The organism is Xenorhabdus entomophaga, assembly GCF_037996725.1.
Lineage (GTDB): Bacteria > Pseudomonadota > Gammaproteobacteria > Enterobacterales > Enterobacteriaceae > Xenorhabdus > Xenorhabdus khoisanae.
Map to the genome: position 1 here is coordinate 1 of NZ_JBBMXH010000028.1, position 45,907 is coordinate 45,907.

Consider the following 45,907-nt stretch of genomic DNA (forward strand, 5'->3'; position numbering starts at 1 on the left):
TGCTTTCTCATACGTTGGGCATTTTTGCCAATTTTAAACAAGGTAAAAGTCAACGCGACTGGCTTCAACAAGCCAACGTCATAGGATGTTAAAGTCGAGCATCGCGTTAATCTAACTATTGGGTTCATGACCAAAAAATGACCGTGTACCACTAAATGTTTTTTGATCACTGGTGGTACACGCTAATCATGCGCTACTGTGACTCTTTCTGCAATGCCCTGATAGTAAAAAAGCCAGATATAACAATGTACATACTGGCTTTGTGAAATGTTGTGAGTCGCTAAGAAACGCTATTCAATATTTTGAATCTGCTCGCGCATCTGCTCAATCAGGACTTTCAATTCAATTGCAGAATTTGTCACATCCGCATTAATTGATTTTGACGCCAATGTATTTGATTCGCGGTTAAATTCCTGCATCATAAAATCCAGTCGGCGGCCGACGGCTTCTTTTTTCTTCAGGATATTGCGCGTTTCTTTGACATGGGCATCCAGGCGATCCAATTCTTCCGCTACATCAATGCGCTGTGCCAGCAAAAGTAGCTCTTGCTCAAGACGGTTATTCTCTAACTGAATTTGTGCTTCTTCCAGCTTGGTCTGTAAGCGTTCACGCTGCCATTGTAAGATTGCCGGCATTTGTTCGCGGACTTTAACCACTTCCACGGTAACCGCATCCAAACGCTGTTCGATAAGTGCCTTAAGTGCTTGCCCTTCGGTTTCTCGGCTTTGGATAAACGCATCCAATGCCAGATCTAATTCCGCCAGCAAGTGTGTGCTGATGGTATCTAAATCCTGCTCTTCCGCAGACATCACTCCCGGCCAGCGCAGGATATCTACTGGGTTAATTTCACCTTCACTGCTTTGTTGTTTAACCCAACTTGCCGCTTCAACCAGTTGTTTGGCCAGCTTTTCATTCAGAATTAATGAGCTTTGAGTACGGATATCCAGTTCAAAACGCAGGTTACATTCCACTTTTCCGCGAGTCAGACGGGAACGAATGCGCTCACGGATGACAGGTTCAAGGCTTCTGAATTGCTCTGGCAGGCGAATATAGGTTTCCAGGTAACGCTGATTGACAGAGCGCAGTTCCCAAGCTGCATTTCCCCAATCTGCCTTGATATCTCGCCGTGCAAAAGCGGTCATACTACGGATCATAATTCGTTCCCAATTTGTAAAATGATGGGCGGATTATAACGCTCCATGTAGATGCAGGATAGGCATTCGCCGCTTTAGGCCGTATAATGCGCCCCCAATAATGTTTTAACAACGGAGATCACACTATGAGCTTAGTAGGAAAGCGTCCAGCGGGAAGAGCAGCAGGACAGGTGCGTCCTATTAAAATGACCCGTCATTACACCAAACATGCAGAAGGTTCGGTTCTGGTGGAATTTGGGGATACCAAAGTGTTGTGTAATGCTTCCGTTGAAGAAGGAGTTCCACGCTTCCTGAAAGGTCAGGGGCAGGGCTGGATCACCGCGGAGTACGGCATGTTGCCACGGGCGACCCATAGCCGTAACGCACGCGAAGCTGCCAGAGGTAAGCAAACTGGGCGGACGATGGAAATCCAGCGTTTGATTGCACGTTCGTTGCGTGCTGCGGTGGATTTGAAAAAGTTGGGTGAGTTCACCATTACGTTGGATTGTGATGTGATTCAGGCAGATGGTGGCACCCGTACCGCTGCTATTTCTGGCGCTTGTGTGGCATTGGTTGATGGCCTGAATAAGCTGGTTGCGGATGGCAAGCTGAAAGAAAGCCCACTGAAAGCGATGGTTGCGGCAGTGTCTGTCGGTATCGTTGAAGACGAAGGCCGTTGTGATCTGGAGTATGTCGAGGACTCTGCGGCTGAAACTGATATGAACATTGTCATGATGGATGATGGCAGAATGATTGAAGTGCAGGGCACGGCGGAAGGGGAACCGTTCAGCCATGATGAACTGCTCTCACTGCTCTCTCTGGCTAAAGAGGGATTGGCAACTATTTTTGAAGCGCAGCGGGAAGCCTTGGAACAAGATCCATTAAAATAATAAATTTATCAGGCGGCTGAACAGTCGCCTTTTTTATGCCTGCAATAGAGAAAAAATCAAAGAGGAGAAACTCCAATGAAAGCCTATCAGCGCGAATTTATTGAGCTGGCCCTGAAAAAACAGGTGCTGAAATTTGGCGAATTTACGCTGAAATCAGGTCGCAAAAGCCCATATTTTTTCAATGCGGGTTTGTTTAATACCGGACGTGATTTGGCGTTGATTGGTCGTTTCTATGCGGCAGCACTGCTGGATAGCGAAATTAAGTGTGATTTGCTGTTTGGGCCGGCTTATAAAGGCATCCCGATTGCGACCACCACTGCTGTGGCATTGGCGCAACATCATGATATCGATATGCCTTATTGCTTTAACCGAAAAGAAGCCAAAGATCATGGCGAAGGCGGATCGCTCGTTGGCAGCCCACTGCAAGGCAATGTCGTCGTTGTGGATGATGTCATTACGGCAGGTACGGCGATTCGTGAATCGATGGAAATTATTAAGCAGCATGGTGCAACACTGTCTGGTGTGATTTTGTGTCTGGATCGTCAGGAACGTGGGCGTGAGACGCTTTCAGCTATTCAGGAAGTTGAGCGTGACTATCATTGCCAGGTTTTTTCCATCATTACTTTGAATGACTTGGTAAGCTATTTGCGTGAAAATCCAGAAATGCAATCTCATCTGGAAGCGGTGGAAGCTTATCGCAAAGAGTACGGTATCTGACGGTGTAAGCGTTAGTCGTTGGTAATAGTAAATAGTAAGACCAGATGAAAAAAATCCCCTCGCCCAAGGGTGGGCGGGGTGAGTAGTAGAAATGGTATCCGCACATTACACACTATATGGTTCTGATTGCGATACCATCATTGAGTGGCTTTACAGCGAACTCAACTAGCTGGACATGTTAACACAACTTACTGAAAAAACCGCACGTTATCATCATTTCCTATATGAATATAGGAAATTAGGCACAGTGATAAGCTATTGCAGTTGGGTCAATATCAATGGCCAGCGTATTTCAAACTCGGTTGTTGGGCGATAGCGAAATTCAGAGCGGACAAAACGGGAGAGCATCCCTTCACAAAACGCCAGCAACTGTGATGCCAATATGGTCTCATCATAATTGAACCCCTGACCATCACGGATTTTTTTCTCTTTTAAGATCTGACGAAGCTGTGCTTCAATTCGATCAAATAGCTGGTTGATGCGGCTTTGTAGCCTATCCTGTTCGAACATCAGCGCATGACCAGTCATGATGCGGGTTAAGCCAGGGTTTTTCTCCGCAAAGCCTAAAATTAGGGTTAGGATTAACCGAATGCGGGTAATGGTGTCTTTTTCATCTTGCAGGATCAGGTTGATGCGTGAAATTAAGGAGTCTTCAATAAACTCAATCAGGCTGTCAAACATCCGGGTTTTGCTGGGAAAATGACGGTAAAGTGCTGCTTCAGAAACACCAATGCTTGCGGCAAGTTTTGCCGTAGTAATACGCTGGCTGCCATCACTGGATTCCAGCATATGCGCCAGTGCCTGCAAAATTTCCTCACGTCTGTTTTTCTTCTTTGTACGTTCTTTTTCTGCCATGTCTGATAAGACCCCTGCTAAAACAGCAAAAACAAATCCAGCTATTTCTCGCCACAATGTCATTCCTGAAAGAGGTGATTGCTGGCAAAAACAGCTTCAGGAAAAACATTGTGGGCAAAAAATATGAAAATCGGTTGACGGTATCAGGCTCTATATGGAAAGTTATTGACGACCGGAATGACCAAAACCACCAATACCGCGTTTACTGGTTTCGAAGTCTTCAACCAAATTAAACTCAGCCTGTACAACGGGTACGAAAACCATTTGGGCGATACGCTCGCCTGGTTCGATGGTGAATGTTTTATCACCACGGTTCCAGACTGAAACCATCAATTGCCCCTGATAATCGGAGTCGATAAGACCGACCAAATTACCCAGAACAACGCCGTGTTTGTGACCTAAACCAGAGCGAGGAAGAATAACCGCAGCTAATTGTTCATCTGCGATATGGATAGCGATTCCGGTTGGCAGAAGTTCAGTCTGGCCGGGAGCCAGTTCCACTGCGTTATCCAGACAAGCACGTAAATCTAAACCCGCAGAGCCAGGTGTAGCATAAGTCGGTAAAGGAAAATCTTGCCCGATGCGGGAATCAAGGATTTTAACGTCGATTTTTTTCATCATAGAATTTGAATATCTCGTCTAATAAGCGGTGGCTGAGTTGTAATTTACCACTGTGGGGTAAATGAACGCTACCATCATGCCAGAATAGATGTAGTGCATTGGTATCACTGTTGAAACCGTGTCCGGTCAGGGATACATCGTTCGCGCAAATCAAGTCAAGATGCTTTTGCTTGAGTTTTCCGCGGGCGTATTCTTCCACATTCTGGGTTTCGGCTGCAAATCCAACGACAAATGGACGATTTTTTTCCATTGCGGCAACGCCCGCTACAATGTCTGGATTTTTGACGAGTGTAAATGTGACTTCATCACCCTGTTTTTTGATTTTTTCGGTCGCTATTTGCTTGAAACGGTAGTCAGATACGGCTGCGCAGCCAATGAAAATATTCTGTGAAGCTGCTGTCGCCTGAACCTGTTCATGCATTTCCAGTGCACTGGTTACATCAATGCGTTTGACGCCTGATGGTGTCGGTAAATTAACCGGGCCGGTAATCAATGTGACTTCTGCGCCACGTTCTGCCGCCGCTTGTGCGATGGAAAAGCCCATTTTCCCTGAGCTGTGATTGCTGATAAAACGAACGGGGTCTAAGGCTTCACGGGTTGGCCCAGCGGTAATCGTTATGCGCAAGCCAGAAAAATCCTGCTGGGTGTTCACTTGATTAGTGTTGAAAACTTGATTAGTGTTGAAATGTTGCGTTGCGAGTTCGACAATCGCCATGGGGTCCAGCATTCTTCCTGGCCCAACATCACCACATGCCTGACTGCCTTCATCCGGACCCCAAATTAATACATTACGCTCTTTAAGCACGTTCAGATTATGTTGGGTTGCCTGCGCTCGATACATCTGCTGGTTCATTGCAGGGGCGACAGCAATAGGGGCTGCGGAGGCCAGACAGAGAGTGGTAACTAAGTCATTTGCCATCCCTGCGGCCAGACGGGCGAGCAGATCCGCTGTAGCCGGAGCGAGAATAATTAAATCAGCCCACTTTGCCAGTTCAATATGCCCCATTGCGGCTTCGGCGGCTGGGTCTAGAAGATCATCGGAGACGGGATGACCTGAAACAGCCTGTAATGTGAGCGGAGTAATAAAAGCTTCTGCGGCGGGAGTCATAACGACACGTACCTGCGCCCCGCGATCACGTAAACGGCGTACCAGTTCGGCTGTTTTGTAAGCGGCGATGCCTCCGCTGATACCGAGAACGATTTGTTTACCAGAAAGCTGATTCCCAGAAAGTTGTGTGCCGGAAAATCCTGTCATTTTGATTGTCCAGATGTCAGTTGCAATTCCTTAAGATTCTACCATAAGAAAATATTGAGTTGAGAACCTGGCCTATTTAGCTACTCGAAAATGACAAGTTTGCGAAGCGTTGCGCAAGCCATGAAAATGAGGCTGGCGATGATTTTTCCATCATGGGATAGTGAATACGTGAATGTGAGTACGTGAATATTGGATGGATTATTGAGGGGAGGGGTATATGGATATCACGGTGATGGAGAAAAGTGATGAATTGCATTCAAATCTTGCTCCCCGGGAAAAGTTGCTGGCTTATGGTGCGGTTTCTCTAACGGATGCTGAGCTGCTGGCTATCTTTTTGCGTACAGGCGCCAGAGGTGTTCCTGTTGTGCAAATGGCGGATTATCTTTTGAAATCATTCGGCTCGCTTTACCACCTGCTATCTGCTGATTATGCCGACTTTTGTTCACATAAGGGCATGGGAGCGTGTAAATATGTCCAATTGCAGGCGGTATCTGAACTGGCAAAACGTTTTTTCTCCAGCCAGTTTGTGCATGAAGATATTATGAGTAGCCCTACGATGACTCAGAATTATTTGCAGGACTTGTTATCCTGGCAAGATCGGGAAGTATTTGTAGTGCTGTTTTTGACGAATCAGAATAAAGTCATCTGCCATGACGAAATGTTTAAAGGAACGATAAACAAAGTTGAAGTTCATCCGCGCGAAATTGTGAAACAGGCGGTTAAAGTTAATGCAGCGTCAATCATTCTTGCCCACAATCATCCTTCCGGCAATCCGGAGCCGAGTCTGGCAGACAAATTGGTGACAGAAAAAATTATTGAGGCTTGTGACTTAGTTGGCGTTAAGGTTTTGGATCATATCGTCATTGGTAAGCAATATTGTGTTTCATTTATGGAAAGAGGTTGGATTTAATACGGTTTTTTCACTATACGATCAGATCTTAGTTGTTCGGGACTTGAGCATAAACGAATGAGGGCGTATACTACGCCACCTTTGAGGATCTTGGGTTTGACGAGAAGAGCCTATCTCAGTAAGTTTTTTGCTGAGAAAATGTGAATCTTTTCAGTGCGTTCTTTACGGTAAAGAGTAAAGGCATTTTTTTAGTAACGAAAATGTGCTGAGATGGGCTCCTAAGCCTGACGAGGCGGTCACACCCAATACAAAGCTCGAGCTGATTTGATTTTTGGAGAATAGACATGTCCCGAGTCTGCCAAGTTACTGGCAAACGCCCGGTGAGTGGTAACAACCGCTCCCACGCATTAAATGCGACTAAGCGTCGTTTTCTGCCTAACCTGCACTCTCACCGTTTCTGGGTTGAGTCTGAGAAACGCTTTGTAACTCTGCGTGTATCTGCTAACGGTATGCGTGTGATTGACAAAAAGGGTATCGACACAGTTCTTGCTGAACTGCGTGCCCGCGGCGAGAAGTACTAAGGAGCTGAAAAATGGCTAAAGGTATTCGCGATAAAATTAAGCTGGTTTCTTCTGCTGGTACTGGTCACTTCTATACCACTACGAAGAACAAGCGTACTATGCCTGAAAAACTGGAAATGAAAAAATTCGATCCAGTTGTTCGTCAGCATGTAATGTACAAAGAAGCTAAAATTAAATAATTTTAGTGGATTAAAAAAACCCAGCATAATGCTGGGTTTTTTTATATCTGTTTGTTGATAGCGCCTCAATAGCCTGAGGGAAATCAGGTTATGCGTGGACGTCATACACTGTTCGGTTATACTAACGCGTTTTTAATGCTTAACCGTCAGGCGTGACTCTAAAATGGCTAAAAAGACCTTGAATATCTTACACACAGAATCATCGTGTGGTTGGGGAGGGCAGGAGATTCGTATCCTGACCGAGTCTCAGGGCATGATGCAACGTGGCCACCATGTCGTTATTGTTTGTTGTCCAACTTCAACCCTTTACCGTGAAGCCCACCATTATGGTGTACCTGTCATTGCGTTGCCGATTGAAAAAAAACGTCTTTCTTGCTTGCGGGTAATGCGTCGTTGGCTAAAGACAGAAGGCCGTCAATTTGATGTAATCAATACGCACAGTTCCACGGATTCTTGGCTGGTAGCTGCGGCATGTGCCACATTAAAAGATACGCCTGCGATAGTCCGAACCCGCCATGTTTCAACCCATGTTTCAACATCTATAGCAACTCGTTGGTTATATTTGGGCTCTTGTCAGCATATTGTGACAACCGGGGAAAAATTGCGTCAATATCTGCATTCTCATAATGCTTATCCATTTTCTCATATGACTTCTGTACCAACAGGGATCGATTTGACGCGCTTTCATCCTGAAAACAAGCAGCAGAGCCGTGAGCGTATTGGCATCGAAAACAAGCCTACGCTTGGTATTGTTGCTACGATGAGAACTTGGAAAGGACATCGTTATTTACTTGATAGTTGGAAAATCCTGCACCAACGCTATCCAGACTGGCAGTTATTGTTTGTGGGGGATGGCCCTCAGAGAAAGAATTTAGAACCCTATGTTTATCAGGAAGGCTTGACTGAGAGTGTTATTTTCCTTGGCAACCGACAGGATGTTCCTGATTGTTTGAATGCGATGGATATATTCGCTTTGCCTTCTTTCGGCAATGAAGGTGTGCCACAAGGCATAATGCAGGCGATGGCATGTGGATTGCCTGTCGTATCTACATCAGTGGGAGCGATTGCAGAGGCAGTGATTGATGGAGACACAGGATTTGTTATCGAACCCAAAGATGTTGAAAAATTAACAGAAAAATTGGATTTGTTAATCAGTGATGAAGAGCTGCGTTTACAAATGGGGAATGCGTCATTAAAGCGGGCCACTGACTTATTTGGTATGGATAATATGTTAGAAAAAATGGAGTCTATTTTTTATCGTAGTATGGATAGTAAGCGATGATATTTTGTTTATATTGTGTTATTTAACACTTTGGGTTACGTACTCGATATTTTTTTAACCATATGAAACATATTCAATTTAATTTCATATGGCTATCACGTTTATTTATCGTTAAATAGAACACCCAAACGCTTTGTTGTATAGTGCTTCGTTATTCAGTCTTTGTTATATAGCGCTTTCAGGCTAATGCTTGAATTAACAACTTAATGTTCATTATTATGCAACCCCAAAATATTTTAATTATAAATATTGCCCGTTTTGGTGATACCTTACTGGTGACGCCCGTCATTCGTGCATTGAAAGCGAAGTGGCCGAAAGCAAACATTGATATATTTGCGCATAAAAAAACAAAAGAAATCCTTGAAAATATACCGGAAATAAACGAATTAAAGGCTTTTTCGAAAGGAAAGGCCAAGTGGAGCGGATGGTTTTCTCGTCGGAATTATGATTTGGCCTTGGTATATAGCAATGATAAGCCATTGTTACAATACGCCAGACGTCAAGCAAAATTAACGGTGTATTTTTCGCCTATCTCTGATGCAAAACCCAATGAGTACACTGTGGCGAAACCGCAGGAACTTATGCCAGCGCAGCAAGAACGAGCTTTATTGATTAATGCTCTTGGGGTTGAGGTAACTGATTGGCGTTTGCAGTATTGTATGAGCCTGAGTGAAGAGGAATATGCCAGAGATTTTCTTCGGAGGCAGGGATTAAAACAGCAATTGAAAATTGGTTTTCAGCTACAGAGTTTTCCGGCAAAAGCCTATCGTGATTGGCCTGTAGAACACTTTTACGAATTGGCCCAACGTATTTATCGCGATTATCCACATGCGCATATTTTACTGTTGGGCAGTAAAGATGGTGAAGAGAGTGCGCGAACGCTCGCTGAAAAACTGGGAACAAGCAGATGTTCATCGTTGGCGGGCAAAACGACAATGCGTCAGAACGCGGCAATAATGAGCCAACTTAATTTATACGTTGGTGTTGATACTGGAACGACTCATCTGGCGGGAGCATTGGGGATACCCATGGTTGCCCTGTATCATAGTTTCCATCCCGGCCGTTTTCTCGCTCCTCAGCACCACTCCAAATTGGCAGTAATTGAACATCCGGCAGATTACAATCAGGCAACCCGGAAAGATACAATGTCAGCAATATCGGTGGATCAAGTTTGGTATTCTGTTCAGAACTTGCTGGAAAGCGAATGAAAGGATAATGAATAAAATGAAAATAGGATTTATCGATGTGACTGTTACCATGTCGTATGGTGGCATTCAAACTGCAGTTTGGGAGTTGGCTAAGGCTCTGACGGATGCTGGGCATGAAATCCATATTTTTGGTGGTACGGGTGATGTTCGCCCGGCATTAGGCGGACGAGATATCCGTGTTCATACTTTCCCGTTTGTTCCCAGAGAACGGGTGCTTAATATTGGGCGTCGTTTTCAACGCATTGTTGAGCGCTATTCTTTTGCCCGCCATGCCCGCGAAACCGTTATTGCCGAGAATTTTGATTGGGTGATTTTGACTAAACCCTTTGATTTCTTCTGGCCGAGAATGATGCCTGAAACATCCTGCACTAAATTTTGCTATATGAGTGGTGGAACCAGTTTTTTTAAAGGGGATAGGCTATTAGGTAAGAAAATATCTGCATGGGTTGCCTGTAGTCATTTCAATGCCTGGCAAATCCAGCATCACTTTAAGCAATTTCCAAGCGTCATTTATAACGGCGTGGATATCGATAAATTTAAACCTGCTGACTCTGGAGTTCGAACTCGATTAGGCATCAGTGAAGAGACATTCCTGTTAACATTTGCTGGCAGGTTGGTGGGCTGGAAAGGAATGAAAGTAGCCATTGATGCAATGGCTTTACTGCGGGATAAGGATGTAAAGTTATTGATTATTGGTGCAGGTGACGATTTGAAACTACTGGAAAAACGAGCTTCTGCATTGCAATTGGAAGAATCTGTCATTTTTCATCCACCTGTTGGCCATGATCAATTACCTGAATTTTACGCTGCGGGGAACGCGGGTATTTTCCCCAGCATTGGCGATGAGGCATTTGGTATCACTATTGCTGAAGCGATGGCATGTGGGCGTCCTGTGATTGCCAGTTATATTGGAGGAATACCTGAGGTAGTTGGTAATGAGAATCAAGCTGGTATTCTGGTAACCCCTGGCGATGCCTCGGCTATTGCCGATGCGGTTAATCATCTCTTGTCTCTACCGGATAGAGGACAAGAGATGGGCAAATATGCCCGTCAGAGGATTGAAACGATGTATACTTGGGAACATTCAGCGAATCGCTTATTAAACGCTATCAAAAAATAATGAAAATTGCGTATATTGATCCTTACCCTGTCCCGGATTATCGGGTTGCATCACTGCAAATTTTGCAGAATGTAGATGCTTTTACCCGTCAGGGCCATAATATTTGCTTGATTACCCCAAAAGGCCAAAGTCAGGTTGAGGAGATTCTTGGGCGATCATTACCACCTGCATCAGAGCTAATTGCCTTACATAATATACGCAGAAAATGGTATTTCCCTTTGAATACTCAGAAACTGTTTTATATTCAGGTTTCTCGCTGGCTCAAAGAAAATCAGGTTGATGCTGTTTTTACCCGCAATATAAAGATGGCGAATTACCTGTTGTGTAATCACCCGAGTATTCCTCATTTTTTTGAAAGCCACGAAGTATTTGCGCAATCATTCAAAGAGTCCCATGATCTGGTCAGCCGTAGAAACCAGCGTAAATATCAGAAACTGAGAAAAATTGAACAGCAGGTTTATGAATGCTCTACGGCTGTTTTTGCTCTGACCTCACTATTGCGTGAAGATATTTACAAGCAGTATGGTGTCAACACGCCTATTGTTGTGGCACCTGATGGCGTTGATATGCTGGCGGTTGAATCTACTAAACAGATGCTTTCTGACAGAGAACATAATAAAACAGGGATTCCAACTCAGGTGCTTTATTTAGGCAGTTTACATCGCTGGAAGGGGGTTCCTACCGTAATGAAGGCGATGTCTTATCTTGATAATGTTGTGTTGAATATTGCTGGTGGGACTTCTGAGCAAATTGAACGATTACGACAAATTGCCAAACAGATTGGCGTAAATGATAAGGTTAATTTCCTTGGTTTTGTTCAACCTAAGAAACGCTTTCAGGTTATCGCTGATAATGACATTTGTGTTCTACCACTAACGAAAACCAGTATCGGCAGTCGTTACACCTCCCCTCTCAAACTTTTTGAATATATGTCCATGGGGAAGCCAGTGGTTATTTCTGACTTCCCTTCTATTCGTGATGCTGTCGATGAAAAAGCAGTGAATTTTGCTGATAGTGAGAATGCAGAAAGTTTTGCAGAACAAATCCAATGGCTGATTAATAATCCCACTGAAATGAAAGCAAAAATTGAGCATTCGCAACGACTGGTTGCGGAGCGTTTTAACTGGGATCAACGGGCGAAGTTGATTACTAAAGTGATTGCGGAAAAGTTATTTCAGTGAGAGTTTACATCTGTATCCCAACCAAATTTGGCTGCAAATAATACATGAAAACGGTATTGTAATCTGCTGAGATGTGATGTCGTAGACAATTTATTCAAGGAGTCGGTATGCCGGAGCTACCAGAGGTGGAAACCAGCCGTAGGGGGATTGAACCTCACTTGGTTGGTAATGTAATCCAATATGCCGAGGTCAGAAACTCGCGTTTGCGTTGGCCTGTTGCCGAGCAAATCATGAAACTTTCAGATACGCCCGTGCTCAGTGTTCAGCGTCGGGCAAAGTACTTATTGCTTGAGCTGCCTGAAGGCTGGATTATTATTCATCTGGGTATGTCGGGCAGTTTACGTATTTTGTTAGATGAACTTCCGCCGGAAAAGCATGATCATGTCGATTTGATTATGGCTGATGGCAAAATTCTCCGTTATACCGATCCCCGGCGTTTTGGTGCATGGTTGTGGAGTGACAATCTAAATGAGTGTTCTGTACTGGCTCATTTAGGCCCTGAACCTCTTTCTGATTTGTTTGATGGTGAATACCTTTATTCCCTTTCCCGTCACAAAAAGACAGCTATCAAACCCTGGCTAATGGATAACAAAGTTGTTGTTGGTGTTGGAAATATTTATGCCAATGAAGCGTTGTTCGTTGCGCGTATCTTGCCTGAACGTCCCGTAAATTCACTGACGCAGCAGGAGGCCTATTTATTGGTCGATATCATTAAACAGATCTTGCAACGTTCGATAGAGCAAGGCGGAACGACGTTGAAAGATTTTCTGCAATCTGATGGTAAACCGGGATATTTTGCTCAGGAATTGTTTGTTTACGGCAAGAAAGGTGAACTTTGCCCGCGATGTGGCGGAGAAAGTGGTGAGAAAATTGAAAGTGTAAAATTGGGGCAGCGCAGTACGTTTTTTTGTCGCCAATGCCAGCATTAAAGTGGCTTGGGGGCTAAGAAAGATGCCCCCGGCATAATGATATTACTTATCTAATTTCTGTCGCATTGCCTGAGCAACTGGCTCAGACAGGAATGATGAAATATCACCATCATGGCGTGCAACATCCTTGATTAAGGATGAGGATATGAAGGATAGATCTTGAGAAGGCAGTAAAAAGACACTTTCCAGCTCCGGCATAAAATGTCGGTTCATATTGGCAAGTTGCCACTCATATTCAAAATCGGAAACAGAACGTACCCCGCGAATTAAGATGGTAGCTTGTTGTTTTTTGGCAAAGTTGACCATTAATTCACAAAATCCAACCACATCGACATTCTCCAGATGGGCAGTGGCCTCTTTTGCCAAAGCAACGCGTTCTTCCAAACTGAACATCGGATTTTTTCTGTCACTATTGGCGACAGCCAGTAGAACATGATCGAACATATTGGCTGCACGAGTAACGATATCAAGGTGACCGTAAGTGATGGGGTCAAAGGTACCGGGATAAATCGCTTTTCTTTTCATCATCTTTTACTCTTTGTTTGAGTCAATTCCCAAAGCGCAGCATATTTATTGAATGTATATTGAGCATTCACCATAGCTAACACTAACCCTTGCTTACCATCAAGAAAGCCCGCCCTTAATAGCCAGGTTTTGAAAAATGCGCCTAACGTATGGCTGAGGATAGAAAAATAATGAGTCCTTTTACCTTGTTCGTAGCGATGTTTTGCCCAATCCCTCGCATAATTCAATTGTTTTTGCTGGAATTCCATCAGATTGCGGCAGGTTAAATGACGTAAGTCGCCTTTTAGTGTCACGATGGGCGCACCTTGAGTATCAAGGGATTCATGAACCTGATTGTCGTTGTATTGATAACGCTCACGACAATAGAGACGAAGGACTTTATCGGGATACCAGCCGCTGTGTTTCATGAACCGCCCCATAAAGAGATTCAGGCGTGAACAACGATAGACTTTCTTGTCATCAGGATTGGCTAAGACTTGTTCAATCGATGCTTTTAATTCTGGAGTCACGCGTTCGTCAGCATCAATCATAAAAATGTAATCGCCGCTGGCATAGGATTGAGCGAGCTGCCGCTGGCGGCCAAAACCAGGCCATTGGGTATTCGTGTAGACTTTTGCGCCCATTTCACTGGCTATCTGGCAGGTTTCATCGGTGCTGCCGGAATCTAACACGATGATTTCATCTGCCCAATTTACGGAAAGCAGGCAATCTTCAATCAAATCGGCTGCATTTTTAACAATCATGACAACGGACAGACGTTTTTGCGTACTCATCAATGGCTCCTTGGCGGGAGATAAGGTTCCAGTAATTTTAGCAAGCGCTGAAGTGCGCCTTGGTTTTCGTGCAGGACTTCTGCGGCATGACGGCCGTAATAGAGTCGGTAATCTTCATCTGTCAGCAGGCTGTTGATGGCTGAACTTAATGATTGGCTATCTGTGACAGTAATCAGCCCGTCAGCTTTATCCAGCTTGGCACAGATATCTTTAAAATTGAATGTATGCGGACCCATAATAACGGGAATGGCATGTGCTGCTGCTTCCAGAGGATTATGTCCACCGCGCTCTGTCAGGCTTCCCCCGACAAAAGCCAAATCAGCGATTCCGTACAAAAGCATTAATTCGCCCATGGTATCTCCAATGACTACCTGCACATTGGTACCCGGGATTGTGTCAGCACTCCGCAATATCGCGTTCAGCCCGGCTTTTTGTGTCAGTTCAGCAGCTTTACCGAAACGCTCAGGATGGCGAGGTACTAAAATTAACAAGAGATCGGGAAATTGTTTGAGTAGCTTGCAATGTGCATCCAGAATGATGCTTTCTTCCCCGTCATGGGTGCTGGTTGCAATCCATACAGGGCGGTGCGGAGCCCATTGGCGACGTAGTGTGATGGCTTTGGCAGCCAATTCCGGCGTTACAGAAATATCGAACTTAAGGCTGCCGGTCACTGAGAGCTGGGAACGCCTTAATCCTAATTCGATAAAACGGTCTCCATCTTCCTGATTTTGCGCAGCAATCAGTGTGATCTTATTTAAAATGGTCTTAATGAAGCTGCTAATTTTTTGATACCCGGCGGCAGAACGGGCTGATAACCTTGCGTTGGCGATAACCAATGGTATTTCGCGTTGGTGCAACTGAGTGATCAGATTTGGCCACAATTCGGTTTCCATAATGATCACTAGCTTTGGATTAACGTTATCAAGAAAGCGGCTCATTGAACCGGGCAAATCGTAAGGAAGATATACATGATTAACATCTGAGCCCAGTGCAGACAGAACCCTTTCAGAACCCGTCGGTGTCATGGTTGTTATCGTTATGGGCAAAAAAGGATAGTGATGCCGCAAAATCCGCACTAACGGAATGGCAGCCAATGTCTCTCCGACAGAAACGGAATGCAGCAAAATCCCACCGGGGGTAACTTTTTTGGCACAGAAACCATAACGTTCCCCCCAGCGTTTTCGGTACGCAGGTGATTTACGGCTGCGCAACAGCAAGCGTAACCAGATAATTGGTTGGATAAGGTAGAGAAGTACCTGATATAAGCGAAGCAACATTCTATCAAATTCACTGACATAGACTGAGGCTATAGTATCACATTGACTTGAAGAAAGTGTGTAAAATGCGGCTATGTTGTTCAACTATTCCCATATGGGAAAAGATAACAACTGCTCGTCAGGTGAATATACTTGATATCTAAAGATAGAAAGAGAGGCTGTTGTCTTTAGGATATAATTTGATAAGACTTCTGCTTCAATTGCGCACACTGGAAACATAATGGGTAAAAGATTCCCCCAATTTGAAAAGATTTTGATCATAAAATTAAGGCATCATGGTGATACATTGCTGATCACTCCAGTTGTGAATACGTTGAAAGAAAACTTTCCGAGCGCTGAAATTGATGTCTTACTGTACAAAGAAACAGAGCCGATGCTGATGAATTTTGCTCAAGTATCCCATATTTTTTCCGTAGACAGGCAGTGGAAAAAGGAAGGTACAAAAGCCTATATTATCCATCACTGGCTTTTATTGACTCAATTGAAAAAGCGAAAATATGATCTCATCATTAACCTTGCCGATCAGTGGTACAGCGCTCTGGTGTCTAAGATTTCTGGTGCTTCAACTCGTATTGCTTTTAATTTTCCCAAGCGGCAAAACTTATTATGGAAAGTTTGCTTTAGCCATTTGGTTTCTACTGAAGGTGAAGAATCTCTACATGTCGTTGAGCAAAATCTATCAGCACTAAAACCTCTTAATCTTTCCAATATCAATTTCGATGTAACAATGAGTTATAGTGAAGATGATTGGAAAAAAGTATCAAATCTTCTGCACATTGGTGGAGTTAATGACAAGTATATCGTTATTCATCCCGCATCACGCTGGTTTTTCAAATGCTGGAATGATGAGAAAGTAAGTGAAACGATTAATGTCTTACAAGCAGATGGACACGCAATTGTTGTGACATCAGGAACGGATGCGCGGGAAAAAGAGATGGTTGAGAAAATATTATCTACTTGTAATCAGGGACGTATTGTCTCTTTAGCAGGTCAGATTACATTACCTCAACTAGGGGCGCTGATTTCTCATGCCAAATTATTCATAGGAGTCGATTCTGTACCCATGCATATGGCTGCTGCCTTGAAAACACCTTGCATAGCATTATTCGGGCCATCTAAATTAGTTTTTTGGCGTCCATGGGATGTTAATGGGGAAGTGATTTGGGCGGGAAATTACGGTAAATTACCAGATCCTGATGATATTGATACTAAAACAGATGTTCGTTATTTGGATCTTATCCCGACTGACGTCGTTATTGCTGCTGCCCGGAGACATTTATTATGAAACCTATGCGCCTAGCCATTGTCCGGCAAAAATATCGTCCTGATGGAGGCGCTGAACGTTTTATTTCTAGGGCACTTGAGGCACTAGGGAACGGCAATTTGGATTTGAATGTCATTACTCGTTCTTGGCAAGGGAACCTAAATCCTGATTGGCATGTACACTTGGCAAATTCATTTAAATGGGGACGAATTAGCCGTGAGAAAGGCTTTGCTGATGCTGCCAGGGCCATTTGGCAAAAGGAAAAATTCGATATTGTTCAGAGCCATGAACGAATTTCCGGATGTGATGTGTATCGGGCGGGAGATGGAGTACATCAACGCTGGTTACAGCAACGGGCACGAATATTGCCATCATGGAAAAGCAAATTGCTTTTTGCCAGTCGTTATCATCGTTATGTCATGGATGCCGAGAAAAGAATGTATTTCTCACCTGCATTAAAAAAGGTCATCTGCAATTCTCAGATGGTAAAACGTGAGGTGATGGAGGATTTTGACCTATCTGATGAAAAAATTTCCGTAATCTATAATGCTATTGACCAGTCACAATTTTTTCCTGTTGGGGAGACAGAGCGTCTCACATTACGACAGAAATATGCCCTTCCTGCACAAGCAAAATGTTTTGTGTATGTTGGTTCAGGTTTTGAAAGAAAAGGGCTAAAGGCGGCAATAACAGCCATCAGCAAGACGGATGCGTATCTAATTGTGATTGGCCAGGATAAGGAAGAAAATAGATATAAGCAGTTAGCTAATTCCCTTGGTTGCCATGAACGAATTCGATTTTTGGGAGTACAAAAAAAGACATTGCCTTTTTATCAAATGGTTGATGGATTATTATTACCAACACTATATGATCCTTTCCCTAATGTTATCCTGGAAGCAATGGCCTGTGGCTTACCTGTCATAACAAGTAACACCTGTGGAGGCGCTGAATTCATTGTTTCAGGAGAAAATGGATTTGTGTGTGATGCTCTGGATATTTCAACTTTAGCGGAAGCTATCTCTTTCGTGCCAGTAGATCATTTAACCAGCAGGATGTCGATGTTAGCAAAAGAGAAGATAGTGAATCATACACCCGCTTATTTGTCCCAGCAGCTCATGGAATTGTATAGCAAGGTGCTTTCCTTATGAAAGGACATATTCTATTTATCATTGATGGGTTACCGGGTGGCGGCGCGGAGAATGTCACAATTCGTTTATGTGATGGTTTGCGACAAAAAGGTTTTGCTATTACTTTGTTATCTCTATCTGAAGAATGTGAATATCCTATCCCTGACCGTGTAGATTTAATCATTAATGCTGATAAATATAATGGACCTCTTAGAAGACAGACTGAAATTATCCGCAGGGCTAAATCTATGGATAAGATTCTTGAGAAAGTCTTTCTTCAAAAAGGCATACCAGTGTTAGTGATATCTAACTTACACAAAACAGATCGTATTGTTGCGAAGTCCAAGATATTGGCAGATTTAAATGTATGGTTTTGTATTCATGGCGTATTTTCAAAATCGTATCTTGAAAATAAAACAGGATTGGCACGTTGGATTAAAAAATGGAAAATTCAGCGCGTTTATCAAAATCGTAATTTGATCTGTGTTTCTGATGCCGTTGGCTTGGATTTAAAAGAACAATTATCGTTGGCCCCTAAAAAAATGGTCACGATTTATAATCCATTCAATATTGCTGAAATTAAAACTCGCTCTTTGGAAAAGAATCCTTATTCCGGTGAAAATTATTTTCTTCATATTGGGCGTTTTCATAACGTCAAACGTCATGATCGCTTGCTGGAGGCTTTTGCTAAAGCCAATCTTCCTTGTAATTTGTTAATTGCGGGTCAAGGGAATGATGATATGACTCATTCTATTAAACAAAAGATTGAGGATCTTAGATTACAGTCTAAAGTTTTTCTGATTGGTTTTTTAGCGAATCCATTACCGATAATACGAGGGGCCAAAGCTGTAGTATTAAGTTCCGATAGCGAAGGATTAGGCAATGTTTTGATTGAGGCCCTGATTTGTCATACACCTATTGTTAGTACGAATTGCCCTGGTGGGGTCAGCGAAATTATGATGGGTGAATTGGAACAATATAAGTCTGAGCTGACTGCTGAAGCATTAGCAGAAAAAATGCGATTGGTTTATCAAAATCCGCCATTCATTACGGAAAATATGTATAAAAAATTTGACTTAGATAGTGTGCTTGGAAAGTATTTAGCTTTGATAGGATCATAAATTTCCCATGGTCTTTGGACGTAATATTTACAATCATAGGATAGTATAGTGACATTTTCGTTACTGTAGACAATTTCTTTACTAACACATCCATAAGTAACATTACTCTGTATTTTATTGAATTTTATTTTAGGTATGTATTTCATGGCACAACCAGCATTTATTATCACAATTGATACTGAAGGTGATAACCTTTGGCAACGCAGTGATCAGATTTCCACTGAGAATACGCAATACTTACCGCGGTTTCAAAGCCTATGTGAGCGCTTTGGTTTCAAACCAGTCTGGCTAACTAACTATGAAATGGCAATGGATGATAGCTATATCGAATTTGCCAAAGATGTGATCGCCAGAAATACCGGGGAAATAGGGATGCATTTGCATGCATGGAACAATCCTCCTATAGTTTCCCTGACTGATGACGATATGCATCATAAACCTTATCTGATTGAATATCCGGAAGATCAAATTAAAGCAAAGATCGATTTTATGACCAATCTTCTGGAAGAAAAACTCCAGACGAAGATGTTGAGTCATCGCGCAGGTCGTTGGGCATTTAATGAGTATTACGCGCAATTATTGGTTGAGTATGGTTATCAAGTAGATTGTTCTGTTACCCCTAAAGTTAATTGGAGCTTTACTAAGGGAAACCCTAATGGAAACGGTGGAACAGATTATAGCTATTTCCCAGCTCATGCCTATTTTATGGATTTGCAGGATATTTCCAAAGAAGGGAATTCTTCGTTACTGCAAGTTCCGATGAGTATTCAGTATAAACATTCTCCGGCCATGAACTTCATTAAGCAGAAATATGATCGATTGAGAGGAAAACAACGTTCGCCATCGGTTAATTGGTTGCGTCCGAAAGGTGGGAATCTGGAGCAGATGAAAGCGGTTGTTCAGCAAACTTTGGCATCGGGTAGTGATTATGTCGAGTTTATGCTGCATTCTTCCGAATTTATGCCAGGAGGGAGTCCAACATTTAAAGATGAAGAACAGATTGAATTACTTTATCAAGATTTGGAAGGATTGTTTAAATTTTTAAAGCCGTTGGTCCAAGGAATGACGTTGTCAGAATATTATAGGTTGAGATGTAAACTATAATATTATTTATTGAACGCGATATTATTTTTTAAGTTACCGGTGGATTCAACTATTAAGTGCAACATTGCTAATCTGGAAGTGAACATACTTTCATCCCATAAACAATTAATTCGGTGTTTGTCCGTGCTGCGTTTTTCTGGGCTGATTATTTAAATGATGTACAACAAAATTTATTTCTCGATCAGTCACTTCATTAAAATCAGTCTCCTTTGGAGAATAATGTCTGATTAATCCATTGGTATTCTCGTCGATATCTCTTTCCCAAGGAGAATAAGGGTGAGCAAAATAAATCTCTGTCTCTAACCTTTTACTTATCATTTCAGTTCCTGACTGGTGGTGGATGGGCTTTGATTGAGTGATGTTGCAATGAAAATCTGTGAGCTGCCTACTTTTTAAACTGGAAATCTGGTATCTTTCTATTTTGGCCAATTGTATATAGGCCATAGTGCATTTTCCTGTGGCGGGAAAGATGCCTACTATAGCAACTGATCGATCTTCTGAGAAATTGCACTTATTAGTCGAATCCACCTTTTAAAAAAATATTTTTCTATGTTATAATTTTGCCTTCATCTTATGCCTGCCCGCAGTTTTTGTTAAGAAGAATATTATATGAATAAATATCTTAAAATCTTAAGAAATAAAATATTTTATCATGCATGTGATTTATTCCCTGAGTTTGTGACAAAGTCAATTTATAAAGAAAGATTAAATAAGAATCTTAATTTTGAAACACCGAGCTCATTTAACGAGAAATTACAGTGGCTGAAATTAAATACATATAAGGATAGCGAGCTGGTTACTCAGTGTGCTGATAAATTTGCTGCCAGAGATTATGTGTCAGATAAAGGATGCCAAGAAATATTAATACCAATGTATGGATGCTGGGATAAAGCTAGTGATATTGATTGGAATTCGCTTCCTGATAAATTTGTCATGAAGTGTAATCATGGTGCAGGTTATAATGTAATATGTAAAAATAAAAAATACCTCAATATCAATGATACAGTTAATAAATTAAATTTTTGGATGAAAGAAGATTATTGGCGTAAGGCTGTAGAGTTGGTATATAAAAATATACCAAAAAAAATAGTATGTGAAAAGTTTATTGAAACAACAAATGGTGCATTACCTTACGACTATAAAATATTTTGTTTTCATGGTCGTCCAGAATTTGCTATGGTTTGTACTGAGAGGGAGTCAGATAAGCCAAAATTTTATTTTATGGATAAAAGTTGGAATGTTTTACCTTATGGCATTGATTGTTTTGATGCTGATCTTGATAAACTAGAAAAACCCCAAAATTTCGAAAAATTATTCTACTATGCTGAAAAGTTATCTCAACCATTTCCTTTTGTAAGGGTGGATTTATATTTGAATGATGGGGTAATAAAATTCGGTGAGTTAACTTTTATTCATTCTGCCGGAATGGATAAAGAATTAAATAATGAGAAGTATAATAATGTTGATGAAACCATTGGCAATCTTATTAAGTTGGATTTGAATAATAAAATTTAATTTTCATATGATTAACTTTTATTTATTTTGAATTAAGAAAAAATTGAGACTATGAACCACCAGAAAGAACCAAAAATATCTGTGATAATGTCCGTTTTTAACGGAGAAAAATTTTTATCTGAAGCAATAGATTCAATTATAAATCAATCTCTTAATAACTATGAGTTTATCATAGTTAATGATGCTTCAACTGATACAACAGCTCAGATTCTATTAGAGTTCCAGGAAAAGGATGATAGAATACAAATAATCAATAATGTTAGTAACATGGGACTTGCTAAGTCTTTGAATATAGCGATATCTGCATCCAGAGGAGAGTTTATAGCCAGAATGGATGCTGATGACTATTCATTTCCAGATAGATTAGAAAAACAATACAATTTCATGGTTAGTCACCCGAATACTATTGTTTGTGGTACGGCCATGAGTATCTATGAAGAATCTCATCACAATAAAATTCCACCTTTAAGCCATGAAAAAATACTATCTCGTATAGTATTTGATTGCCCATTTTATCATCCTACTGTAATGATACGGAAAGATATTTTGCTGGAGTTTGGTATTACTTACCCCGAAGATTATAAAAAAGCACAAGATTATGGTTTATGGGTAAGTTTATTTTTATTATCAATAGATAAAGGTTATAGATTTATAAACTTACCTGATGTTTTATTAAAATATAGAATACACCCTGGAGAAAACAGAGTGAATTATTATAATGAACAAATGTTTTATGCAGCCACTTCTCAATTTAAACTGATGTCAGCTTTGGGCATCAAAGTAGATTTTTCTAGTATAATGAAACTTAACTGTGAAAATAAACTATCAAGTGATGAGATAGTAAGATTAGATAGGATTTTAAAATCTATAACTCAAAAAATCATGTTCTTATCGACTAATGAATATAAAAAATATGTCAATGATGTATTGGTTTCAAAGAGGTTTAAACTCTACTCTCGAGCTAAAACTAATAATATCCTAGGGATTTTGTTGAAAGTTTATGCTAGGTTTTTATATTTAACCAATAGAAAAAAAATAAAACCATTATTATAATTTTTTAAAATTATCAAAATTAATTTGATACGTTGAGGATTATATGACACCTATATTATCTATCGTTGTTACAGCTCATAATTTTGAGGAATTTATATTCAATTGTTTGATGAGTATAAAAAAATGCATTGATTCTGGCCTTGAACATAGTGTCGAAGTAATATTGGTTGATGATAAATCAGTCGATAAGACATCTGATATTATGATAGATTTTTCAAAACTGGAAAATAGCTTTAAGTATTTTAGAACTGAGTTCGGAAATATTGGAAAGGTACGAAATTTTGCGCTACATAATAGTAATGGAAAGTATATAGCGTTTATTGATGGTGATGATACTTTTCCTAAATTTCCACTTCATGAAGTAATGGACTTTCTAGTAGACAATGAAGTTGATATTTTGATCTCTAAAATTAATGACGTACATAAAGAATCTGATAACATTGTTCAATCAAGTTTCATAAGACCATTAAAGTTAACACTACATAAAGCTATAAAGGAGTTTTTAATTCATAAGAAATTTCAGGCGCATTTATGTAGTAAATTTTTCAATAAGAATTTATTTAATGAATTGAAAATCCCAGAAGTTTCTTGTTATGAGGATGCATTAATATTCCCTGATATTTTAGTGAGAAGTAAAAATATATTTATAACAAACTCTATATTTTATAACTATATAAAACGTAGCAATAGTTTATCGAATGAGATTACTTCTCAAAAAGCAGATGTTATGGCTGAAGTCATTTTACATATGAATCAAAAATTTGATGATAAATATAAAAATCTTATTGCTACTCATGCTGTTGAGCATCTTTTAAAAAATGAACATTTATTATCGAATGATAAAAAAAATTATCTCAAGGATATGCTAAAAAATATTCGAAAGATTTCATATTTTTGTGACCCCAATGTAAGGTTTAGTTTTAAGAAAAAAATATTAAAGCTGTAGCTTATTGATTTTTTATTAGGATGGAATTCTTTGTTTTTCCCCTATAAAGGGGCTTGTTTTTGTAAAGTATTATTATCTAATTAAATAAGGTGGGAGGATTCGACTAATAAGTGCAATTTTTCAGAAAGGTGGTCATTTTCTATAATAGGCATTTCTCTCGCCAAAGGAAAATCACAATGACTTATACACAACTGACCGAAACAGAAAAATACCAGATAGCTTAAAAGAAAGCCGAATTTTCACAATGTGTTATTGCTGATTCACTGAATAGACGTCCATCAACCATTAGCCGAGAATTGCAAAGAAATCGGGAATCTCATGAATATTGCCCTAAGCAAGCTCAGTTTAAAGTTTTAGCTCGCAGCTATTTTGCCAAGAAGATAGTGAAAATCACTCTTGAGTTAAAAAGCTGGATAAAGCAATTTATTTGTCAGGATTTAAGTTTTGAACAGGTGGTTGATTATTTTAAGAGAGAAAAATGGTTCTTTTTACATCACGAAACGATTTATCGACTGATTTATAAAGATAAATTTAATAATAGTGATTTATGGCAACATCTTAGGATTTCCAGTAAGCCGTATTGTAAAAGTTATGGCGACGAGACAAAATCAAAAACCGGGTCAGTATTGAAGAGCGTCTGAAAGTCGTTGATACAAAACCCGCATTGGCGACTGGGAAGGCGAAATGATCATTGGAAAAGATAAAAAAGTGTCTTGCTGACACTGGTTGAACGCAAGACACGGTTTACAATCATTATTAAACTGAAAAACAAGACATTATCAGAAGTTGCTAAAGCAATAGTAAGGACTTCATATCTGTTAAAACAAAGCGTTAAAACGCTCACTTTTAATAACGGACTACCGTATGAATCAACCATTTTAAGCGAAAGTTCATTCTCCGTCATTAAACGGCTTGTTGACGAAAGGGAAGCTAAGCTCTTATGCCAAAACTAAAGGATTTGCTAATCATGGTGTATATATAAGGGTCCTAAAAAGGCTCCTAAAAAGGCTCAAACAGAATTAACACAAATTAAATAATCGCTCTCGAAAAACGCGAGGTGGAAAAACACCGAATCAGTTATTCAAGGTAATATGTACTTGTTTACTTAAAATATAAGCGGGTTGCATTTATTGTTCGAAACTAAGTTTGATATTTATATGGTTAAATTATTTTAGTTTTCATTTGTATAATTTATAAAAATGGTATGTTTAGTAATAAAATAATAACCATAATTATTAATTTGTAATTGAACTGTGTTTCATTATATTCTTTTTATGTAAAATAGAGAATTCGACTAATTTTTTTAGTTAATTACAGATAAAACCAGAATGCCTTTATGGAGATATTTTCTATGGAAGCTGCAAAAGTGCTTCTTTCGGGATGGAAAAACGGCGATTTTGAACAGTATAAAGAAGCCTATGAGTTGTTTGGAGGATGTACATCAACACACCCCAACATCATATCTTTTCTGGATAGACATTTTGATGGAAAATTTTGCTTTTATATCAAAAAAATAGAAACTGGAATTCAAGGGGCCTGTTTTACTTTCAATAACAAAAAGTTAACTGAAAGTATGCAAACGAGATATCCACTACCCTATGATGAAATTATTTTCCCTATCGCAACAGACGTTAAGCTATTTTTACCAGTAAAATCAAAAAGATTATCTCCATTACATAAAAATAACTTTATCAATGCCAGCTATAGTCTTCGATTAAACAAACGAAAAATTTGTCTCATCAAAGATAGTTTTTCTTACAAAACACGCCGCAATCGTAGTAATGAGATCAATAAATTCAAGCGAGCTGGAGGGGAAATTCGTCCTTCAAGTGAATTCAGTGCTGAAGAATTAGTGAATATCTATATCGGCCTGTACCAAAAGCGTTGGAATTATATCCATTCAGAGGAACAAAAAAAGAATCTGGTTGAAATATACACAGAGCTTCGTGAGCATATATTCGGCAATGTTCTGCTGATCGACGGCAAACCTTGTGCTTATGATTTTGTCTTGAAGGCAGATAGCCCCAAATGGATCTCTTTTGATGCCATTAATGGTGGCTATGATTCAGAATATGCTCATCTCAGTGTTGGAAGTATCTTGATGTGGGTAAATATCCAAGAAGCAAAAGCACTGTGTCAGCAGGGTGGCAAAACCATGCGTTACTCCTTGGGTAATCCTACGTTTGAGTATAAAAGCCGTTGGTGTGAAACATTACAACTAGGAAAAGTGATTTTTTAATACTTTCCGCAAGAGCAACATCACTTCCGAAGCTGTAATACTCTGCATCGTATTATCTGCCGATTTCAGGGAATGTTGCTCTTTACCATATCCACCGATCAACCCCGGATCTGTCGGCCCAAATAATGTGATATTGGGCCGATCAAGCGCCGCTGTCAGATGGCTCAGCCCCGTATCGACGGAAACCATCGCTCGTGCGCCAGCAAGGATCTGGGCGATTTCAGCGAGTGTCAGTTTAGGCAGTACTTCAACATGAGAAAACCCTTCTGCCAACCGTAATGCCCGCTGATGCTCATGCTCTGCACCCCAGGGTAGTTTGATGCGCATACCCGTTGTCTGGAGTTCTGCGATAAGCTGTCGCCAATGATTTTCAGGCCAGTGTTTTTCATCGCGGGTAGTTGCGTGTAGGAAAACGAGGTAATGGCCTTGGTGTTCTGTTTGTTGATTCAGAAAATGGCGGGCAATGGCATAGTCACCTTGTTCCGATGGCTTTTTATAGCCCAAACTATCCGCAAACAAGCCCCGAATGCGCTCAACTGCATGTTGTTGCTTACTAACGGCATGATGATGATCGTAGAAGAAGCTGGCGATGGGTTCGCGGATGCTTTTTTTGTCGTAGCCATGCTTTGGACCATGAGCTAACCGAGTCACCAAAAAAGCGCTTTTTAACAGCCCTTGGGCATCAATAATGGCGTCATATTGGTGCTGTTGTAGTTGTTTTCGGAATAGCGTTCGCTCTTCACGAATATCTTTTCTGAACCAATTTTTCCGCCAACGGCGAATCGCGACGGGAATAACATTTTCGACTGCACTGTGCCAGGTTGGAATTTGAGCAAATCCTTCTTCCACCACCCAATCAAATTGAATGTCAGGAAAATGTTTTTTAGCATCGGTTAATGCTGGCAGAGAATGTAATACATCGCCCATTGAAGACGTTTTTACCAGTAAAACACGCATTAACGCTGACTCTCCACCTGTAGCAGTTTCTCTAATGAAGCTAAAACCCTTTCAGGTTGAATATCAATCAAACTTTGATGATAACCGCCATCGCTGTCACCTTTTCTGATTTTATGATAGCCCGTAATCAGACGGATTACTTCAGCCTTGTCTGAAAGGGGGGGCGTAAAATCAGGGCTGCTTGGGCCATATAGCGCCACCAAAGGACGATTTAAAGCGGCTGTAACGTGCATCAGACCTGAATCGTTTGTCACGATGGCATCACAAGCTGCGATGATATTGACTGCTTGCTCAAGTGACGTTTTTCCTGCCAGATTGAGGCAATCTTCGCGGGCATCATCACTTAAAAGAGTTCGAATATCTTCACCCGCTGCGTGATCTTTGGCGGAACCAAGCAGCAGAATCTGATAGCCTTTTTGGGTGATTAATTGCTGGGCAAGTGCGGCATAGTGATAATGCGGCCAGCGTTTAGCCGGACCGAATTCAGCACCCGGGCAGAAGCCAATAATAGGGCGGTGATCGGCAATATTAAAAGCTGAGGTCGATTCTGCAATATCTTCGTCATTGACGGCTAACAGCGGCCACAAGAGAGGCTGTGGAATGTCATCGGCGCTATGTATGTTTTTCCCTTCATACGCGAGAGCAACATAGCGCTGAACCATGAGAGGAAAAGCACTTTTATTCAGGACTCGGATATCATTCAGCAGCCCATAACGCATTTCACCACGCCAGCCTGTACGCAGCGGGATATTGGCGAAGAAAGGCACGAGTGCAGATTTGAATGAGTTGGGTAACACATAGGCGCGATCATATTTATTTTCACGCAATGCGATTCCGAGGCGGCGACGCTCACCCAAGGCAAGTGCACCATGACCAAGCGGCATGGCTAGTGCTTGATTCACTTCTGGCATTTTTGCCAGTAATGGGCGGCACCATGCCGGTGCCATCACATCAATTTCTGCATTCGGGTACAAAGACTTCAAAGTACGGTAGAGGCTTTGTGACATCATCATGTCACCCACCCATGATGGGCCGATCACCAGTATCTTCATAGGCGTCGATTAATTATCCTGATTGAGCCATTGCATATATTCAGCGACACCTTCGGCAACAGTTTTGAAGGGTTTGTTATAGCCAGCGGCACGAAGTTTTGTCAGATCTGCCTGAGTAAAACTCTGGTAGCGACCTTTTAATTTTTCCGGGAAATCGATGTATTCCACAACTGGAGATTTTTCTGTATGGAATTCAGTAACGGCATTAGCAACAGCCTGGAAAGATTCAGCACGACCTGTTCCGCAGTTAAAAATGCCGGATACATTGTTTTTCCAGAACCATAGATTGACTGCGGCAACATCGCCGACATAGATAAAATCGCGACGGAAATTCTCGCTACCGGCAAATAATTTCGGATTTTGCCCTTGGTGGATCTGATCATTTAAATGATAGGCGACACTGGCCATGCTGCCTTTATGCCCTTCGCGCGGCCCATAGACGTTGAAATAACGGAATCCACAAATCTGGGAGTCTGCATGAGGCAAAATATCGCGAACATATTGATCAAAAAGGAACTTGGAGTAACCATAAACATTGAGAGGTTTTTCGTATTGACGCTCTTCAATAAAATTATCACTGCGGCCACCGTAAGTTGCGGCAGAAGAGGCATACAGGAACGGGATTTGGCGCTCAAGGCAATAATGCAATATATCTTTGGAATATTGATAATTATTGTCCATCATATACTTACCATCCCATTCCGTTGTGGATGAGCATGCACCTTCATGGAAAATGGCATCAATATCACCTAAATCATCACCGGCAACGATGCTGGCAATGAAATCTTCCTTATCGATATAATCGGTGATATCCAAATCAACTAAATTGACGAACTTTGTGCCGTCTTTCAGGTTATCAACAACAAGAATATCCTTATAGCCTTCGTCATTCAGTGCCTTGACAATATTGCTGCCAATAAACCCTGCGCCACCAGTGACAATAATCATTTGGCTCACCTCTAAATAGTCAGTTGGGTATATCTTTGGAGCGTATAATAACACTTAACCCTACTAACGACAGTAGGTTAAACAGGGGAATATCCTGAAATATTGTCTCAGAACAGGCTTCAGGCCGTGATCGGCTTTACAAAGTTGATATTATCTTTCTTGGTGTGTCGTCACTGGCGGCATCTATCAGTAAAATACGCCAAGCCTTCCACTTACTTAGGTACTCAGGAGAGAAAAATGTCAGCGTCATTTTACCAGCAAATTAATGAGCAATTGGAACAAACCCGCTCTGAAGGTCTATTTAAAACTGAACGTATTATCACATCTTCCCAGGATGCCAATATTGCTGTCGCAGAAGGCAACCAAGTCATTAATTTTTGTGCCAACAACTACTTAGGTTTGGCTAATCACCCTGACCTGATCGCTGCTGCAAAAGCAGGAATGGATAGCCATGGTTTTGGTATGGCATCCGTTCGTTTTATTTGTGGTACGCAAGACTCCCATAAAGAATTAGAAAATAAGATAGCTGAATTTTTGGGTATGGAAGATGCCATTCTGTACTCTTCGTGTTTTGATGCAAACGGCGGCCTGTTTGAAACGCTGTTTGGGCCGGAAGATGCCATTATTTCTGATGCTTTGAACCACGCCTCCATCATTGATGGTATCCGTTTATGCAAAGCGAAACGTTACCGCTATGCCAATAATGACATGCAGGAATTAAGAGCGCAGTTGGAGAAAGCGAAGGCCGAAGGTGCACAAAATATTCTGATCGCAACAGATGGCGTCTTTTCAATGGACGGAGTGATTGCTGATTTGAAATCCATCTGTGATCTGGCTGATGAATTTGGTGCATTGGTCATGGTGGATGATTCACATGCGGTTGGTTTTGTTGGTAAAAATGGCCGTGGCACACATGAATATTGTGATGTCATGGGGCGTGTCGATATTATCACTGGTACGCTGGGTAAGGCTCTGGGCGGCGCGTCTGGTGGTTACACTGCTGCACGTAAAGAAGTTATTGAGTGGCTGCGTCAGCGTTCACGTCCTTATCTGTTCTCCAACTCACTGGCTCCTGCCATTGTTTCTGCATCTATCAAGGTGCTGGATATGTTGGAAAATGGAGATGACCTGCGTGAGCGTCTCTGGAGAAATGCGAATCTGTTCCGTGAGAAAATGATTGCCGCAGGTTTCACTTTAGCGGGAGCAGATCATGCGATTATCCCTGTCATGCTGGGTGATGCGAAATTAGCACAAGAATTTGCGGCTGAATTGCTGAAAGAAGGTATCTATGTGATTGGATTCTTCTATCCGGTTGTTCCTAAAGGCCAAGCGCGTATTCGAACCCAGATTTCAGCAGCCCATACTGAGAAACAAATTGAGCAAGTGGTGGCGGCGTTTATACGTATTGGTAAGCAATTGGACGTCATTGCATAAGGTATCACTATGAAAGCATTATCAAAATTAAAGTCAGAAGAAGGGATTTGGATGACGGATGTGCCCACTCCGGAGCTCGGGCACAATGATGTGATGATTAAAATCCGTAAAATGGCCATTTGTGGTACGGATGTTCACATCTATAACTGGGATGACTGGTCCCAGAAAACTATCCCCGTTCCGATGGTGGTAGGACACGAATATGTCGGTGAAGTGGTTGCGATTGGTCAGGAAGTAAAAGGATTCAAAATTGGTGATCGCGTTTCCGGTGAAGGGCACATCACTTGTGGTTATTGCCGTAACTGCCGTGGTGGCCGTACTCATTTGTGCCGTAATACCACTGGCGTTGGTGTGAACCGTGAGGGTGCTTTTGCTGAATATCTGGTCATCCCGGCATTTAACGCCTTTAAAATTCCGGACAATATTCCGGATGAGTTGGCGGCTATTTTTGATCCTTTTGGTAATGCGGTACATACGGCGCTGTCTTTTGATTTGGTCGGAGAAGATGTATTGGTATCCGGTGCTGGCCCTATCGGAATTATGGCGGCGGCGGTGTGTAAGCATGTCGGTGCCCGTCATGTCGTGATTACGGATGTGAACGAATATCGCCTTGAGTTGGCTCGGAAAATGGGCGTTACCCGTGCCGTGAATGTCAGCAAAGAAAATTTGACCGATGTGATGGCAGAGCTGGGAATGACGGAAGGTTTTGATGTTGGGCTGGAAATGTCCGGCGCACCACCTGCGTTTCGTACTTTGCTTAATACCATGAATCATGGTGGACGCATTGCACTATTGGGTATTCCACCTTCAGACATGGCGATAGATTGGAATCAGGTCATCTTTAAGGGGCTGTTTATCAAAGGCATCTACGGACGTGAGATGTTCGAAACATGGTATAAAATGGCAGCGTTGATCCAATCTGGCTTAGATCTGACTCCAATTATTACCCATCAATTCTCGATTGATGATTACCAGAAAGGCTTTGATATCATGCGGTCAGGGCAATCTGGCAAAGTTATCCTAAATTGGGATTAAAAATTTTAACTACCTAAAAAGAAGTTAAAGGTTAGAACAGGCGTCCCTTGCTCTATGGACGCCTGTGTGAACATTTCTTTGTTGTGATTTTATCTTGTCTGCTGCTTTGTTTTTCTTTGTTTGGTTTCTTTCTACTTTATCGTTTTCTGCTTTATCTAAGAGATCGGAAGTTTCTTGTTTTGGGGCATTACCCAAGAGTTTCTGAATGTGCTGATTTAAGGTATTGATGACGATATTGTTAGCTAATTCTTTTCCTATCATCTTGATATAAGCCAACTGAGTTACCGGGGCTGGCTCTGGTTCGCGAGGCTTGTACTTGCGTGCTATTTGTTGGTTGTTCTTATTTGTAGGTCTGTGGCTTAGTAACATACTGGGTGTTACCAACTCAATATCACTGGGTAATGTTGCGAGGGTTTGCTGTAAGGCGCGTACAGTTGTTGGATGCGGATGCCCAATGGCAATAGCAAAACCTTGTCTACGGGCAAGGGCAATTGCCCGGTTGAGTTGGTGTTTTGTTTCAGCTTCGGTTTGAACATTATCCAAAAAAACATTTCGGCGGATGACTGGAACAGATGTTCCTATCGCTGCTTTAGTGACTTGTGTATTCCCAATCGTGACACTATCCAGAAAGTAGAGATGGTGACGGGATAATATTTGCATCACTTTTTCCATGCCACTGAGATTGGATGTCATTGCGCTACCCATATGATTATTCATACCAACAGCATGGGGAACTTTCTGTATCGCATCCTGAATAATACGACCGATTTCTTCCTGACTCATGGCCGGATGCAGGGTGTTTTTTTCCAAAGGCTGTTTGCTTAGTGGTGCCATCGGCAGGTGGATCAACACTTCCCGCCCTTGTTGATGGGCTTTTTCTGCCATTTTCCTGCCGTGTGGAGAATTGGGTAGTATTGCGATAGAAATCGCAACGGGCATTTGTAATATCTTGTTTTCCTCGTTAACACGGTAGCCAACATCATCAATCACAATGGCTAAGCGTGCAGCGTGGGCATTCAAGGTAAACGTCAATGATATGACGAATAGCAGTATCCAAAATAACAGGGTTAGTGAACTAACATGTTTTATTAATAGATACTGCATTTTCATCATTAGTATGTTCATCCTATGTTTTTTTTTATCCTATCTGCCTAACCACGGTAATGGATTAACAGCTCGCCCTTGACGACGAATTTCAAAGTACAGTGAAGGTTGCTTTTGCCCGCCGCTGCTGCCGACCAGTGCGATTGGCTGGCCAGCCCTAACTTGCTGCCCAACTTTGACTAGTGTGCTTTGGTTGTAACCGTAAATGCTCATGTCACCTTTACCGTGTTCAATGACGACAACCAAACCATAGCCTTGTAACCAGTCTGCCAGTAATACGCGCCCATCTGAAATGGCTCTCACTTCTGTGCCTTCTGCGGCGGCGATAACAATGCCTTTCCAGCGCAGTTCACCCTGTATTGCTTCACCAAAACTATGGATGACACTGCCGCGTACAGGCCAGATTGCTTGCCCTGCAGGACGCCCAAGCCCTCCTGTCCGGGCCATAAGAGCGCGTTCATCTTCTGTCGGTTTGTAGCTGGAGCCTTTTTTCTGAGCCTGCTTTTGCTTAGCGGCAACTTGGGCACGAACACGAGCAGCCTCACGGGCCTCACGTTCAGCACGGGCTTTGGCTTCTCGTTCAGCTTTGGCAATTTTATTCCTCAAGCTGGTTTCATTTTGCTTAAGCTCCGTCAGACTCTGTTGATCTTTTTTCAATGAAGATTCGAGCACTGTTAACGTGTTTTGTCGTGCAGAACGGGCAACTTCCATTTTTTGTTTCTGTTGCTTCTGACTGTTCAGTATTACTTTTTGTTCGCTTTGCTTTTCCAGTTGTAATTTTTTTTGCTGGTTAAGTTCTTCTGTTGTTTTTTGCAGTTTGGAGATAGTTTCCTGGCGTGCCTGATTCAAGTAACTGTAATAAGCAAGAATACGTTCTTTACGTTGAGTTTCTTCACCATTGAGCAACAACTCTAAACCTTGGTGATTTCCTTGCCGAAATGCGGCATTCAATTGACTGGCAAGTAATTTACGTTGTTCTTTTTGTTGCGTTTGCAGCCGTTTGATATTTGTATTTAGTGATGAGAGTTCGTTTCCCAGTTTATTCAGGCGAGTCTGTGTACCGTGTAGAGAGCGGCCTACTTCTGAGATCGTGCTTTCTTGTTCTTTCAATTGATTAACGAGGTCAGTGCGTTGTTTTTGCTGTTGTTTTACACTTTTTTCTTTCTCGGCAATATCCTGCTGAATATCTTTGAGCTGATTTTTATTCTCTGAGATCTGGTTGGCGAAAGCACTTGTACTGAGGCTGAAAAAGGCGAACAACAAGGCACAGAGCGATAACCCTCTGGTTTTCTTTTGCCACTGATATTGCTTCTGCCGATTTACACGGCGCTTTAGGTCCTTATTTTCAGCCATCTTATTGAGTACCCTGCTGCTATATCTTTCTGCTATCTTTTTTTCTGCTATATAGTGCCCGATTATTTCATGAGGAATTGCCCCTGACCAGAGAACAGCCTGTTTTTTATCGTCAATATTAGTTTTAGTTAATTTAGTTCATATATTGTCGAAGATCCTGCCCCAGCTCAATGTGACATGAAAGATTTTAATGATGCATTACAATTGCGTGCTTCTCGGTGTATTTTTTAATTTTTCTCGAAACTCTCCGCAAAATCTGCACAAATGTGCATGGCGTTAGTGCTAATTGGCTGTAATTGACGCAACACACAGGTATACTCTGTTACCTTAGATATTTGTTATTAACTAACGGGAGTTGTTGCCCTCCATGCTGCAAGAAATCATGCAATTTATTAGCCGGAACACGATCCTGAGTCTTGTTTGGATTGCATTGCTGGTGGCTGTCATCGTCATGACGGCAAAAAGCGTGTTCTCCAAGAGTAAAGAGATCACCCGTGCGCAAGCTATTCATTTTATCAATAAGGAAGATGCAATCGTCGTGGATTTACGCTCCCGTGACGATTTCCGCAGAGGGCATATTATTGGTTCCGTTAACCTGACGCCATCTGAGATTAAAGATAATAATCTGGGTGAGTTGGATAAACATAAAAAACAGCCTGTCATTGTTGTTTCAGCAAATGGATTGGAATCCAGAACTCCGGCGGAGAACTTGAGTCGCTCCGGTTTTGAGCAGGTCTATTCCCTGAAAGAGGGGATCGCTGGGTGGGCGGGTGAAAATCTGCCATTGGCCCGAGGCAAGAGATAACGGGCTTAGATGCAAGCAGAATGCTTGCATTATCGAAGGTTTAATAAGGACGTCTGAAAAAGGTAAATATTATTATGTCAGAACAAAACAACACAGAAATGGCTTTCCAGATCCAGCGTATTTACACGAAAGATGTTTCTTTCGAAGCACCAAAAGCGCCTCAGATTTTCCAACAGGAATGGCAACCGGAAGTCAAATTGGATCTGGATACTGCTTCCAGTGAATTGGTTCAGGGAGTCTATGAAGTTGTTCTGCGTGTCACCGTTACGGCGACATTAGGAGAAGAAACCGCATTTCTGTGTGAAGTTCAGCAAGCAGGTATTTTCTCTATTGATGGTATCGAAGGAACCCAACTGGCCCATTGCTTAGGTGCATATTGCCCGAACATTCTGTTCCCATATGCTCGTGAATGCATCACTAGCTTGGTCGGGCGTGGTACTTTCCCACAACTGAACCTGGCTCCAGTTAACTTTGATGCTTTGTTCATGAACTACCTGCAACAGCAGGCTGAATCTCAGCCTAATGAGGCTGAACAGGAAGCCTAATGAATACTGCTTCTATGACAGTGATCGGTGCCGGTTCATACGGCACCGCTTTAGCCATTACTTTGGCTCGTAATGGGCATGAGGTTGTGCTTTGGGGACATAATCCTGAGCACGTTCATGCCTTGCAACAAGTGCGTTGTAATCAGGCATTTTTGCCGGATGTTTCTTTCCCTGATAGCTTACTGCTTGAAGCTGATCTGAAAAGCGCGGTGTCAGCCAGCCGGAACATCCTGATAGTGGTTCCCAGCCACGTTTTCGGCGATGTATTACAGCAGATAAAACCACATTTGCAACATGATAGTCGTATTGTTTGGGCAACCAAGGGTCTTGAAGCTGAAACAGGGCGCTTATTACAAGATGTGGCTCGTGAGATATTAGGCAATGAAATCCCCTTGGCAGTCGTCTCTGGCCCGACATTCGCAAAAGAACTGGCGGCAGGTTTACCAACCGCGATTGCAGTCTCTGCTACAACCCCTGAATTTGGTGAAGAACTCCAGCAGTTTTTCCATTGTGGCAAAAGCTTCCGGGTATACAAAAACCCTGATTTCATTGGAGTTCAACTCGGGGGGGCAATAAAAAATGTTATTGCAATTGGCGCAGGTATCTCTGATGGTATGGGATTCGGGGCGAATGCCCGCACGGCGTTGATTACCCGCGGATTGGCGGAGATGAGTCGTCTCGGTGTGGCATTGGGTGCCGATCCATCTACATTCATGGGAATGGCTGGATTAGGTGACTTAGTTCTGACCTGTACTGACAACCAATCTCGTAACCGTCGTTTTGGCATGATGCTGGGGCAGGGGATCAATGTTGATGATGCTCAACACGAGATTGGGCAAGTGGTTGAAGGATATCGTAATACCAAAGAAGTTCGTGCACTGGCGGAAAGAGTAGGGGTTGAAATGCCTATTACAGAGCAGATTTACCAGATACTGTACTGCAATAAAAATGTGATTGAAGCTGCTCAGGCATTATTGGGGAGAGCTACAAGAGATGAGGGAGAAAGCTCTCATTCTTAAGTGAGATAGGAACGACTGATATGTCGCGAGAAGAACTGATCGAAGTCTGGAAAAATATAAAAAATGAGGCAAAAGCGCTGGCAGACTGTGAACCTATGTTAGCCAGTTTTTTTCACGCGACACTACTCAAGCATGAAAATCTTGGTAGTGCCCTGAGCTACATGCTGGCAAATAAGTTGGCAACTCCGATTATGCCTCCCATTGAAGTCAGAGAAGTCGTTGAAAGTGCATATCGCAGTGACCCCAAAATGATCGAATCGGCAGCAAGTGATATCAAAGCTGTCCGGTTACGTGACCCAGCGGTAGACAAATACTCCACTCCATTACTCTACCTTAAGGGCTTTCATGCACTACAGGCCTACCGTATTGCACATTGGTTGTGGAAACAAGATCGCAACGCATTGGCAATCTACCTGCAAAACCAGATCTCAGTTTCATTTGGTGTAGACATCCATCCTGCCGCGAAAATTGGCTGTGGCATCATGCTTGACCATGCAACTGGCATTGTGATTGGTGAGACGGCGGTTGTTGAAAATGATGTATCCATTCTGCAATCGGTAACCCTTGGTGGTACGGGCAAAGCGGGAGGAGATCGTCATCCGAAAGTACGTGAAGGGGTGATGATTGGCGCGGGTTCCAAAATCCTCGGAAATATCGAGATTGGTCGCGGCGCAAAAATCGGGGCAGGATCTGTTGTATTAAGACCAGTTCCACCTCATACCACAGTGGCTGGCGTACCGGCACGGATTGTCGGGAAACCGGAAAGTGATAAGCCATCACTGGATATGAACCAGCTCTTTAATGGCATTAATAATGGATTTGAGAACGGGGATGGGATTTAAAGTACCATTCTTTTCTTATGAGTGATAAGTAGAACATTCAGCGCGGGTTAGGCGCTGAATGTTATGTATTAATCCCGCAATAACGCACCCGGATAACCCAGTTGCCGCCATGCTTCAAACACAACCACAGCAACAGAATTGGACAGATTCATACTACGGCTATCTGATAGCATGGGTATTCTGATTTTCTGTTCTGAGGGCATGTTATCTAATACATAAGATGGTAAGCCACGAGTTTCCGGGCCAAACATCAGATAATCACCATCACAATAACTCACATTACTGTGCGCTGGAGTGCCTTTTGTCGTTAAGGCAAACAGACGTGCTACTGAAGGGGACTGTGAATTGACTGAACTGAGTCCTTCACTTTCCAGGAATGCGTTGTAATCGTGGTGTTGTTTGATATTAGCAAACTCGTGATAATCCAACCCTGCACGACGCAGGCGTTTGTCGTCCCATGTGAAACCCAATGGTTGAATGAGATGAAGTTGGCAGCCTGTGTTGGCACACAGGCGGATGATATTACCCGTGTTAGGCGGAATTTCTGGTTCGAATAGGACGATGTTTAGCATGGTTTGATTTTTTTATCATTCCAATGGCTACCGAATGAATAGGTATCATTAACTAGAATTGGATTAAAAACATAAAAAATATTATTGCAACCGAAAATATTTTTTACCTAAAGATTAATAAGCACCATCTCGTTTCAGTACTACATTGACTGTTTTAAACAAAATAGCGATATCGTTCCAGAGCGTCCAGTTTTTTACATACCAGCTATCAAGATATACACGCGTTGCATAGTCAACATCGTTACGTCCACTCACCTGCCATAACCCCGTCATACCCGGTTTAGCCATGAGATAATATGATTTATCATCTCCGTAACGTTCTAGTTCTTCTTCAACAATAGGTCTTGGACCAACAAGACTCATCTCTCCTTTTAACACATTAATGAGTTGTGGAAGTTCATCAAGACTGGTTTTACGTAGAAAATGACCAATAGGTGTGATTCTCGGATCATTCTTGAGTTTGAAGTCCTTTTTCCATTCCTCCATAGCATTTTTATCTGTTTTAAGTAGATTTTCCAGTATTTCTTTGGAGTTGATAATCATAGAACGAAACTTTAAGCACTTAAACTTGCGTCCTCCTTGTCCTATACGTTCATGGCCGTAGAAAGGAGATGCTCCATCACGAGAAACTTTCCAACCAATAAAAAAGAACAGAGGGGAAAGAAGTATCAACAAAAGTGAAGAAACGACAATATCGAAACTGCGTTTAAGAATACTTGATGATCTTTTAGCGAGTTTATTTTTCACCCTCAGCATCAATAGTTCATGACTAAAAAAGTGAGACATATCTGTGCCATAGAGTGGAACACCACGTAATGTTGGGATCACCGATACATTACGAATATTATGAGCGGAGAGATAGCGTAACCATTCGTCTTGCAACTGATTCTGCTCATATTCAAGGGCTATAAAGATCTTGTGCTGGTGGAATTTTCCAAGTAATTGTTCAGGAGTGAGATGAAAAAATGGGAGAGTTTTCTCTGGGCTAATTGCACAATTATTATCTGGTGCAACAAAACCTATAACTCCAAAACCAAGTAACCGCTCGCTGCAAATAGCCAAATAAGCATCACGAGCATTATTCCCACTACCGATGATAATTGTCGGCATATTCCAATATTTCAACTTAATTAATAATAGCTTAGTCAACCACCGACAAAATGGCAGAATAAACATAATAATCAACCAAAACATAGTCCACTGATGTCGAGAGAAATTCCATTTAGAAATAGCTACTATTGCTAAATCGGCGACAGCTAGTCCAATGAGCATCAATAAGGTTTCTTTCAGTTCATTCCAGAATGGCTTACGATAAGTATAATGTCGTAAATGGCCCCAAGACCAGAGAAGCATAATTACGGCTATAGTCAGAAAACTCCAAGCTCTGGCGATATCTGATCCGCTTTTAAAGACGAGGGAAAATGGAACATCAGTGCGATTACTTTCAATCCACCATGAAAGAACAAATGCACCTGCCATAGCCAGAAAATCGCTTGCCATCAAAGAGAAACGGTTAACAGACGCTGAATAGTTTTCATATCCGGATTGATTGCTGTTTGAGTCCCGGAGCATTTCTGTTGAAGCCATATAGTATATTTACCTATATTTACCTAAATTCAAAATGGTATTCGGCAGAGTGCCGAACTAAGTTCTCTGCCGTGTATGATATAATTATCTTTGAGTTGCGAGTGCACTTAGGCAGGTTGTGACAACCTCTTTTGCTTTACATAAAGTGTCAGCTTCAGAGTAGCAACGTAGTTCTGGTGCATTACCTGATGGGCGTAGATGGACGATAATATTGTTATCAAGGGTCATTCTTAAACCATCAGTAAGGTCGGTATGAATAATTTGACAATCATCGAATCCCAGTAAAGCCAGTAATTTTTCTGGGGCTTGAATCCCCTCATTTAAAATGGTCTGACTCAATGTTGTAGGAAACTCTTTAAGTCTGTCAGAATACGTATAACGTGGAGGAAGGGCGTTTACTAGTGAAGAGATTCCCTTATCTTTGCTTACACTTAATATCATAAGTACTGGTAAAAGCGCATCGCGGGTGGGAAGGGCTGCTAATATTCTGTCTGCTACATTAATATTACTGCCGAGCAAGAAACCGCCATTAGCTTCAAAACCAGCAATACGTTTAAATTGGTTTGAAAGTGATTTAAATTCGGCAATCACGTAGGGAGAACCAATTTTAGTTAAGGTAACATTGGAAAAATGACCACAGTTTTGTACGGCACTATTGCAGTTCACCGGGATTGCCAAAGCTTCTATCCCTAAAGCATCAGCACACAATAATCCTACTATGTCACCCCTCAACCATTCCCCATGTTCATCTGCCAGCAAAGGACGATCCCCGTCACCATCGGTTGAAAAAATACAGTCTAGGTTAAATGCATTAGACCAATTTTTGGCTTTAACTCTATCTTCTTCCGCAACAGCTTCCGTATCGATAGGAACGAATTCGTCAGTACGCTCAAGTGAAATGACTTCAGCGCCTAATGAGCTGAAGAGAAGAGGATAAAGATCACGCCCAGCACTGGAATGTTCGTAGATGCCAATACGTTTTCCTGCCAGTAAGTCATCGGAAAACAGAGAACGATAACGATTTATATAGGCTTCCGCGGCATCTGATAAAATAGTTAGTTGTGTCATCTCAGTCAGGGGTTCAAAAGTAACCTCGGCGGATAAGATAGCTTCTTCATCTGCCTTGGAAATTTCCCCATCGGGCCGATAAAATTTGAGGCCATTACGGTCAAAGGGAATATGGCTTCCAGTAATCATGATACATGGCATGCCATCTTGCATCGCCTGATAGGCAAGTGCTGGCGTAGGTACTACACCATAATAAATGGGCTCAATCCCTATCTGATGAAGGGCTGTTGCACAAGCCATTGCCATATCAGGGCTACTAGGTCGGTTATCGATAGCTAATGCAATTTGTGAAACGTCATATTGTTTCTGCATCACTGATACAAAAGCATGGATAAAAGCTGAGCATACATCTGGAGTGAAATCAATGACCAAGCCACGGGCACCACTAGTACCAAAGGTGATACCACTACCAGCAATAACTTCTCGGCTATTTAGTTTCTTATTATTCATTTTTTTCTATTTCCACTCTGCCATAACGATCATTGAGACGAACAATATCATCATTTCCAAGGTAAGTGCCTGATTGGATTTCTATTACCTCCAGTGGAACCTTACCTGGATTTTCCAATGTATGGACAACACCTACTGGTATATAGGTAGATTCATTCTCGGTAACCAAATAGGAGTTATTTCCTTGAGTTACCCGCGCTGTTCCTGCCACAACAATCCAATGTTCAGCACGGTGGTGATGCATTTGGGTAGATAAACTTTCACCTGGTCTTACGGTAATTCGCTTAACTTGATAACATTTCCCTTTATCTATGGAATCGTATTTTCCCCAGGGGCGATAAATTTCCCGATGCAAACGATGTTCTGAGCGACCAGATCGTTTCAGACTTTCGACAATCTTTTTGACATCTTGAACCTGAGTTTGATCTACAACCAGCACAGCATCTTTGGTTTGAACTACAACCAGATTTTTTACACCGACGAGACTGATAAGGCTGTTTTCAGAATAGACATAATTACCGTTGCTGTTGTACTGTAGGACATCACCTCTAAATACATTACCATTGTCGTCTTTTTCCGATATATCCCACAAAGAAGACCATGAACCGACATCAGACCAGCCAGCCGACAGAGGAACGACAACTGCATCAGTTGTTTTTTCCATCACTGCATAATCAATTGATTCACTTGGACAGGCAAGAAATGCTGACTTATCTACCCGGACAAAATCGAGATCAGGATTAACAGTTCCTACAGCAGCAACACAAGCTGAATAAATATCGGGTCGGAACGTTTTAAGTTCTTGCAGAAAGCGACTGGCGCGAAACAGAAACATGCCACTGTTCCAGTAATATTCACCACTTTGTAAATACTGTTCTGCAGTAACAGTATCTGGTTTTTCAACAAATTGTGCTACTGTAAAGGCACCCTTATATTCGGTTCCACGCTGAATATAGCCATATCCAGTTTCTGCATGGGTAGGAACTATGCCGAAAGTAACGAGTTTGCCAGCATTGGCATGGGGGATTGCTTGCCGTACCACATCAGTAAACACTTTCTCATCTCGTATCACATGATCCGCTGCCAGTACTAATAATAGAGGGTCTTCCCCATCTTCAACTGTTTGAATAGCGGTAAGCGCAGCTAAGGCAATTGCTGGAGCTGTATTACGTCCAGTTGGTTCGAGGATAATGTTGTGCCCTAGTTTGCCTAGGTGTCGTAGTTGTTCGGCGACTAAAAAACGATGTTCTTCGTTACAAATAACTAAAGGTGATTCTGTTGATAGTTCATTCAAACGTTGCACAGTTGTCTGCAACATAGTGAATTCACCATCGAGTTTAAGAAATTGTTTTGGGTATAACTCGCGGGAAAGAGGCCATAACCGACTGCCGGAACCACCAGCCATGATGACGGGAACAACTGAATTCATAAAAATATCTCAATTAATTAATAATGAATTTGCTTTTTTGCCTGAAACTCCTGCCATTTATCTTCGACAAAGGAAGCAAACTCCCGAGCAAATCTTGCTTCTGAAAAACGCTCAGCATTTTCACGGCAAAATTGAGGGTGAAACTGACTAATATTACGTTCGAAATGTTCCACTGCTGAGCAGAGTGATTCCACACCCTGTTCTTCGAAAAACAATCCCGTCGGCTTATTATTTCCTAATGGACGAACTGTTTCGATAGCACCACCTTTACCAAAAGCAATGACAGGGGTTCCACAGGCTTGCGCCTCAACAGGAGTGATACCAAAGTCTTCTTCAGCAGCAAACACAAAGGCTTTCGCCCGCTGCATATGAGATTTGAGTTCTTCAAACGGCTGGTAACCTAATAAAGTAATATTGGAATGCCCATCAGCTAGTGTAGCAATGCGTTTATATTCACTGCCATCGCCTATCACAACCAGTTTTTTGTCCGGCATTTGAGTGAAGGCTTCAACGATCAGATCCATCTTTTTATAGGGAACCATGCGTGAAGCAGTGAAATAGAAATCTTCTTTTTGTTCAACACAAGGAAAATCATCTACGGCGACTGGTGGGTAGATAACTGCTGCATCCCGACCATAAACTTTTTTGATTCGTCTGGCGATAAAATGAGAGTTGGCAATAAAATAATCAACTCCATTAGCTGTGCGGTAATCCCATAGCCGTAATTTATGTAACAGCCATTTGGCGATCCAGCCTTTGAAACCTTTATTTAACCCTGATTCTCTTAGGTACTGGTGCTGTAAATCCCATGCATAACGCATTGGGGAATGGACATAGCTAATATGTAATTGATCTGGGCCTGTTAAGACACCTTTAGCTACTGCATGGGAACTTGAAATAACTATATTGGAATTACTAACATCAAATTGCTCTACTGCTAAAGGCATTAATGGTAAATATTTTTGGTAAAATTTATTCGCTTTTGGTAATTTTTGTACAAATGAGGTGATGGCTATTTTATTTCCAAAGTGTATTCTTTGCTCATTTGTCAAAAAATCGACTAGAGAGAAAAGGGTGGCTTGAGGATATAAACGTAATATCCTCGCGGATACCTGCTCAGAACCTGCATAACTAACTAGCCATTCATGAATTAATGATATTTTCATATAATACTCAGACATTAATCAGTAAATTGTATGTTTCTCTTGCAGTTTTGTTCCATGAGAATTTTGTTGCACGAGCAATAGACATTTGCGAAAGATCTTTGGAGAGTTTGTTATTTTGAATTATTTCAATCATTGCACTAGCAATATCATTTGTATTGAAAGGGTCTACAAGAATAGCTGCAGTGCCAACTACTTCAGGTAATGAAGCAACATTACTTGTTATAACAGGCAATCCACACGCCATTGCTTCTAATGGGGGTAAACCAAATCCTTCATAAAGAGGAACATAAATAAATGCAGTGGCACAGTTATATAAATTCACAAGATCTATATCATCTATATATCCTGTAAAATGAACTCGATCAGGAATATTTGATATTCCGGCATCTTTGAAAATTCTATCATTTTTTGATCCTGCGATAATAAGATGTGTGTCATTTAAGCTAGATGATATTTTTTCCCAGGCTGATAACAAACGATAGATATTTTTCCTTGGTTCTATTGAACTAACCGTCAAAATTAATTTACCTTCAGGTAATGAGTATTTTTCATATATATAAGATAATTTTGATTTGTCTTCAATTACCGAAAATCGTTCATCTATACCATTGTGAATAACATGTATTTTACTGCTTGGAATATTATAAAAATCTATTAATCTATTTTTGGTATATGCTGATACAGCAATGATAGAATCGCAATTTTTAACTATCTTTGGAGTAATAAATCTATATAAAGTAGAGAATGATCGGGTTGTCCATTCAGGATGTTCAATAGAAGCTAAATCATGAATTGTAACTACATGACGGCATGGTGTGTATAAGGGACCAGTGTTGGATGGTGACCATAACACATTATTTTTTGACATGAAGGTAGATAAATTGAGTGGTAGGTATAGCTGCTCCCATAAATGCCCTTTAGCGCCCGTCATTGAAATTTGGGGATGAATACATGTGAAAATTTCTTTGTCAATTTGATCTAATATAGAGGATAGATATCGCTGAACCCCAGTTATCCTACCGCTCAGTATTCTGGTATTTATAAAAACATTCACGATGTACCTCTATTTGAATTTAATTTTTTATTTACCTTTAACTTCCAATTAACAAAATAATAAAAGATAAAAACAAAGAATAGATTTGGGATGGAATAGATTGACATGTTGTAAAAATTAACTATAAAAAGAAGAATGGTTGTAGCATAAATATAGTTAAGAGTGAAAAGTGGAATGGCCAGTGAGCTGCTTTTTTTTATAAATAAAATCATGTGAGTAGTTAAATAACCGGAAATGAAGGAAACACCTATAACTCCTGGCCAAGAGAAACTTACATAGCCCCACATATATACTGGTAATCTTAAACCACCTGAGATGATTTCGGATATGTCATCTACACCATTTAATACTTTTAAAGTGTATACCGACGGATTCCATTCATATCCAAATGGGATTAGACCACCAATAAATGTTCTTCCATAGGTAAATGAATGATCTAAAATAAATCTTGATAGAAAACTTAATTGATCTGGTACATCTGGTGAGCCTGCCATTGCTCCTTCTAAGAAACTGTCGACATTACTGTAAGCAAAACCTAATAACCACCATAGAGCTGCCCCAAATACGTAGATAAAAATATACATAAAAAATACTAAAAGAAATATAAATCGAGTTTTATAGGAAAAATAAATCAATGCTGGGATTAGGATAGAGAAACCAATCAGGCCACGTTGTAAACTTAGAGCAATACATATGAATCCAAATAGGACAACGAACAATAGCCTATAACTAAATTTTTCTTTAATTAGCAAGATAGCTAATGGTAAAAAAATAGGAATTATTGACATTCCTGTTCTGAAAAAAACAGCAACTCGTTGATATGTCTCTTGATAGTCTCCACGAAAGAACTTTGCTGCAAGTGGATCGCTTGAGAACATGGGAGTGAATCCCATCGCAATATAGCTAATTGCCACTAAAAAACACGAAAATAATAATATAAAAAATGTCCTTTTTTTTATATTATCTTTTACATTTAAATAGCTTCTTTGGATATTGTAAAAGGGGGTCAAAGGTAAATTAATAATGGGGGTTTTTTTTGCAATCAGTGCTCCTATAAGAAAAGATATTGCTCCTATTATATTAATTTTAGTATATAAAGAGTAAACTTCATATTTTGAATACGCCTCATTGTAAAAAATTAAAGGGCCGGCATATGCAATAAGTAATGAAGGAACCCCAAGATGAGCATATATATTCTTTCTATTAAACCAGATGATATATAATGACAGAGTAGGAACGCTGAGTGAAAGAATATTCAGTAAAGTTGATGAATTTACATTTAACATGTTTATATATACGTACTTAACTTGAAGATGTGGGTTTTAAAATCTGGAAGTTATCAGTCAGCCGGGTGGTCAGTTCTTTGGCTTTTTCTGGCAACGTGACATGAAAAAAATGCCGAAGGGTTTCACGGAACGTTTTTGCATCTGGAAAATAGACATTGTTACGCACCTGCTCATTCATATATTTCCATAATCGCTCTATAGGATTGAGATTAGGGCTGTAAGGTGGCAGATAATGCAACTCAATGTTGAAGATCTCAGCGATATCTTTCACCAAATCAGTACGGTGATAACCCGCGCCATCCAGGATGAGGTGAATTTTTTGCGGAGGTGGATAGGTCTCCCGAACAGGGCAAGAGCGTGAATGTTCACTTCTTGCCCAACGCCTTAAACCCTGCAACTAATACCTTATCCAAATAGTTAATATCCATGCTCGCAAACCGTTGTTTTCGGCGAATA

At 41.3% G+C, this 45,907-nt stretch carries 43 protein-coding genes and 3 pseudogenes; 25 read left to right on the top strand and 21 right to left on the bottom strand.

What is annotated here, in order from left to right; all coding sequences use genetic code 11:
* Nucleotides 1-290: 290 nt before the first annotated feature.
* Nucleotides 291-1,154: a YicC/YloC family endoribonuclease gene (locus AAC854_RS07955; RefSeq protein WP_340616620.1), complete on the bottom strand. Its 864-nt coding sequence runs from the start codon at nucleotides 1,152-1,154 to the stop codon at nucleotides 291-293.
* 125 nt (nucleotides 1,155-1,279) lie between these two features.
* Between AAC854_RS07955 and rph the strand changes: the two genes are divergently transcribed.
* The gene (gene rph, locus AAC854_RS07960; RefSeq protein ID WP_047963151.1) at nucleotides 1,280-2,023 is read left to right on the top strand and encodes a ribonuclease PH; all 744 of its coding nucleotides are present in this window, start codon (nucleotides 1,280-1,282) and stop codon (nucleotides 2,021-2,023) included.
* 75 nt (nucleotides 2,024-2,098) lie between these two features.
* Nucleotides 2,099-2,740 (top strand): orotate phosphoribosyltransferase, encoded by a 642-nt coding sequence (pyrE, locus tag AAC854_RS07965; protein WP_273549360.1) that lies wholly within the window; start codon nucleotides 2,099-2,101, stop codon nucleotides 2,738-2,740.
* Between the two features lie 255 nt (nucleotides 2,741-2,995).
* On the opposite strand, the gene slmA is transcribed toward pyrE, so the two are convergent.
* From slmA to coaBC, 3 genes are all read right to left on the bottom strand, one after another.
* On the bottom strand, nucleotides 2,996-3,595 hold the full coding sequence (gene slmA / locus AAC854_RS07970) for a nucleoid occlusion factor SlmA (protein ID WP_047963170.1): 600 nt from the start codon (nucleotides 3,593-3,595) through the stop codon (nucleotides 2,996-2,998).
* Nucleotides 3,596-3,757: 162 nt separating this feature from the next.
* Nucleotides 3,758-4,216 carry a dUTP diphosphatase gene (gene dut / locus AAC854_RS07975; protein ID WP_047963153.1) on the bottom strand — a complete coding sequence of 153 codons (459 nt, stop codon included), beginning with the start codon at nucleotides 4,214-4,216 and terminating at the stop codon, nucleotides 3,758-3,760.
* Nucleotides 4,194-5,471 (bottom strand): bifunctional phosphopantothenoylcysteine decarboxylase/phosphopantothenate--cysteine ligase CoaBC, encoded by a 1,278-nt coding sequence (coaBC, locus tag AAC854_RS07980; protein WP_340616621.1) that lies wholly within the window; start codon nucleotides 5,469-5,471, stop codon nucleotides 4,194-4,196. The genes dut and coaBC overlap by 23 nt, the downstream gene beginning before the upstream one ends.
* A gap of 217 nt (nucleotides 5,472-5,688) precedes the next feature.
* On the opposite strand from coaBC, the gene radC reads away from it, so the two are divergent.
* The 8 genes from radC to mutM all read left to right on the top strand — a co-directional run bounded on the left by radC (nucleotide 5,689) and on the right by mutM (nucleotide 12,801).
* The gene (gene radC / locus AAC854_RS07985; RefSeq protein WP_340616622.1) at nucleotides 5,689-6,381 is read left to right on the top strand and encodes a RadC family protein; all 693 of its coding nucleotides are present in this window, start codon (nucleotides 5,689-5,691) and stop codon (nucleotides 6,379-6,381) included.
* 284 nt (nucleotides 6,382-6,665) lie between these two features.
* Entirely contained in the window at nucleotides 6,666-6,902 is a 237-nt protein-coding gene (gene rpmB / locus AAC854_RS07990; RefSeq protein ID WP_340616623.1) for a 50S ribosomal protein L28, read from the top strand.
* Nucleotides 6,903-6,913: 11 nt separating this feature from the next.
* Nucleotides 6,914-7,081 carry a 50S ribosomal protein L33 gene (rpmG, locus tag AAC854_RS07995; RefSeq protein ID WP_010847629.1) on the top strand — a complete coding sequence of 56 codons (168 nt, stop codon included), beginning with the start codon at nucleotides 6,914-6,916 and terminating at the stop codon, nucleotides 7,079-7,081.
* A 163-nt stretch (nucleotides 7,082-7,244) separates the two neighbouring features.
* Complete coding sequence (locus tag AAC854_RS08000) at nucleotides 7,245-8,363, top strand: glycosyltransferase family 4 protein (protein ID WP_340616624.1); 1,119 nt, start codon at nucleotides 7,245-7,247, stop codon at nucleotides 8,361-8,363.
* A gap of 218 nt (nucleotides 8,364-8,581) precedes the next feature.
* Nucleotides 8,582-9,571 (top strand): glycosyltransferase family 9 protein, encoded by a 990-nt coding sequence (locus AAC854_RS08005; RefSeq protein WP_340616625.1) that lies wholly within the window; start codon nucleotides 8,582-8,584, stop codon nucleotides 9,569-9,571.
* A 16-nt stretch (nucleotides 9,572-9,587) separates the two neighbouring features.
* Nucleotides 9,588-10,691 carry a glycosyltransferase family 4 protein gene (locus tag AAC854_RS08010; RefSeq protein ID WP_340616652.1) on the top strand — a complete coding sequence of 368 codons (1,104 nt, stop codon included), beginning with the start codon at nucleotides 9,588-9,590 and terminating at the stop codon, nucleotides 10,689-10,691.
* Nucleotides 10,691-11,872, top strand: coding sequence for a glycosyltransferase family 4 protein (locus AAC854_RS08015; RefSeq protein ID WP_340616626.1), 1,182 nt, complete (start codon nucleotides 10,691-10,693; stop codon nucleotides 11,870-11,872). Before AAC854_RS08010 ends, AAC854_RS08015 begins: the two co-directional genes overlap by 1 nt.
* A 107-nt stretch (nucleotides 11,873-11,979) precedes the next feature.
* Nucleotides 11,980-12,801: a bifunctional DNA-formamidopyrimidine glycosylase/DNA-(apurinic or apyrimidinic site) lyase gene (gene mutM / locus AAC854_RS08020; RefSeq protein WP_340616627.1), complete on the top strand. Its 822-nt coding sequence runs from the start codon at nucleotides 11,980-11,982 to the stop codon at nucleotides 12,799-12,801.
* Between the two features lie 42 nt (nucleotides 12,802-12,843).
* Here the strand turns inward: mutM and coaD are convergent, their stop codons facing one another.
* Genes coaD through waaA form a run of 3 tightly spaced genes read right to left on the bottom strand, consistent with a single transcriptional unit; the run spans nucleotide 12,844 to nucleotide 15,376 of the window.
* Nucleotides 12,844-13,326 carry a pantetheine-phosphate adenylyltransferase gene (gene coaD / locus AAC854_RS08025; RefSeq protein WP_047963172.1) on the bottom strand — a complete coding sequence of 161 codons (483 nt, stop codon included), beginning with the start codon at nucleotides 13,324-13,326 and terminating at the stop codon, nucleotides 12,844-12,846.
* Complete coding sequence (locus AAC854_RS08030) at nucleotides 13,326-14,099, bottom strand: glycosyltransferase family 2 protein (RefSeq protein WP_340616628.1); 774 nt, start codon at nucleotides 14,097-14,099, stop codon at nucleotides 13,326-13,328. The genes coaD and AAC854_RS08030 overlap by 1 nt, the downstream gene beginning before the upstream one ends.
* The gene (waaA, locus tag AAC854_RS08035; protein WP_340616653.1) at nucleotides 14,099-15,376 is read right to left on the bottom strand and encodes a lipid IV(A) 3-deoxy-D-manno-octulosonic acid transferase; all 1,278 of its coding nucleotides are present in this window, start codon (nucleotides 15,374-15,376) and stop codon (nucleotides 14,099-14,101) included. The genes AAC854_RS08030 and waaA overlap by 1 nt, the downstream gene beginning before the upstream one ends.
* 220 nt (nucleotides 15,377-15,596) lie before the next feature.
* Here waaA and rfaQ point away from each other — a divergent pair, with 220 nt between their 5' ends.
* The 4 genes from rfaQ (at nucleotide 15,597) to AAC854_RS08055 (ending at nucleotide 19,992) form a co-directional block, all read left to right on the top strand.
* Nucleotides 15,597-16,661: a putative lipopolysaccharide heptosyltransferase III gene (gene rfaQ, locus AAC854_RS08040; protein WP_340616629.1), complete on the top strand. Its 1,065-nt coding sequence runs from the start codon at nucleotides 15,597-15,599 to the stop codon at nucleotides 16,659-16,661.
* A complete protein-coding gene (locus AAC854_RS08045) occupies nucleotides 16,658-17,788 on the top strand; it encodes a glycosyltransferase family 4 protein (RefSeq protein ID WP_340616630.1) in 1,131 nt (376 codons plus the stop codon). Before rfaQ ends, AAC854_RS08045 begins: the two co-directional genes overlap by 4 nt.
* Nucleotides 17,785-18,888, top strand: coding sequence for a glycosyltransferase (locus AAC854_RS08050; RefSeq protein WP_340616631.1), 1,104 nt, complete (start codon nucleotides 17,785-17,787; stop codon nucleotides 18,886-18,888). Before AAC854_RS08045 ends, AAC854_RS08050 begins: the two co-directional genes overlap by 4 nt.
* Nucleotides 18,889-19,032: 144 nt before the next feature.
* The gene (locus AAC854_RS08055; RefSeq protein WP_340616632.1) at nucleotides 19,033-19,992 is read left to right on the top strand and encodes a polysaccharide deacetylase family protein; all 960 of its coding nucleotides are present in this window, start codon (nucleotides 19,033-19,035) and stop codon (nucleotides 19,990-19,992) included.
* Nucleotides 19,993-20,059: 67 nt separating this feature from the next.
* On the opposite strand, the pseudogene AAC854_RS08060 reads toward AAC854_RS08055, so the two are convergent.
* Nucleotides 20,060-20,313, bottom strand: a pseudogene (locus AAC854_RS08060) (IS30 family transposase); the annotation flags it as partial.
* Between the two features lie 288 nt (nucleotides 20,314-20,601).
* Between AAC854_RS08060 and AAC854_RS08065 the strand changes: the two are divergent.
* From AAC854_RS08065 to AAC854_RS08085, 5 genes and pseudogenes are all read left to right on the top strand, one after another.
* A complete protein-coding gene (locus tag AAC854_RS08065; protein WP_340616633.1) occupies nucleotides 20,602-21,507 on the top strand; it encodes an ATP-grasp fold amidoligase family protein in 906 nt (301 codons plus the stop codon).
* 51 nt (nucleotides 21,508-21,558) lie between these two features.
* Nucleotides 21,559-22,560: a glycosyltransferase family 2 protein gene (locus tag AAC854_RS08070; RefSeq protein ID WP_340616634.1), complete on the top strand. Its 1,002-nt coding sequence runs from the start codon at nucleotides 21,559-21,561 to the stop codon at nucleotides 22,558-22,560.
* Between the two features lie 43 nt (nucleotides 22,561-22,603).
* Nucleotides 22,604-23,506 (top strand): glycosyltransferase family 2 protein, encoded by a 903-nt coding sequence (locus tag AAC854_RS08075; protein ID WP_340616635.1) that lies wholly within the window; start codon nucleotides 22,604-22,606, stop codon nucleotides 23,504-23,506.
* Nucleotides 23,507-23,682: 176 nt separating this feature from the next.
* Nucleotides 23,683-24,622: pseudogene (locus AAC854_RS08080) on the top strand (IS30 family transposase).
* A 235-nt stretch (nucleotides 24,623-24,857) separates the two neighbouring features.
* A complete protein-coding gene (locus tag AAC854_RS08085) occupies nucleotides 24,858-25,745 on the top strand; it encodes a GNAT family N-acetyltransferase (RefSeq protein WP_340616636.1) in 888 nt (295 codons plus the stop codon).
* On the opposite strand, the gene rfaC is transcribed toward AAC854_RS08085, so the two are convergent.
* Genes rfaC through rfaD form a run of 3 tightly spaced genes read right to left on the bottom strand, consistent with a single transcriptional unit; the run spans nucleotide 25,725 to nucleotide 28,702 of the window.
* Nucleotides 25,725-26,702, bottom strand: coding sequence for a lipopolysaccharide heptosyltransferase RfaC (rfaC, locus tag AAC854_RS08090; RefSeq protein ID WP_340616637.1), 978 nt, complete (start codon nucleotides 26,700-26,702; stop codon nucleotides 25,725-25,727). The two genes, AAC854_RS08085 and rfaC, sit on opposite strands and share 21 nt — an antisense overlap.
* Nucleotides 26,702-27,754, bottom strand: coding sequence for an ADP-heptose--LPS heptosyltransferase RfaF (rfaF, locus tag AAC854_RS08095; protein ID WP_340616638.1), 1,053 nt, complete (start codon nucleotides 27,752-27,754; stop codon nucleotides 26,702-26,704). Before rfaF ends, rfaC begins: the two co-directional genes overlap by 1 nt.
* A gap of 9 nt (nucleotides 27,755-27,763) precedes the next feature.
* Entirely contained in the window at nucleotides 27,764-28,702 is a 939-nt protein-coding gene (rfaD, locus tag AAC854_RS08100) for an ADP-glyceromanno-heptose 6-epimerase (RefSeq protein WP_340616639.1), read from the bottom strand.
* A 237-nt stretch (nucleotides 28,703-28,939) separates the two neighbouring features.
* Here rfaD and kbl point away from each other — a divergent pair, with 237 nt between their 5' ends.
* Nucleotides 28,940-30,136 (top strand): glycine C-acetyltransferase, encoded by a 1,197-nt coding sequence (gene kbl / locus AAC854_RS08105; protein ID WP_340616640.1) that lies wholly within the window; start codon nucleotides 28,940-28,942, stop codon nucleotides 30,134-30,136.
* A gap of 9 nt (nucleotides 30,137-30,145) precedes the next feature.
* Nucleotides 30,146-31,171 (top strand): L-threonine 3-dehydrogenase, encoded by a 1,026-nt coding sequence (tdh, locus tag AAC854_RS08110; protein ID WP_340616641.1) that lies wholly within the window; start codon nucleotides 30,146-30,148, stop codon nucleotides 31,169-31,171.
* A gap of 24 nt (nucleotides 31,172-31,195) precedes the next feature.
* Here the strand turns inward: tdh and AAC854_RS08115 are convergent, their stop codons facing one another.
* The gene (locus tag AAC854_RS08115; RefSeq protein WP_340616642.1) at nucleotides 31,196-32,284 is read right to left on the bottom strand and encodes a divergent polysaccharide deacetylase family protein; all 1,089 of its coding nucleotides are present in this window, start codon (nucleotides 32,282-32,284) and stop codon (nucleotides 31,196-31,198) included.
* Nucleotides 32,285-32,314: 30 nt separating this feature from the next.
* Nucleotides 32,315-33,628, bottom strand: a complete 1,314-nt coding sequence (envC, locus tag AAC854_RS08120) for a murein hydrolase activator EnvC (protein WP_340616643.1) — start codon at nucleotides 33,626-33,628, stop codon at nucleotides 32,315-32,317.
* Between the two features lie 367 nt (nucleotides 33,629-33,995).
* On the opposite strand from envC, the gene AAC854_RS08125 reads away from it, so the two are divergent.
* The 4 genes from AAC854_RS08125 (at nucleotide 33,996) to cysE (ending at nucleotide 36,839) form a co-directional block, all read left to right on the top strand.
* The gene (locus tag AAC854_RS08125; protein ID WP_340616644.1) at nucleotides 33,996-34,433 is read left to right on the top strand and encodes a rhodanese-like domain-containing protein; all 438 of its coding nucleotides are present in this window, start codon (nucleotides 33,996-33,998) and stop codon (nucleotides 34,431-34,433) included.
* A gap of 74 nt (nucleotides 34,434-34,507) precedes the next feature.
* The gene (secB, locus tag AAC854_RS08130; RefSeq protein WP_273549557.1) at nucleotides 34,508-34,978 is read left to right on the top strand and encodes a protein-export chaperone SecB; all 471 of its coding nucleotides are present in this window, start codon (nucleotides 34,508-34,510) and stop codon (nucleotides 34,976-34,978) included.
* On the top strand, nucleotides 34,978-35,997 hold the full coding sequence (gene gpsA, locus AAC854_RS08135) for an NAD(P)H-dependent glycerol-3-phosphate dehydrogenase (protein WP_340616645.1): 1,020 nt from the start codon (nucleotides 34,978-34,980) through the stop codon (nucleotides 35,995-35,997). The genes secB and gpsA overlap by 1 nt, the downstream gene beginning before the upstream one ends.
* 20 nt (nucleotides 35,998-36,017) lie before the next feature.
* Nucleotides 36,018-36,839 carry a serine O-acetyltransferase gene (gene cysE, locus AAC854_RS08140; RefSeq protein ID WP_273549555.1) on the top strand — a complete coding sequence of 274 codons (822 nt, stop codon included), beginning with the start codon at nucleotides 36,018-36,020 and terminating at the stop codon, nucleotides 36,837-36,839.
* 68 nt (nucleotides 36,840-36,907) lie between these two features.
* Here the strand turns inward: cysE and trmL are convergent, their stop codons facing one another.
* From trmL to AAC854_RS08180, 8 genes and pseudogenes are all read right to left on the bottom strand, one after another.
* Complete coding sequence (gene trmL, locus AAC854_RS08145; RefSeq protein WP_340616646.1) at nucleotides 36,908-37,411, bottom strand: tRNA (uridine(34)/cytosine(34)/5-carboxymethylaminomethyluridine(34)-2'-O)-methyltransferase TrmL; 504 nt, start codon at nucleotides 37,409-37,411, stop codon at nucleotides 36,908-36,910.
* A gap of 114 nt (nucleotides 37,412-37,525) precedes the next feature.
* Nucleotides 37,526-38,998: an undecaprenyl-phosphate galactose phosphotransferase WbaP gene (gene wbaP, locus AAC854_RS08150; protein WP_340616647.1), complete on the bottom strand. Its 1,473-nt coding sequence runs from the start codon at nucleotides 38,996-38,998 to the stop codon at nucleotides 37,526-37,528.
* Between the two features lie 84 nt (nucleotides 38,999-39,082).
* Nucleotides 39,083-40,516, bottom strand: coding sequence for a phosphomannomutase (locus tag AAC854_RS08155; protein ID WP_340616648.1), 1,434 nt, complete (start codon nucleotides 40,514-40,516; stop codon nucleotides 39,083-39,085).
* Complete coding sequence (locus AAC854_RS08160) at nucleotides 40,509-41,951, bottom strand: mannose-1-phosphate guanylyltransferase/mannose-6-phosphate isomerase (RefSeq protein ID WP_340616654.1); 1,443 nt, start codon at nucleotides 41,949-41,951, stop codon at nucleotides 40,509-40,511. Before AAC854_RS08160 ends, AAC854_RS08155 begins: the two co-directional genes overlap by 8 nt.
* Nucleotides 41,952-41,962: 11 nt before the next feature.
* Entirely contained in the window at nucleotides 41,963-43,111 is a 1,149-nt protein-coding gene (locus tag AAC854_RS08165) for a glycosyltransferase family 4 protein (RefSeq protein WP_340616649.1), read from the bottom strand.
* Between the two features lie 7 nt (nucleotides 43,112-43,118).
* Nucleotides 43,119-44,165, bottom strand: a complete 1,047-nt coding sequence (locus AAC854_RS08170) for a glycosyltransferase family 4 protein (RefSeq protein ID WP_340616650.1) — start codon at nucleotides 44,163-44,165, stop codon at nucleotides 43,119-43,121.
* Nucleotides 44,162-45,451 (bottom strand): O-antigen polymerase, encoded by a 1,290-nt coding sequence (locus tag AAC854_RS08175; protein ID WP_340616651.1) that lies wholly within the window; start codon nucleotides 45,449-45,451, stop codon nucleotides 44,162-44,164. The genes AAC854_RS08170 and AAC854_RS08175 overlap by 4 nt, the downstream gene beginning before the upstream one ends.
* 16 nt (nucleotides 45,452-45,467) lie before the next feature.
* Nucleotides 45,468-45,797: pseudogene (locus tag AAC854_RS08180) on the bottom strand (transposase); the annotation flags it as partial.
* Nucleotides 45,798-45,907 lie beyond the last annotated feature (110 nt).

Bases quoted from the DNA above. Each gene is read 5' to 3' on its own strand.
- coaD (WP_047963172.1), bottom strand. From the start codon at position 13,326: ATGAAAAGAAAAGCGATTTATCCCGGTACCTTTGACCCCATCACTTAC.
- AAC854_RS08045 (WP_340616630.1), top strand. From the start codon at position 16,658: ATGAAACCTATGCGCCTAGCCATTGTCCGGCAAAAATATCGTCCTGAT.
- rfaF (WP_340616638.1), bottom strand. From the start codon at position 27,754: ATGAAGATACTGGTGATCGGCCCATCATGGGTGGGTGACATGATGATG.
- coaBC (WP_340616621.1), bottom strand. From the start codon at position 5,471: ATGACAGGATTTTCCGGCACACAACTTTCTGGGAATCAGCTTTCTGGT.
- AAC854_RS08005 (WP_340616625.1), top strand. From the start codon at position 8,582: ATGCAACCCCAAAATATTTTAATTATAAATATTGCCCGTTTTGGTGAT.
- AAC854_RS08070 (WP_340616634.1), top strand. From the start codon at position 21,559: ATGAACCACCAGAAAGAACCAAAAATATCTGTGATAATGTCCGTTTTT.
- kbl (WP_340616640.1), top strand. From the start codon at position 28,940: ATGTCAGCGTCATTTTACCAGCAAATTAATGAGCAATTGGAACAAACC.
- mutM (WP_340616627.1), top strand. From the start codon at position 11,980: ATGCCGGAGCTACCAGAGGTGGAAACCAGCCGTAGGGGGATTGAACCT.
- rph (WP_047963151.1), top strand. From the start codon at position 1,280: ATGAGCTTAGTAGGAAAGCGTCCAGCGGGAAGAGCAGCAGGACAGGTG.
- AAC854_RS07955 (WP_340616620.1), bottom strand. From the start codon at position 1,154: ATGATCCGTAGTATGACCGCTTTTGCACGGCGAGATATCAAGGCAGAT.
- rpmG (WP_010847629.1), top strand. From the start codon at position 6,914: ATGGCTAAAGGTATTCGCGATAAAATTAAGCTGGTTTCTTCTGCTGGT.
- AAC854_RS08085 (WP_340616636.1), top strand. From the start codon at position 24,858: ATGGAAGCTGCAAAAGTGCTTCTTTCGGGATGGAAAAACGGCGATTTT.
- secB (WP_273549557.1), top strand. From the start codon at position 34,508: ATGTCAGAACAAAACAACACAGAAATGGCTTTCCAGATCCAGCGTATT.
- AAC854_RS08175 (WP_340616651.1), bottom strand. From the start codon at position 45,451: ATGTTAAATGTAAATTCATCAACTTTACTGAATATTCTTTCACTCAGC.
- slmA (WP_047963170.1), bottom strand. From the start codon at position 3,595: ATGGCAGAAAAAGAACGTACAAAGAAGAAAAACAGACGTGAGGAAATT.
- gpsA (WP_340616645.1), top strand. From the start codon at position 34,978: ATGAATACTGCTTCTATGACAGTGATCGGTGCCGGTTCATACGGCACC.
- tdh (WP_340616641.1), top strand. From the start codon at position 30,146: ATGAAAGCATTATCAAAATTAAAGTCAGAAGAAGGGATTTGGATGACG.
- rfaC (WP_340616637.1), bottom strand. From the start codon at position 26,702: ATGCGTGTTTTACTGGTAAAAACGTCTTCAATGGGCGATGTATTACAT.
- cysE (WP_273549555.1), top strand. From the start codon at position 36,018: ATGTCGCGAGAAGAACTGATCGAAGTCTGGAAAAATATAAAAAATGAG.
- AAC854_RS08055 (WP_340616632.1), top strand. From the start codon at position 19,033: ATGGCACAACCAGCATTTATTATCACAATTGATACTGAAGGTGATAAC.
- AAC854_RS08155 (WP_340616648.1), bottom strand. From the start codon at position 40,516: ATGAATAATAAGAAACTAAATAGCCGAGAAGTTATTGCTGGTAGTGGT.
- wbaP (WP_340616647.1), bottom strand. From the start codon at position 38,998: ATGGCTTCAACAGAAATGCTCCGGGACTCAAACAGCAATCAATCCGGA.
- dut (WP_047963153.1), bottom strand. From the start codon at position 4,216: ATGATGAAAAAAATCGACGTTAAAATCCTTGATTCCCGCATCGGGCAA.
- pyrE (WP_273549360.1), top strand. From the start codon at position 2,099: ATGAAAGCCTATCAGCGCGAATTTATTGAGCTGGCCCTGAAAAAACAG.
- AAC854_RS08065 (WP_340616633.1), top strand. From the start codon at position 20,602: ATGAATAAATATCTTAAAATCTTAAGAAATAAAATATTTTATCATGCA.
- radC (WP_340616622.1), top strand. From the start codon at position 5,689: ATGGATATCACGGTGATGGAGAAAAGTGATGAATTGCATTCAAATCTT.
- AAC854_RS08000 (WP_340616624.1), top strand. From the start codon at position 7,245: ATGGCTAAAAAGACCTTGAATATCTTACACACAGAATCATCGTGTGGT.
- AAC854_RS08015 (WP_340616626.1), top strand. From the start codon at position 10,691: ATGAAAATTGCGTATATTGATCCTTACCCTGTCCCGGATTATCGGGTT.
- trmL (WP_340616646.1), bottom strand. From the start codon at position 37,411: ATGCTAAACATCGTCCTATTCGAACCAGAAATTCCGCCTAACACGGGT.
- AAC854_RS08165 (WP_340616649.1), bottom strand. From the start codon at position 43,111: ATGAAAATATCATTAATTCATGAATGGCTAGTTAGTTATGCAGGTTCT.
- AAC854_RS08030 (WP_340616628.1), bottom strand. From the start codon at position 14,099: ATGAGTACGCAAAAACGTCTGTCCGTTGTCATGATTGTTAAAAATGCA.
- AAC854_RS08125 (WP_340616644.1), top strand. From the start codon at position 33,996: ATGCTGCAAGAAATCATGCAATTTATTAGCCGGAACACGATCCTGAGT.
- rfaD (WP_340616639.1), bottom strand. From the start codon at position 28,702: ATGATTATTGTCACTGGTGGCGCAGGGTTTATTGGCAGCAATATTGTC.
- waaA (WP_340616653.1), bottom strand. From the start codon at position 15,376: ATGTTGCTTCGCTTATATCAGGTACTTCTCTACCTTATCCAACCAATT.
- AAC854_RS08075 (WP_340616635.1), top strand. From the start codon at position 22,604: ATGACACCTATATTATCTATCGTTGTTACAGCTCATAATTTTGAGGAA.
- envC (WP_340616643.1), bottom strand. From the start codon at position 33,628: ATGGCTGAAAATAAGGACCTAAAGCGCCGTGTAAATCGGCAGAAGCAA.
- rfaQ (WP_340616629.1), top strand. From the start codon at position 15,597: ATGGGTAAAAGATTCCCCCAATTTGAAAAGATTTTGATCATAAAATTA.
- AAC854_RS08115 (WP_340616642.1), bottom strand. From the start codon at position 32,284: ATGATGAAAATGCAGTATCTATTAATAAAACATGTTAGTTCACTAACC.
- AAC854_RS08010 (WP_340616652.1), top strand. From the start codon at position 9,588: ATGAAAATAGGATTTATCGATGTGACTGTTACCATGTCGTATGGTGGC.
- rpmB (WP_340616623.1), top strand. From the start codon at position 6,666: ATGTCCCGAGTCTGCCAAGTTACTGGCAAACGCCCGGTGAGTGGTAAC.
- AAC854_RS08050 (WP_340616631.1), top strand. From the start codon at position 17,785: ATGAAAGGACATATTCTATTTATCATTGATGGGTTACCGGGTGGCGGC.